Annotated in this window: 45 protein-coding genes; 21 read left to right on the forward strand and 24 right to left on the reverse strand. The window is 59.0% G+C overall.

Annotated features, from left to right (window positions below; translation table 11 throughout):
• Positions 1-85 precede the first annotated feature (85 nt).
• The 3 genes from DW024_RS10160 to DW024_RS00805 are packed head-to-tail and all read right to left on the reverse strand — an operon-like array spanning position 86 to position 4,428.
• Positions 86-2,263 (reverse strand): MurT ligase domain-containing protein, encoded by a 2,178-nt coding sequence (locus DW024_RS10160; RefSeq protein ID WP_199576896.1) that lies wholly within the window; start codon positions 2,261-2,263, stop codon positions 86-88.
• Between the two features lie 45 nt (positions 2,264-2,308).
• On the reverse strand, positions 2,309-3,352 hold the full coding sequence (locus DW024_RS00800) for a hypothetical protein (RefSeq protein ID WP_118376723.1): 1,044 nt from the start codon (positions 3,350-3,352) through the stop codon (positions 2,309-2,311).
• The gene (locus tag DW024_RS00805) at positions 3,352-4,428 is read right to left on the reverse strand and encodes a hypothetical protein (RefSeq protein ID WP_089572774.1); all 1,077 of its coding nucleotides are present in this window, start codon (positions 4,426-4,428) and stop codon (positions 3,352-3,354) included. The genes DW024_RS00800 and DW024_RS00805 overlap by 1 nt, the downstream gene beginning before the upstream one ends.
• 500 nt (positions 4,429-4,928) lie before the next feature.
• Between DW024_RS00805 and DW024_RS00810 the strand changes: the two genes are divergently transcribed.
• The 6 genes from DW024_RS00810 to DW024_RS00835 all read left to right on the forward strand — a co-directional run bounded on the left by DW024_RS00810 (position 4,929) and on the right by DW024_RS00835 (position 11,542).
• The gene (locus DW024_RS00810) at positions 4,929-6,152 is read left to right on the forward strand and encodes an iron-containing alcohol dehydrogenase (protein WP_089572776.1); all 1,224 of its coding nucleotides are present in this window, start codon (positions 4,929-4,931) and stop codon (positions 6,150-6,152) included.
• 83 nt (positions 6,153-6,235) lie between these two features.
• The gene (locus DW024_RS00815) at positions 6,236-7,336 is read left to right on the forward strand and encodes a glycerol dehydrogenase (protein ID WP_118376724.1); all 1,101 of its coding nucleotides are present in this window, start codon (positions 6,236-6,238) and stop codon (positions 7,334-7,336) included.
• Between the two features lie 147 nt (positions 7,337-7,483).
• Positions 7,484-8,551, forward strand: coding sequence for a glycerol dehydrogenase (locus tag DW024_RS00820; protein WP_118376725.1), 1,068 nt, complete (start codon positions 7,484-7,486; stop codon positions 8,549-8,551).
• A 151-nt stretch (positions 8,552-8,702) separates the two neighbouring features.
• Positions 8,703-9,956: a 4Fe-4S binding protein gene (locus DW024_RS00825; RefSeq protein ID WP_117563609.1), complete on the forward strand. Its 1,254-nt coding sequence runs from the start codon at positions 8,703-8,705 to the stop codon at positions 9,954-9,956.
• A gap of 114 nt (positions 9,957-10,070) precedes the next feature.
• Positions 10,071-11,147, forward strand: a complete 1,077-nt coding sequence (gene ychF / locus DW024_RS00830; RefSeq protein WP_035136922.1) for a redox-regulated ATPase YchF — start codon at positions 10,071-10,073, stop codon at positions 11,145-11,147.
• Between the two features lie 11 nt (positions 11,148-11,158).
• Complete coding sequence (locus tag DW024_RS00835; RefSeq protein ID WP_089572786.1) at positions 11,159-11,542, forward strand: DUF1648 domain-containing protein; 384 nt, start codon at positions 11,159-11,161, stop codon at positions 11,540-11,542.
• 9 nt (positions 11,543-11,551) lie between these two features.
• Here the strand turns inward: DW024_RS00835 and DW024_RS00840 are convergent, their stop codons facing one another.
• Complete coding sequence (locus DW024_RS00840; protein ID WP_118376726.1) at positions 11,552-11,941, reverse strand: hypothetical protein; 390 nt, start codon at positions 11,939-11,941, stop codon at positions 11,552-11,554.
• A 34-nt stretch (positions 11,942-11,975) separates the two neighbouring features.
• Here DW024_RS00840 and DW024_RS00845 point away from each other — a divergent pair, with 34 nt between their 5' ends.
• Positions 11,976-12,236 (forward strand): helix-turn-helix domain-containing protein, encoded by a 261-nt coding sequence (locus DW024_RS00845; protein ID WP_118376727.1) that lies wholly within the window; start codon positions 11,976-11,978, stop codon positions 12,234-12,236.
• Between the two features lie 22 nt (positions 12,237-12,258).
• Here the strand turns inward: DW024_RS00845 and DW024_RS00850 are convergent, their stop codons facing one another.
• Entirely contained in the window at positions 12,259-13,272 is a 1,014-nt protein-coding gene (locus DW024_RS00850; protein ID WP_089572789.1) for an asparaginase, read from the reverse strand.
• 266 nt (positions 13,273-13,538) lie between these two features.
• On the opposite strand from DW024_RS00850, the gene guaA (DW024_RS00855) reads away from it, so the two are divergent.
• A complete protein-coding gene (guaA, locus tag DW024_RS00855; RefSeq protein ID WP_118376728.1) occupies positions 13,539-15,137 on the forward strand; it encodes a glutamine-hydrolyzing GMP synthase in 1,599 nt (532 codons plus the stop codon).
• 154 nt (positions 15,138-15,291) lie between these two features.
• Here guaA (DW024_RS00855) and DW024_RS00860 read toward each other — a convergent pair whose 3' ends face one another.
• The 4 genes from DW024_RS00860 to DW024_RS00875 all read right to left on the reverse strand — a co-directional run bounded on the left by DW024_RS00860 (position 15,292) and on the right by DW024_RS00875 (position 18,682).
• Positions 15,292-16,122: a class I SAM-dependent methyltransferase gene (locus DW024_RS00860; RefSeq protein ID WP_055251056.1), complete on the reverse strand. Its 831-nt coding sequence runs from the start codon at positions 16,120-16,122 to the stop codon at positions 15,292-15,294.
• 115 nt (positions 16,123-16,237) lie between these two features.
• Complete coding sequence (locus tag DW024_RS00865) at positions 16,238-16,843, reverse strand: class I SAM-dependent methyltransferase (RefSeq protein ID WP_055251058.1); 606 nt, start codon at positions 16,841-16,843, stop codon at positions 16,238-16,240.
• On the reverse strand, positions 16,830-17,459 hold the full coding sequence (locus tag DW024_RS00870) for a class I SAM-dependent methyltransferase (protein ID WP_117563603.1): 630 nt from the start codon (positions 17,457-17,459) through the stop codon (positions 16,830-16,832). The genes DW024_RS00865 and DW024_RS00870 overlap by 14 nt, the downstream gene beginning before the upstream one ends.
• 782 nt (positions 17,460-18,241) lie before the next feature.
• On the reverse strand, positions 18,242-18,682 hold the full coding sequence (locus DW024_RS00875) for a MerR family transcriptional regulator (RefSeq protein ID WP_055251062.1): 441 nt from the start codon (positions 18,680-18,682) through the stop codon (positions 18,242-18,244).
• Positions 18,683-18,787: 105 nt separating this feature from the next.
• On the opposite strand from DW024_RS00875, the gene DW024_RS00880 reads away from it, so the two are divergent.
• The gene (locus tag DW024_RS00880; RefSeq protein WP_118376729.1) at positions 18,788-19,327 is read left to right on the forward strand and encodes a flavodoxin family protein; all 540 of its coding nucleotides are present in this window, start codon (positions 18,788-18,790) and stop codon (positions 19,325-19,327) included.
• 63 nt (positions 19,328-19,390) lie between these two features.
• A complete protein-coding gene (locus DW024_RS00885) occupies positions 19,391-20,155 on the forward strand; it encodes a carboxymuconolactone decarboxylase family protein (protein ID WP_055251066.1) in 765 nt (254 codons plus the stop codon).
• Here the strand turns inward: DW024_RS00885 and DW024_RS00890 are convergent.
• The 4 genes from DW024_RS00890 to DW024_RS00905 form a co-directional block, all read right to left on the reverse strand.
• On the reverse strand, positions 20,152-20,862 hold the full coding sequence (locus DW024_RS00890) for an NAD-dependent protein deacetylase, SIR2 family (protein ID WP_118376730.1): 711 nt from the start codon (positions 20,860-20,862) through the stop codon (positions 20,152-20,154). The genes DW024_RS00885 and DW024_RS00890 overlap by 4 nt on opposite strands.
• Before the next feature lie 199 nt (positions 20,863-21,061).
• On the reverse strand, positions 21,062-21,970 hold the full coding sequence (locus DW024_RS00895; protein ID WP_118376731.1) for a radical SAM mobile pair protein B: 909 nt from the start codon (positions 21,968-21,970) through the stop codon (positions 21,062-21,064).
• Positions 21,958-22,647: a radical SAM mobile pair protein A gene (locus DW024_RS00900; RefSeq protein ID WP_055252677.1), complete on the reverse strand. Its 690-nt coding sequence runs from the start codon at positions 22,645-22,647 to the stop codon at positions 21,958-21,960. The genes DW024_RS00895 and DW024_RS00900 overlap by 13 nt, the downstream gene beginning before the upstream one ends.
• On the reverse strand, positions 22,644-22,844 hold the full coding sequence (locus DW024_RS00905) for a hypothetical protein (protein ID WP_089572807.1): 201 nt from the start codon (positions 22,842-22,844) through the stop codon (positions 22,644-22,646). Before DW024_RS00905 ends, DW024_RS00900 begins: the two co-directional genes overlap by 4 nt.
• 143 nt (positions 22,845-22,987) lie before the next feature.
• Here DW024_RS00905 and DW024_RS00910 point away from each other — a divergent pair, with 143 nt between their 5' ends.
• Positions 22,988-23,338, forward strand: coding sequence for a TetR/AcrR family transcriptional regulator (locus DW024_RS00910; protein WP_117803977.1), 351 nt, complete (start codon positions 22,988-22,990; stop codon positions 23,336-23,338).
• A 28-nt stretch (positions 23,339-23,366) separates the two neighbouring features.
• Here the strand turns inward: DW024_RS00910 and DW024_RS00915 are convergent, their stop codons facing one another.
• From DW024_RS00915 to DW024_RS00925, 3 genes are read right to left on the reverse strand one after another with little or no spacing between them, the layout of a single operon-like run.
• Positions 23,367-24,215 (reverse strand): NAD-dependent protein deacetylase, SIR2 family, encoded by an 849-nt coding sequence (locus tag DW024_RS00915; RefSeq protein ID WP_118328332.1) that lies wholly within the window; start codon positions 24,213-24,215, stop codon positions 23,367-23,369.
• Entirely contained in the window at positions 24,203-24,901 is a 699-nt protein-coding gene (locus DW024_RS00920) for a hypothetical protein (RefSeq protein ID WP_118376732.1), read from the reverse strand. Before DW024_RS00920 ends, DW024_RS00915 begins: the two co-directional genes overlap by 13 nt.
• A 3-nt stretch (positions 24,902-24,904) precedes the next feature.
• Positions 24,905-25,921, reverse strand: a complete 1,017-nt coding sequence (locus tag DW024_RS00925) for an NAD-dependent protein deacetylase (protein WP_117758303.1) — start codon at positions 25,919-25,921, stop codon at positions 24,905-24,907.
• A 92-nt stretch (positions 25,922-26,013) separates the two neighbouring features.
• On the opposite strand from DW024_RS00925, the gene DW024_RS00930 reads away from it, so the two are divergent.
• From DW024_RS00930 to DW024_RS00940, 3 genes are all read left to right on the forward strand, one after another.
• Positions 26,014-26,568: a TetR/AcrR family transcriptional regulator gene (locus tag DW024_RS00930; protein WP_117583297.1), complete on the forward strand. Its 555-nt coding sequence runs from the start codon at positions 26,014-26,016 to the stop codon at positions 26,566-26,568.
• Between the two features lie 204 nt (positions 26,569-26,772).
• Positions 26,773-27,303 carry a flavodoxin family protein gene (locus DW024_RS00935; RefSeq protein ID WP_118094908.1) on the forward strand — a complete coding sequence of 177 codons (531 nt, stop codon included), beginning with the start codon at positions 26,773-26,775 and terminating at the stop codon, positions 27,301-27,303.
• A 180-nt stretch (positions 27,304-27,483) separates the two neighbouring features.
• Positions 27,484-28,773, forward strand: coding sequence for an ATP-binding protein (locus DW024_RS00940; RefSeq protein ID WP_117773947.1), 1,290 nt, complete (start codon positions 27,484-27,486; stop codon positions 28,771-28,773).
• Positions 28,774-28,871: 98 nt separating this feature from the next.
• Here the strand turns inward: DW024_RS00940 and DW024_RS00945 are convergent, their stop codons facing one another.
• Both DW024_RS00945 and DW024_RS00950 read right to left on the reverse strand, forming a co-directional pair.
• Positions 28,872-31,112: a DNA gyrase subunit A gene (locus DW024_RS00945; protein ID WP_117773948.1), complete on the reverse strand. Its 2,241-nt coding sequence runs from the start codon at positions 31,110-31,112 to the stop codon at positions 28,872-28,874.
• A gap of 45 nt (positions 31,113-31,157) precedes the next feature.
• Positions 31,158-33,155 carry a type IIA DNA topoisomerase subunit B gene (locus tag DW024_RS00950; protein ID WP_117820832.1) on the reverse strand — a complete coding sequence of 666 codons (1,998 nt, stop codon included), beginning with the start codon at positions 33,153-33,155 and terminating at the stop codon, positions 31,158-31,160.
• 234 nt (positions 33,156-33,389) lie between these two features.
• Between DW024_RS00950 and DW024_RS00955 the strand changes: the two genes are divergently transcribed.
• Positions 33,390-33,950 carry a sugar O-acetyltransferase gene (locus tag DW024_RS00955; RefSeq protein WP_118376733.1) on the forward strand — a complete coding sequence of 187 codons (561 nt, stop codon included), beginning with the start codon at positions 33,390-33,392 and terminating at the stop codon, positions 33,948-33,950.
• 175 nt (positions 33,951-34,125) lie between these two features.
• On the opposite strand, the gene DW024_RS00960 is transcribed toward DW024_RS00955, so the two are convergent.
• Positions 34,126-38,493: a hypothetical protein gene (locus DW024_RS00960; protein WP_118376734.1), complete on the reverse strand. Its 4,368-nt coding sequence runs from the start codon at positions 38,491-38,493 to the stop codon at positions 34,126-34,128.
• Between the two features lie 155 nt (positions 38,494-38,648).
• Entirely contained in the window at positions 38,649-39,653 is a 1,005-nt protein-coding gene (locus DW024_RS10165) for a helix-turn-helix transcriptional regulator (protein WP_199576897.1), read from the reverse strand.
• Positions 39,654-39,950: 297 nt separating this feature from the next.
• On the opposite strand from DW024_RS10165, the gene guaA (DW024_RS00970) reads away from it, so the two are divergent.
• Positions 39,951-40,931: a glutamine-hydrolyzing GMP synthase gene (gene guaA / locus DW024_RS00970; RefSeq protein WP_118376735.1), complete on the forward strand. Its 981-nt coding sequence runs from the start codon at positions 39,951-39,953 to the stop codon at positions 40,929-40,931.
• Between the two features lie 116 nt (positions 40,932-41,047).
• On the opposite strand, the gene DW024_RS00975 is transcribed toward guaA (DW024_RS00970), so the two are convergent.
• On the reverse strand, positions 41,048-42,196 hold the full coding sequence (locus DW024_RS00975; RefSeq protein ID WP_117798073.1) for a cell wall metabolism sensor histidine kinase WalK: 1,149 nt from the start codon (positions 42,194-42,196) through the stop codon (positions 41,048-41,050).
• Complete coding sequence (locus tag DW024_RS00980) at positions 42,193-42,867, reverse strand: response regulator transcription factor (RefSeq protein WP_118376736.1); 675 nt, start codon at positions 42,865-42,867, stop codon at positions 42,193-42,195. The genes DW024_RS00975 and DW024_RS00980 overlap by 4 nt, the downstream gene beginning before the upstream one ends.
• An 89-nt stretch (positions 42,868-42,956) precedes the next feature.
• Between DW024_RS00980 and DW024_RS00985 the strand changes: the two genes are divergently transcribed.
• The 5 genes from DW024_RS00985 to DW024_RS01005 all read left to right on the forward strand — a co-directional run bounded on the left by DW024_RS00985 (position 42,957) and on the right by DW024_RS01005 (position 50,398).
• Positions 42,957-43,103 (forward strand): CD1871A family CXXC motif-containing protein, encoded by a 147-nt coding sequence (locus DW024_RS00985; RefSeq protein ID WP_197032826.1) that lies wholly within the window; start codon positions 42,957-42,959, stop codon positions 43,101-43,103.
• Entirely contained in the window at positions 43,096-44,007 is a 912-nt protein-coding gene (locus tag DW024_RS00990; protein ID WP_118376737.1) for a 4Fe-4S binding protein, read from the forward strand. The genes DW024_RS00985 and DW024_RS00990 overlap by 8 nt, the downstream gene beginning before the upstream one ends.
• Before the next feature lie 34 nt (positions 44,008-44,041).
• Complete coding sequence (locus tag DW024_RS00995; RefSeq protein WP_117736508.1) at positions 44,042-45,004, forward strand: redoxin domain-containing protein; 963 nt, start codon at positions 44,042-44,044, stop codon at positions 45,002-45,004.
• Between the two features lie 226 nt (positions 45,005-45,230).
• Entirely contained in the window at positions 45,231-46,922 is a 1,692-nt protein-coding gene (locus DW024_RS01000; RefSeq protein WP_118376738.1) for an FAD-dependent oxidoreductase, read from the forward strand.
• A 221-nt stretch (positions 46,923-47,143) separates the two neighbouring features.
• On the forward strand, positions 47,144-50,398 hold the full coding sequence (locus DW024_RS01005; RefSeq protein ID WP_118376739.1) for an ABC transporter ATP-binding protein/permease: 3,255 nt from the start codon (positions 47,144-47,146) through the stop codon (positions 50,396-50,398).
• Positions 50,399-50,442: 44 nt separating this feature from the next.
• Here the strand turns inward: DW024_RS01005 and DW024_RS01010 are convergent, their stop codons facing one another.
• Together DW024_RS01010 and DW024_RS01015 are read right to left on the reverse strand one after the other, a co-directional pair.
• Positions 50,443-51,576, reverse strand: a complete 1,134-nt coding sequence (locus DW024_RS01010; protein ID WP_118376740.1) for a hypothetical protein — start codon at positions 51,574-51,576, stop codon at positions 50,443-50,445.
• Positions 51,577-51,639: 63 nt separating this feature from the next.
• On the reverse strand, positions 51,640-52,167 hold the full coding sequence (locus DW024_RS01015; protein ID WP_117635840.1) for a DUF3592 domain-containing protein: 528 nt from the start codon (positions 52,165-52,167) through the stop codon (positions 51,640-51,642).
• Positions 52,168-52,256: the final 89 nt, after the last annotated feature.

Raw genomic sequence — 52,256 nt, forward strand, 5'->3', positions numbered from 1 at the left:
AACGGCCTATTTGCTCAGTGTGTTCGGCTGAGATCGGAAATCAACCCACCACAAAGGTACCTGTCCCCTTTGTGGTGGTGGGGTGCTAGGGGAGGAGCTTCATGGCGGCGTCGTGGGCGGCGTGCTCGTAGGCGTCGTCGAGGGGTTTGAGCGGCAGCAGGGCTGTGGCCTGCGCATCGCCGCGGCGCTCGAGGGCGTGCGCGATCAGCCAGTCGGCGAGTTCGGGGTTTTTGGGCAGCGCCGGCCCGTGCAGGTACGTGCCGATCACGCCCTTGTAGACGAGGCCCTCAAAGCCATCGTCGCCGTTGTTGCCGGTGCCCGTGACGACGGACGTTCCGAGCGGCGTGGCCGCTGTATCGAGCAGGGTGCGGCCGCCGTGGTTCTCGAATCCCACAAAGGGCTCGGGTGCCAGATTGGTTTCGACGGCTACGTTGCCGATCAGGCGGTCGGAGCCGCGTACGGTTTCGGCGGCAATGACGCCCAGGCCCTCGATGCGATTTTCGCCCATATAGTACGAACGGCCGAGCAGCTGATAGCTGCCGCAGATGGCGAGCAGCGAACCGCCGTCCTCAACATAGGCTGCGACCTTGTCTTTTTGGGCGAGCAGCTCGTGTGCCACGGCTAGCTGGTCGCGATCGGATCCGCCGCCCATCATGACGATATCGGCATCATGCAGATCGAGCACCTCGCCCATGCGGACCTCATCCACGCGAACGGGGATGCCGCGCCAGGCGCAGCGGCGCTCGAGGGCGATGACGTTGCCGCCGTCGCCATAGAGGTTGAGGGCATCGGGATACAGGTAGACGATGCGCAGCGGACGCGAGAGCTCGACCGGCACAATGTCGGTGGGGACAGCGCCGCCATCGGCGCGCGTTACGGCGTGGGAGGCAACCGAGCTCGCATCGGTGCTCTTAAGCCCGTCGAGCTCCTTGACCAGCGGCGGGAAGGCCGTGTAGTTGGCGACGGCATAGAAAGTGTCGCCAGCCTCCTCGTCTGCTACGGCGCCGATCGCCTGCTCGATATTCGAGATGATAGCGGCGTCGATGCCGGCATACTTGAGGCGTACCTGCATATCGTGCGCGCGCGTGCCACCGGCAAAGGCGACAAGCCCTGGGGTATCGGCGATGCGCTCGAAATCGACGTCGTAGATCCACGAGACATCGTGACCGTCGGCGTCGTTGTCGTTCAGGAAGAAGGCGCAGAGCCTGCCGCCTGCCGTTTTAATGGACTGAATCTGGCGATCGAAGCCCACGGGATTTTTGGCCAGGTTTGCCTCGACGGTACGGCCGGCGATCTCCCAGCGGCCCATGCGTCCGCCGGCGGGGACGTAGGCATCGAGCGTTGGCTGCAGATGTGCCGCGTCCACGCCCAGCTCGCGCGCCGCAAAGAAGGCGGCGGCAACGTTGTAGACCATGTACAGGCCGTTGTAGCGCGTGACGATGTGCGTTGCAGGTGCGTCGGTATCGGGTCCAAAGTTCAGGTCAAAGTCGTAGCCACTGCAGGTGAGCTCAACGCCTGTCACGCGACGGACCAGCGCGGGACGACCCCAACCGCACGAAGGACAATGATAGGCGCCGAGCTGGCCGTACTGCACATAGTCGTACTCCAGCGGCGCGTTGCACTGTGAGCAAAAACGCGAGTCGCTAATGCGATCGGACTCGGTGCCCGTGGCACCGTCGATGCCAAAGGCGATGCTCGTGTTGGGGACGCGTGCGGCGATCGAGGCGCACAGCGGATCGTCGGCGTTGTAGATGAGCGTCGTTGCCGGCGAAAGCTCCAGCGCGTGGGCGATGACGTCCTGGGTGTGGTCGATCTCGCCGTAGCGGTCCAGCTGGTCGCGGAACAGGTTGAGCAGCACAAAGTAGGTCGGCTTGAGCTTGGGCAGGACGCGCACCGTGTAGAGCTCGTCGCACTCAAAGATGCCTACGCGCTTGCTGCTGGCCGTTCGCTTAAGGTTGCCGCGCGCCTCGAGCAACGCGCCCACCACGCCCGGCTCCATGTTGTTGCCGGCGCGGTTGCATACCACGGTGGCGCCGCTGGCGGCAACGGCATCGGCGATGAGGTTGGAGGTGGTGGTCTTGCCGTTGGTGCCGGTGATCACCACGCTGCGGTCGACCAGGCTCGCGAGGTCGCTTAGCAGCTCGGGGTTGATCTTCATGGCGATGCGGCCTGGAAGTACGCCGCCCTGGCGTTTGAGGACAGAGCGCAGCCCCCAGCGGGCGATATCGCTCGAGGTGCAGGCGAGAGATGAGCGGAAGTTCATGAAGTCGTTCCTAACGTAAATGACATGGTCGTGGCGATTGTGCCGTTAAAAGCCGTAACGGCGCGCAAATTCCTGGGCAAGCTGCGATACGTCGTCGCAGGCGTTGGCCCAGGGGGCAAAGTCGGGAGTATCCGAGATGATGCCGTCGGCCTCCCAAACTGCCTGATGCGAAAGGTCCCAGGGGTCGTGCGGTTCGGGCCGGCAGGGAAGGTACGGCGTCTGATACATGGGATTCAGCAAAAAGAACGCGCCGCCCTCGCAGCGGTTGGCAAACTCGCGCAGCGCGCGTGTCGCCGGGCGTATCTTGTTTGTTTTGAACAACAGGATCGTGCGGGCGAGTAGGTACCAGGGGGAATCCTCGAGGACATCGGCCCCCATCTGTTCCTCGAGCTGGTGGGCCAGGGCAAAAAAGCCGTCCTCGTCTTCCAGGCGAGCGAGGGCGAGTAGCACGGTGCCTGCAGCTCGGGTGGGATAGCCTTCCGCCTTAAGAACACGGCGGGCATAGTTGGCGGCAGCACGGTAACGAGCGCTCGCCATGCACAGCTGCGAGATGGCCTCGAGCGTGTGGAGCCACCCGATTAAAGCCGGCTCGCTTACGGTGAGGTCGGCAGCTGTCACGCCGTCTGCCAGCACTCTGTTGGCCCAGTAGTGCGGGGCCTCCATGTCAAACCCGGGCACGCTTTGCTGCAAGTAATCGGCCGTGGTCGCCTCGAGCTTCATCAAGTCGCCTAGACAGGCGTCGACGGGCGTGTCCGCCAAAATGATGGCGAGCAGCTGGGCATCGAGGACATGCGCATCGATGCGGACGATCTTGAGCAGCTCATCGCGCATGTCATCGAACAGGCGGTTGCGCGTCTGCTCAAACTCCTCGTCGCTTCCCATGTCCTCGATGCGATGAAGCTCGTCGAGCAGGTGGCGGTGAACGCCGGCATAGGACAGCAGCGCCTGGGCGTGCTCGGTCTGCGCATACTTGTGAGGGTTGACGCTCACGTCGTTATGGACAAGCTCGCGTGCTGCATCGGTGAGTTCGGGGTGCGACGCAACATAGGCGCGCTCCAGGTAGGCGGGGATGTAGACGCTCGGATCCATTAGAGGTCTCCTCCCTTAAACGGCAAGCCCTGCTCGGCCGCCCGCAGGATTCGTTCGTCGATCTGGGAACGCACGATATCGTTGGTGGCGACCCAGGCGGCGAAGCTGGCGTTGTCGGGGGCGCCCAAGCCCTCCTGCAGTACCGGCGTCGCCTCGGACAGCGCAAGGACAAGCTCGTCGGTAGAGCCCACACCCACGTTGACGCGGGCATAGACGCCATCGGGAAACTCGGTTTGGAAGTAGAGTGCCTCGGCCGCGTGCGGGCACGAGCGTGCAAGGATGCGCAAGTAGTGCTCGGCACCCTCGTAGTCCAGCTCGCGCCAGGCTGCGCTCATCAGTGCGATGAGCGTCCACGGGTCCAAGTCGCGCTCCGCGTCCTTGGGACGACGACGCAGCGGCGTGTTGGCGAGATAGGGGACGGAGTGGGCAGAGCGAAAGCGCTTGAGCTCCTCGGCAGGGTATTCGAGCTTCGCCATGGCGAGCATCGCGGTGTGGCGGACGCCGGCCGGATCGTTGGGGGCAAAGTCGAGGCTGCGGTTTGCAGCTTCGAGCGACATGCGATAGCGTCCGCTAATGAGGGCGCGCGATGCAAGGGCGGCAAGCCAGCGCAGGTAGGGGCGGCGCATAAGGTCGCCCGCGGCCTCGCGCTCATAGGGGTCCTGCGCCGAGGCGATCTTGAACGCCAGGTCATGCTCGACTTCATCGCGCTTGGATACCAGGTACTGTACGTATTCCTCGTTGGAGTCGGCGGTGAGGGCCGTCAGCATGCGCTGGGCATCCCAGTTGGTCGGATCGAGCGCGGCGGCCTCGCGAAGCATGTTCTCGGCAGCGGCCTCTTCCTGCTCGGCTTGGGCATCGTCGGGGATAAAGGGAATGCGGTAGTCGACAGCCTCGACCACCTTGGCAATCAGATGTCCGGCGCGGTCGCGATCATGCACGATGAGCGGCGCGGGGTTGCGGGTGAATTGTTCCATCAGACGCTCTACGGCGGTGCCATCGGTGAGCGGGATATTGTCGCGGCGCAAGGCCTCAAGAACGAGGCGATGGCAATCCTCTTGAATGGGATCGAATGCCATGGGGCCTCCTTTGCTGCGGTTAGGGTTCAAATGTCTCTATATAAGGTTCTAGTTTACCCGCATGTGGCACACCGGGGGTGTCGCACTTGGACTTGCACCTTTGCACCACGAAGACGGATGTCGCACAAATGTCGGCACCTTGGACGACCGAGTGGTATCACGGTGCCGCAAACGGTCGATTTTTGGCGGCGAACGGTGCATATTTTGGAGGGGCACAGTCCTGCCCAGGATATGTAGTCAACCTTGATAAAACGTTTGCCCAGCTTGGGAGTATGAATGCCGCACAAGGGTCTTCAGGGATAGAAAAAACGTTTCATCATTGGCGGCTTTAGGTGAATAACTGACCAACCAGAACGGTAAAATAGTGTTTGTCTGAGCGTTGAGACGTTTAGACATCGCGCATTGTCATCGCCGGCAACGCGCAAACCGGTCCTAACGGAGCCAATTGGGTGCTCCGTTATATACGCAAGTCTAAGAGGGGCTTGTTTAGGAGGCACAGTATGGGACGTTTTACCAATCCTCGCGATCTGTACTTTGGTGAGGGCGCTCGCCACGAGGTGAAGAACCTCAAGGGCAAGAAGGCCATCATCGTTTCTGGCGGCAGCTCTATGCGCCGCGGCGGGTTCCTGCAGGACGTCGAGAACGACCTTAAGGAAGGCGGTTTCGAGGTCAAGCTGTTCGAGGGCGTCGAGTCCGACCCGTCCATCGAGACGGTCATGAAGGGCGCCGAGGCCATGCGCGAGTTCGAGCCCGACTGGATTATCGCCATCGGTGGCGGCTCGCCCATCGATGCCGCTAAGGCCATGTGGGTCTTCTACGAGTATCCCGAGGAGTCCTTCGATAACATCATCCAGCCGTTCAGCTTCCCGGAGCTGCGTCAGAAGGCTCATTTCTGCGCCATCTCCTCTACCTCCGGCACCGCTACCGAGGTCACCGCGTTCTCCGTCATTACCGACTACGCCAAGGGCATCAAGTACCCGCTGGCCGACTTCAACATCACCCCTGATGTCGCCATCGTCGACCCCGAGCTCACCTACACCATGCCCGCCAAGCTGTGCGCTCACACCGGCATGGATGCTCTGACCCACTGCATGGAGGCCTACGTTTCCACCTGCGCCTCTATGTTCACCGACGCCAACGCCCTGCACGGCATCCGCGAGATCGTCGAGTGGCTGCCCAAGTCCTATGCTGGCGACCATGAGGCCCGTCAGCACATGCACGAGGCTCAGTGCATCGCCGGTATCGCCTTCTCCTCGGGCCTGCTCGGCATCGTTCACTCCATGGCTCACAAGACCGGTGCTGCCTTCGAGAACGGCCACATCATCCACGGTGCCGCTAACGCCATGTACCTGGGCAAGGTTATCCAGTGGAACTCCAAGGACCCGCGTGCTGCTGAGCGTTACGCTTACGTGGCCAAGGAGATCCTGCACCTTCCCGGCGAGACCAACGAGGAGCTCATCGCTGCGCTCGTCCAGAAGATTCGCGACCTCAATGACCAGCTCAACATTCCGCAGTCCATCAAGGATTACGCGAATGGTGGCGTGAAGGTCGACGCCGAGAACCCGCAGATGGTTTCCGAGGAGGAGTTCCTCGCCAAGCTGCCCGAGATCGCTGCGAACGCCGAGACCGACGCCTGCACGCCCGAGAACCCGCGTGAGACCAAGGCTGCCGACTTCGAGAAGATCCTCAAGGCCTGCTACTACGACACCGACATCGATTTCTAATCGACTCTTGTTATCGTAACGAGGGGCTCCGCACGTATCCGTACGGAGCCCCTTTCTTTTTTCTTTTAGAGAATGGGATAGTTATGGCTGCAATTTTCAATAGCCCCAGCAAGTACATCCAGGGTCCGGACGAGCTCGTCAAGCTCGGCTCCTATGTCGAGCCGCTCGGCGCTAAGGCCCTCGTCATCGTGACGCCTTCGGGCAAGAAGCGCGTCGGTGCCAAGATCGAGGGTGGTTTTGCCGAGGCTAAGGCCGAGTTGCTGTTTGAGGACTTTAACGGCGAGTGCTCCAAGAGCGAGGTCGATCGCCTGGTTGCGCTCGCGCGCGACAACGGCTGCGACATCATCGTCGGCGTCGGTGGCGGCAAGATCCTCGACACCGCCAAGGCCGTCGCCTACTACCTGGAGTCCCCGGTCATCATTTGCCCCACCATCGCTTCGACCGATGCCCCGTGCTCGGCGCTCTCCGTGCTCTATACCGATGACGGCCAGTTCGATAAGTACCTGTTCCTTAAGGCGAACCCCAATATCGTTCTTATGGATACGACGGTTATCGCGGCGAGCCCGGTACGCCTGACGGTGGCAGGTATGGGCGATGCGCTCGCAACCTACTTTGAGGCCCAGGCGACGCACGATGCCGACGGTGGCACCTGCGCTGGTGGCAAAGGCGGCATGGCCGGTCTGGCGCTTGCCAAGCTCTGCTACGAGACGCTTATGGCCGATGGCGTCAAGGCCAAGGTCGCGCTGGAGAAGGGTGCGCTCACGCCTGCCGTCGAGCATATCATCGAGGCCAATACGCTGCTTTCGGGCATTGGCTTTGAGAGCTCGGGCCTTGCTGCTGCTCATGCCATCCACAATGGCCTGACGATGCTGCCCGAGTGCCACGGCATGTATCACGGCGAGAAGGTCGCCTTTGGCACCATCGTTCAGCTGGTACTCGAGGATGCTCCGACTGAGAAACTCGAGGAAGTCTTGGGCTTCTGCATTGAGCTGGGCCTGCCGGTCACGATGAAGGAACTTGGCGTTGCCGAGCTTACGCGCGAGCAGGCCATGATTGTTGCCGAGGCCGCCTGCGCGCCCGATGACACCATGTGCAACATGCCGTTTGAGGTGACGCCCGAGATGGTCGCAAACGCCATCCTGGGTGCCGACGCGCTGGGTCACTACTACCTTATGGATGAGTAAATCAAGCTAAGGAAGGGGCAAAGCCAGCAGACGGCTTAGCCCCTTTTTGCTATGGTGCAAACCAACCTGACCCCATCGCACCAAGTTGGTGCAAAGGGGTCAGGTTACTTTGCACCAATCGTTGTTTGATGAAGGGCGGATTCTCGTATGGCGCTTCCTATGGTTTACGGCGGTCCCGGTCGGTATGTTCAGGGGCCGGGCGAACTTTCGCGTCAGGGCAGGTATTTGTCATGGTTGGGCTGCGCTGCCTATGTCTTGTTTGACCAGGGCACCGAGGATCGGCTGTGCAGGCAGATTGTCGATGGATTTCTGGACGACGATCTAAGCGAGCCGTTCTTTAAAATTTACAACGGTCCGTGTACGGAAGAGGCTGTTGCCGAAATGGCTAAGGAAGCCCAGGCTGAGTATTGCGACATGGTGGTGGGTATTGGCGGTGGCAAGATGCTCGATATCGCCAAGGCAGTAGCGTTTTATGCCGAGTTGCCGTTGTGCGTATGTCCCACGGCGGCCTCAATGGATGGTCCGTGCAGCGCGATTTCGGTGCTGTATCACGAGGATGGGTCGTTCGACCGCTACCTGATGCTCGAGAAGAATCCAGATCTGGTCGTGGTCGATACCAACGTGGTCGCAGCGGCCCCACTGCGTATGACGATCGCTGGTATGGGCGATGCGCTGGCAACGTACTTCGAGGCGCGTTCGTGCGCCGCGGCGCACGGCGCCAACGAGCACGGTGGCGCGCCGGGGCACTTGGCTCTGGTTGCGGCTCGTGCCTGCTACGACACACTTATGGAGTGCGGTGTCGCTGCCAAGCGCGATCTCAAAAAGGGGCGTACGTCGCCAGCGGTTGAACGCCTGATCGAGTGCAATATTTTGCTCTCGGGTGTCGGCTTTGAGAGTGGCGGCTTGGCGTTGGCGCATGCCATCGCCAACGGGCTGACGATTCTGCCCGAGTGCAAGGCCATGCATGGTGAGGCCGTGGCATTTGGTCTGGTGGTGCAGCTGCGCCTGGAGCGTGCACCCGAGCTTGATCAGGTGCTCGAGTTTTGCCAGCGCGTCGGTCTGCCGACGACGCTTGAGGAGCTGGGGCTTGATGAGATTACCGATGCCGATTTGCTGAGCGTTGCTGACGCAACTTTTAAGAACGAGCGCAACATGGCCAACGAACAGACAAAGGTGACCAGGCAAAAGCTCGTGCAGCTCATGTGCGAGGCATAGTTTGGCGCTTGATTGGCCTTGTGCAATCGAGGCGGCGATAGGCCATGGGCTATTTGCCGCAAAGATGCTCCGCGTGTAATTTGCCCGAGGCGTGGGCCGATAGCGTATCATTATCTCTTGCTTGTTTGCACTGCTCAGGGAGGGGCCGCGCATGGCGCAGGAACACGATCTGTTTGATGACATTATCGAGATCAGCAAGGGTTTCGACTTTCTTAAAAACCCGCTTGGCGGTGTGACCGATGCGCTCGATCCGTCGGCGCCGCAGTGGAATCCTGCTGACTACAAGGAGCGTCCGCGCGGCAACACCATTCCGTGCTTGACCTGCAAAAACGAAAAGAGTGGCTGCACCGCGTGCATGGACGTGTGCCCGGTCAACGCCATCGAGGTCGAGGAAGATGCCATCGAGATCCTCGATTCCTGTCGCAAGTGTGGCCTGTGCGCCGCTGCCTGTCCGACTGAGGCGATCATCTCGCCGCGCCTGGCGCCCAAAAACCTGTATGACGACATTGTCTCGGCGGCTACAAGTCACGAGACCGCCTACGTTACCTGCACGCGCGCCCTTAAGCGCATGCCGCGCGAGAACGAGGTCGTCGTTGCCTGCGTGGGCGATATTACAGCCGAGACCTGGTTCTCGGTGCTGGCCGACTATCCCAACGTGAGTGTGTATCTGCCGCTGGGCGTGTGCGATAAATGCCGCAACACCGGTGGCGAGGACATGCTGGGCGAGGCGATTGCGAAGGCCGAGGAATGGGCTGGTACGGGTATGGGCCTGGAGGTCGACCCCAAGAGCCTCAAATGCCATAAGCGCCGCGAGTACGAGCGCAAGGAATACATGGAAAAGATCGCCCGTACCACGGGCCTGACCGTGACCAAACTCAATCCGGCGACGGCGGCACTGGCTTCGGTGACGCAGAAGCTCAAAGCCCATCGCCATCAGATCACCCAGCTGGAGCGCACGCTCAACACCATGTGCGGCACCACGACGACCAAGCGTCGCCGTTCGCTCACCCATGGGCGCCAGCTGGTACTCTCGACGTTGCAAAACCACCCCGAGCTTGCCCAGAACATGCAGGTGAGCACGCCGGAATGCGATTTTGACAAGTGCACGTCGTGTGGCGAGTGCGTCAACGTGTGCCCCACGTTTGCCTGCGATTTGGTGGGAAGCGGCCGCTTTGCACTGGAGTCCACGTATTGCCTAGGCTGCGGAGCCTGCGTCAAGGTGTGCCCCGAGCATGCGCTTAAGTTGGTTGAACATGATGCATCCAACCTAGTCGTCGTCGATCCCGAGGCCGAGGAAAAGGCCGCCCAGAAGGCTAGGGCCCACGAAGAAGCCCAGAAGGTCAAGGCTGAGGCGAAGGCCAAGCTCGACAAGATGCTCGATCAGGTGGAGAAGCTCGCGGACTAGTCAGCGACCCCTATCTCTGCTTCATTCGTGCCGCCGTGGCGTCCGGGTTCGCCCAGATGCTGCGGCGGCGCTATACTTATGCAGTTTGAAGTACCTGTACCAAAAGGAGCTGTCGTGTCCCTTTCCATCGGTATCGTGGGCCTGCCCAACGTGGGCAAGTCGACGCTGTTCACCGCGCTTACCAAAAAGACCGGCCTTGCCGCCAACTACCCGTTTGCCACGATCGACCCCAACGTGGGTATCGTCGATGTGCCCGATAGCCGCCTGCAAAAGCTCGCCGACATTGTCAACCCGGGTCGCATTGTGCCGGCTACGGTCGAGTTCGTCGACATCGCAGGTCTGGTGAAGGGCGCTAACGAGGGCGAGGGTCTGGGCAACCAGTTCTTGGCAAACATCCGCGAGACCGACGCCATCTGCGAGGTCGTTCGCTACTTTAAGGACCCCAACGTTATGCGCGAGGTGGGCCGCACCGGCGAGTTCGTCGACCCTGCCGGTGACGCCGACACCATCATGACCGAGCTCATTCTGGCCGATATGGGCACGCTCGAGAAGCAGCTGCCCAAGCTCGAGAAGGAGGCCAAGCGCGACAAGGAGCTCATGCCCAAGTTCGAGGTCGCCAAGCGTCTGCTTGCCTGGCTCAACGAGGGCAAGCGCGCCGCATCCATGGAGATGACCGACGAGGAGCGTGCCGCCGCCAAGGGCCTGTTCCTGCTCACCATGAAGCCCATCCTGTATGTGGCCAATGTGGACGAGGATATGCTCAACGACGATCTGGCGCCCATCGATGGCGTCAAGCCGCTGCCGATTTGCGCCAAGATCGAGGCCGAGCTTTCCGAGCTCGATCCCGAGGACGCCGCCGACTACCTGGAGAGCCTGGGCCTGGAGCAGCCCGGTCTGGACGTGCTCGCGCAGGCCGCCTATAAGCTGCTCGGCCTGCAGTCGTTCTTTACGGCTGGCGAGATGGAGGTCAAGGCCTGGACGGTGCGTCAGGGCGCGACCGCCCCGCAGGCCGCCGGCGTGATCCACACCGACTTTGAGCGCGGCTTTATTAAGGCCGAGGTCATTGGTTACGACGACTACATCGAGCTTGGTGGCGAGCAGGGCGCCAAGGCTGCTGGCAAGCTGCGTATTGAGGGCAAGGACTATGTCATGGCCGATGGCGACGTCGTGCACTTCCGCTTTAACGTGTAAGGACGACGCATATGTTTAAATATGGCAAAAAAGCTGGCTATATGGGTATTGCGCTGCTCGTACTTGCGGTGATTCCGCTGGTGGTCGCAGCGTGTGTTATCCCCAACATTGGTCCCGAGGTGGCAACAAAGTTTAATGCCGCCGGTGAGGTGACGCGCTGGGGCAAGAGTTACGAGCTGTTGGCGCTTCCGGTGCTCAACTTGCTGCTGAGCGTGGCGACGTACTTTACGGCGGGACGTCAGGCTAAAAACAATGACGACTCCGCCGCCATGGCGCGCATCGTGTGCGAGCGCTACCTGCGCAACGGTTGCATCACGGGTGTGTTCCTCAACGTAATCAACGTTTACTTTATGTACTCGGCGATTACCGGAACGGGCTTTGGCTTTGGTTTCTAGCTTGTCCTTTTAGGCAACGAGCCTGCAAGCATATTCGATGGCTGCTGCGAGGCCGCCGCTCGATCGTGGTTTAAAGACCATGTCGGCGGCGGCCTCGTTTTCGTATCCGGCGCCGCGAAGACAGAGCGCGATACCGGCTTCTAAAAGGAGCGGCAGGCCGCGTTGGCTGGTTGCGATTACGGCAGCCTGATTGAGCGAGCAGCTGTGCGCTTGGCATTGGATGGCAAGTTCGCCTTGCGCCGGGCAAGGGACCAGAACGGCGGCGACGCGACTTGATAGTAATGCAAATGCTGTGCGCTCATCGGGCGAAAGGCATTCGGCTTCAACGACGACGAGCTTGGGCGGTGCGCTGTTTGTGCGAAGCGTGGCTCGGTACATGCGGACCGAAGAACCCGACATAGAAAACTCCTGTGTATTCGGCAAAACGTAAACTATGGTTTACGTTTTTGTTCAGCTCCATTTCAAACTCGGCTGCATGGACGAACGTGCGAAACAGATTCTTGGCAGGCGGGTCGAAGAGACACGCAGGGACCTTGGTATCTCCAAGGTTGATTTTTGTGTGGCGACAGGAATCAGCCGACCCTACCTCGACCGAATCGAAGATGGGACGGCAAATTTCACGCTCAAGGTTCTATTTAAGATCGCGCCCGCACTCGGCATGACGGTGTCAGAGCTTCTCGAGGGGATCGAATAGGGGATACCCGTCGACAACTGAATTACGCCATCGGGATGCGGTCGTGGTTGACTTGGCTGTAGAACAGGCGCTGAATCTCGGCCGCATCACGTGACTGGCCGAGTGCCCACATGGTTTTGGCCACGAGCGTCTCGGTGGTCATGTCGTCGCCGCGCAAAATGCCCGGATGATCGGCGTAGGCACGGCCGACCTCATAAACACCCAGGTCAAGGCCCTCTTCGGGGACCTGCGTGGTCATAACGACAGTGCGACCCGAATCGACCCAGCGGAAAATTGCCTCTTGGAACGACTCGCCCGACTCACCAAACTCGGGGATACCGCCAATGCCAAAGGTCTCCAGAATCACAGCGTCGTAGCTATCGGCAAGAGCGTCCAGGATACCCGGGTTCACGCCGGGTGTCAGCTTAAGGACAAATACGCGCGGGTCGATGCTGTCGTAGAAGCGAACCGGGTTCTCGTCCTGGTGAGTGCCGTGGAGTCCGTTGCGAACGATGCGGTCGTTGCGGATATAGGCAATGGGCGGATAGTTGACGCTAATGAACGCGTTAAAGCTCATGGTGCGCTGCTTGCGGGCGCGCGTGCCGGCAATGGCTACGCCGCCAAAGACAATCGAGACGTCGTGCGAATGCTCGTCGAGCGCATAGAGCAGGCTCTGGTACAGGTTGAGCTTGGCGTCGGTAAAGGGATTGCCCATGGGCTTTTGCGAGCCGGTGAGTACGATGGGCTTGGGGCTGTCCTGAATCAGATAGGAAAGCGCCGCCGCGGTGTAGCTCATGGTGTCGGTGCCGTGCAGAATCACGAAGCCGTCGTGGTCGGCATAACCCTCGACGATGACGTCGCGGATACGCATCCAGTCGCTCGGACGCATATTGGTGCTGTCGATGTTCATGGGCTGCACGACGTCGAGCTCGCAGAGGCCCGAGATCTCGGGGACGCTCTGGGCGAGCTCCTCACCGGTCAGGGCGGGGGAGAGGCCGTTGCCGTCCTCGGTCGATGCGATGGTGCCGCCCGTGGCGATGAGAAGGATGCGCTTCATGCTGGTATTCCTATCGGTTTTGTCGCCGCAAGGGCGGAGTCGTTCGGCAGTATTGTGGCACAGGGCGTCCAATGTTCAAACGTATTACATCATCTGTAACGTTTGGTAACACTTCAATTGCCGTCAAATAGGCCCCGGTCGTGCGTTTGCCGTGCACTGATGGCTGCGAGGGACGAGAAACCCCATATAACGTGTACACTATGTAAGCTGTTTTCGTTTATTCGCGCGGGTGGGCACAGGCTCCCCGCCAACAAGAGGGGGAAACCATGGATCAAAAGGCTTCCGCAAAGGTCCTCGTACTCGACTTTGGTGCGCAGTACGGTCAGCTCATTGCCCGTCGCGTCCGCGACCTCAACGTGTATTCCGAGATCGTTCCCTGCGACATCTCGGCCGATGAGATTCGCGAAATGAACGCCTCTGCGCTCATCCTCTCTGGCGGCCCGGCTTCTGTGTATGCCGAGGACGCTCCGTCCATCGATCCCGCCATCTTTGACCTGGGCCTTCCCGTTCTGGGCTTTTGCTACGGCCATCAGATCACGGCCGTGACGCTCGGCGGCAAGGTCGGTCACTCCGAGGTGGGCGAATACGGCCGCGCCACCATCACGCGTACGGCCGGCGCCAAGCTCTTTAACTCCACGCCTATGGAGCAGACCGTGTGGATGAGCCACCGCGACGCCGTGTCCGAGGTGCCCGAGGGCTTTACCGTTACCGCCAGCACCGACGTGTGCCCGGTTGCCGCCATGGAGTGCGTCGAGCGCAAGATCTTCACCACGCAGTTCCACCCCGAGGTCAAGCACTCCGAGTACGGTCAGCAGCTGCTGAGCAACTTTCTGTTTGAGATCTGCGGCCTGGAGCCCAACTGGAGCATGGATAACCTGGTCGAGACCATGACAGCCGAGTTCCGCGAGAAGGTCGGCGACGACCGCGTGATTCTGGCCCTGTCCGGCGGCGTCGACTCCTCCGTCGTGGCTGCGCTGGGCGCTCGCGCCGTGGGCAAGCAGATGACCTGCGTGTTCATCAACCACGGCCTGCTGCGCAAGGGCGAGCCCGAGCAGGTGGAGGAGGTCTTCACCAAGCAGTTTGACGTCGACTTTATCCACGTCCACGCCGAGGACCGTTATGCCGAGCTTCTGGCCGGCGTGACCGAGCCCGAGGAGAAGCGCCGCATCATCGGTACGCAGTTCTGGAAAGAGTTCTTCGCCGTGGCGCAGCAGCTCGAGACCGATGGCAAGCCGGTCAAGTACTTGGCTCAGGGCACCATCTACCCCGACATCATTGAGTCCGGCGCTCGCAAGACGGGCGGCAAGACGGCTACCATCAAGAGCCATCACAATCTGATCCCGTTCCCCGAGGGCGTGCGCTTCGACCTTATTGAGCCGCTCGACCACTTCTTTAAGGACGAGGTCCGCGCGCTTGGTCTGGCGCTCGGTCTGCCGGGTCATATCGTGTTCCGCCAGCCTTTCCCGGGCCCGGGTCTGGCCATCCGCATCATCGGTGCGGTCGACAAGGAGAAGCTCGAGATCCTCAAGAATGCCGACGCCATCGTGCGCGAGGAGCTCGACGCCTATAACCAGCGTCTGTTTGAGCAGACCGGCGAGCGCAACTCCGAGCATAGCTGCTGGCAGTATTTCGCCGTCCTGCCCGACATTAAGTCCGTCGGCGTTATGGGCGACGAGCGCACCTACCAGCGCCCAATTATCCTGCGTGCCGTCGAGTCCAGCGATGCCATGACCGCCGACTGGGCCAAGCTGCCCTACGACGTCCTGGCCCGCATCTCCGGCCGCATCGTGGCCGAGGTTCCCGGCGCCAACCGCGTGTGCTACGACATCACGTCCAAGCCGCCCGCGACGATTGAGTGGGAATAGAACATACGTTCGATAAAATAATATAGTATCAGATAGCGGGCACGGTTTCAATTGAATCCGTGCCCGCTGCTGTATGCGTGTCCTTGCACGCCCAATATGCGCCGTAAAAGCCGTCTTCTTCGACGTCAAAGTGAATGCGCTTCGTTTTCGCCTCTCAAAATCTTATTTTCACGATTTGCATTTTCATCCCGTTGTCACCGACCCTTGCGAGAAACCGGAAAAAGCAGCTGACAGAAGAGTCTCTCAAATCGTTGTAGCCCAGCATATAGCCGCGACTTGTGACCTGCAGACGGCTGTCCCACGTGCCGATTTCCTTGGCGGCATCCGAAACCGCAAAATATGCCCCCACATCCTTGATTTTTGCAGTCTTAAGCCATGTTTTTGCGATCATCTTTACCGCCGTCCGATTGGCAGCATCAAAGACCAGCACACTGCCGGGGAAAGCGTCCGCCATCCCCCGCACCAGTTCCCGGACCTGCTGGGTCAGAAAGTAATAGAACACCCCGGAGGCAAAGAACACCGCCCCGCGGGAGGCATCGATTTTGCTAAACCATGCGGTGTCTTTCAGGTCGCAGGGGATATTTTGTTCTCGATCCCCGGCGGGCAGTAGCTGCTGCCGCAAGGCAATCACATCCGGGAAGTCCAGATTGTAGATCTTGCATCTACCGTTGTCGCAGGTTCTGCCGGTGTTGTCCAGCCCGCAGCCCAGATTGACCACCGCCGCATTGGGGTGGCCTTTCAGGTAATCCCGCACCTCGAAAGCAAGATCACTCTGCCGTGTGGCCACCTCCAGCGCACCAAAGCGCTGTATCAGGCTGCGGGAGTTTTTCTCTGCCTCTGAAAAGTCGTAGTCGATCTGGTCGAGCAGACGAACCGCTGTTTCATCCCTGTAAAGGTTCGGGTACAACTCCGTACACAGCTTCCGGGAATACAGCGGGAGGATCAGCGTCTCCTGCACGGTGTTTTTCTCAATTTTACATTTCATAGGTTTCTTCCTCAGTGAATAAAAACTGTCATAATTGCCGCCAGCATAGCCGCTATGACCGTCATGCCTATCGCCATGTGCAGGATGGATGCAAAAATGCCCGTGCTTGATACCCCTACTTCCGCGCCGTGACGCAGAGCCACTTTTTCTTTTTGTGTATCTGCACCTCGTGAAAACCCGCCTGCTCCAGACATGCCTTTAATTCAATGTCCTTGTAGATGGTCATGCCGCCGATGATCTGCGTCCACCTCTCGTCCTTGTCCGTATCGCCATTGCTCTCGTTGCAGATAAGAATTGTCCCGCCTGGCTTCAGCGTCCGCCAGACCTCACGGAAGCATCGGGGCAAATCAGGCCAAAAATAGACGGTCTCAAAGGCCGTGGCGGCATCGAAGTAGCTATCCTCAAACACCATATCCGCCACACTGCCTTGCAGAACGGCGCAACGCCCCTCCTGAATTGCAATTCGGTTGAGCTTTCTAGTCTTCTCCACGCTGACGGGCGAATAGTCGACGCCCTTGACGACGCCATGCGGGCATTTTTTCAGCAGCCGTTTTATGTTCGCCCCGCCGCCGCAGCCGCAATCCAGCACCTTGGCATTTGGCGCAAGTCGTAGAAATCGAAGTCCCCACCGCGCCACAGGGCTGTGGCCCAGATTCATCATGGCAACCATAAGTTTTCCGCCGAGGCCCACGGGCTTGCGGGTGTTTTCAAAGAACGACATCTGGCCCCTCCGATTTCGTGCATTCCGCATAGGTCAATGGGAACGAGGCCTTCAGCACCGCGCTTTTCTGCACCGCCCAGCCGTTTTGACGCAGGAAACGCAGGTATTCCTCGCTTGTCCACCTGCTGTGGAGGGGGAATCCCGCCATACTCATGAAAAAGGCTTTTGCCTTGCCGGAAACCGAGTTCCCCGCGTGGGTGAAGGTTGGCGCGATGAGCACGCCGTCGTCCTTCAGTACCCGCCTGATTTCTTGCAGTGCCTTTTCCGGATGCGGCACTATGTGAAGCGCGTTGGACGCGATCACCACTTCGAAGGACTTCTGTGCATAGGGCAGGCGGAACATATCTTGTACGGAAAAGTGCAGCTTTGCGGATTGATTGTCCCGCTTTGCTTCAAGGATCATCTGTGCAGAAGCGTCCGTAGCCTCGATGTGCACCGCCGCATCCACGATGCTCTTTGCGATAAGCCCCGTGCCGGTGGCAACCTCCAGTACGGTTTTTGCTTTCACCACCGGCCTGATCAGCTCATACATCTTCTCATACGCCGCCCGGTCCTTTCGCATGAAACGGTCGTACCGACCGGCATTCTTGTCCCAGAAGCCCTTGCGTTCGTGCATGGCTATCGCCCCCCAAACAGTTAGAGCAATCTAACTATAACACACGAATCATGCAGTAAGATAAGGCTAACCTTATTTCTTGGCCAAGACGCATCTCTTCGGTTTTGCTTATAACGGTGTGAGTCAGATACTAAGCTGGAGCTGAAGAAGGAGCTTGGCGGACAGGTAGGTCGATACCGGTTCCCGGAACGGTGATCTAGCCAATTACACCAGGGCTCTAGTCATGCAGGTAAACCCAATCCATGACGGGAAATAGGTCCTTTTCTCTAGCTCGACGTCTTTCGGAGCTTGACGATTTGGACTGATGGAGGTGAGAAGTCCCTCACTGCGCCAATACCAGAAGATTGCGCTATAGACATCTCTCCGACCCTTTGAATCACCCCTTTTCACGCCACCCGCTACGAACCCCGGCGGAAGCTAGGGAGTGATTAAAAAGGCGACCTGCGGTTTTGCGAATCAATTGAGTCATTCACAAAATCGCGAATTAAGGGCCTGATTCGCCCAAATTGCGCACGAATTGGCCCTTAGGCGGTACGACGCGACACGCATCGACAACACTCGGCCTGGATTAGTCACTGAGCGGGAATAGCGGGAACTGGCTTTTGAACTCGCGTTTTGATACCGTCGAGTACCGCCTGATGCTGTTTCGGCGCCGCCATAGAGTAAAGCCACCAGCGAAATAACGGGAATAAAAGCCTCCGGACCCTCTGGTTCGGAGGCTATCTTTTTGCATATCTGCCTAAAACGACTCCTTGCCAAAGCCCCTTGAGCATCGGGCGGCATTATTGAGTGTGGGCGTTATCGTAGGTATCTTTGATTTCTTCTGGCAAATTATCGGGAATCAGCGCCTTCACTCTATCCTCGTTGCCATCTTGGATTGCCTGCTCGTAGTACCAGCATTTGAACTTCAGCATGTCGAGCGCGCGGTTCATGTTCACGATCTCCGACTCCATGTGGGCCTTGCGCTCCTCGAACATGGCCTTGCGTTTGGGGTATGTTGAGGGACCCTCTGCGCACCATTCCATGAACAGCCGGATGTCCTTGATCTCCATTCCAGCCTTCTTTAGGCATTCGATGACCCGAAGCGCTTCGAGTTCCGTATCGCTGAATCGGCGAATGCCGGATGCCCGCTCCAGCCCCGGGAACAATCCCTGCTTGTCGTAATATCGCAGCGTTGAAGCGGGCAAACCGAACATTTCCGCCACCTGTCCGATTGTGTACATGGCTCCTCCGAAACAATGTCGAATTCATTCCTTGACCTAAAGTCAGGTTTAGGTATTACCTTCATTCTCGTCAATGTAAATCGGGAGCGCAAGGGGTATTCCGTAATGGGCAAAACGGTTTTGATAGTTTCTTCAAGTCCACGAAAGAATGGCAATTCCGAGACGCTGGCGGAGGCTTTCGCCAACGGCGCGCGGGAGGCAGGTCACAGCGTTGAGACCGTGCGTCTGCGCGAGAAGCAAATGGGCTTCTGCAGGGGCTGCCTTGCCTGCTTAAAGTTGGGGCGTTGCGTCATCCAAGACGATGCCGTGGAAATTGCCGCCAAAATGCACGATGCGGATGTGCTGGTGTTTGCAGCGCCCGTCTACTACTACAGCGTCTGCGGCCAGCTCAAAACCATGCTGGACCGCGCTAACCCGCTTTTTGGCTCCGATTATGCATTCACCGAGGCATATCTGTTGGCGACGGCGGCGGAGAACGGGCGCTCGACCTTCGACGGGGCGAAAAAGGCGATGCAGGGATGGGTTGACTGTTTCTCCCGATGCACGCTCGCTGGAACGGTTTTCGCCGGCGGCGTGAACGGCGTGGGCGAAATCGCCGGGCATCCCGCTCTGGAGCAGGCGCGGCGAATGGGCATGGGAATCTAGCCGGGCTGTTTGGCCGCGCGGAAACAGATTTGTGCCAAAACTATCGACAGGAGGAAATCGATCATGGCAGTTAAACAGACGGCAGGCAGAGACGCCCTGGGGGAGTTCGCTCCCAAATTCGCACAGCTCAACGACGACGTGCTGTTCGGCGAGGTGTGGAGCCGAGAGAGTGAGCTCTCCCTGCGCGACCGCAGCGTGGTGACGGTGGTTGCCCTGATGTCGCAGGGGCTGACGGACTCTTCGTTCAAATATCACCTGATGTCCGCAAAGAACAATGGAGTGACCAGGACGGAGATAGCGGAAATCCTTACGCACGCGGCGTTTTATGCGGGTTGGCCCAAGGCGTGGGCTGCCTTCCGCATGGCGAAGGAGGTCTGGGCGGCCGACGATGCCGCCGACGCAAGGGCTCAGCACCAAAACGAGATGGTTTTCCCCATCGGTGCCCCCAACGACGCCTTCGCGAAGTACTTTATCGGGCAAAGCTACCTCGCGCCCCTTTCCACCGAGCAGGTCGGTGTCCACAACGTGACGTTCGAGCCCGGCTGCCGCAACAACTGGCACGTCCATCACGCCAAAAGCGGCGGTGGGCAGATCCTCGTCTGCGTGGCTGGTCGAGGGTTTTACCAGGAGTGGGGAAAGCCGGCACAGGAGCTGCGCCCCGGCGACGTGGTCAACATCGCCCCGGGGGTGAAGCACTGGCACGGCGCCGCGCCCGACAGCTGGTTCTCGCATCTCGCGTTGGAGGTTCCGGGCGAGGAGACCTCCAACGAGTGGCTGGAGCCCGTGGGCGACGATGCATACCTTAAAGCGACCAACAAGGAGGCTTAAGCACCGTCGCCCGTCCGCGCCGCCGAGAGCAGCGCGCCCAAATCTGCCTGAATCGCCTCTGCCTTGCTTCCGAGCTGCAGCGGAGCCGAGCCGTTCGAGATGTTGACGCTCAACAGGTGCGCATCCGGCAGCTTCGCGGTCATGCTCCAGAACGGGAGCGTGATGATGCCGGGGGTCATCTCGCCCACGCCGAGCTCCAGCAACAGCACGCGGCGATCGCTGCGCTCGCGCACGAAGTGCTCGTATCGTCCGAGGCTCTCGCGCCAGGCCGCACCCTGCAGAAACGTGTCGTCGCGCACCCACGGCACAAGCTGCCAGCCGCAATGCGGGCATCGGGGGATATCCTCGCTGAGGACCTCGAACCCCGCCATGCCCGCGAGCATGCGTTCGACGTAGGGGCTCGCGTCGAAGAGCTCGTCGCAGCATGGCTGCTTGCACTGAAGGTGCGCGAAGCTTCCCTGATAGTTACAGGTTCTCTCGTCGGGAAACGTCTTCTCGGCCTGGGTGTCCACATTGGTGCTCAGGATGAAGTAGTCCTTATGGCCGATGAGGGACCGTAGGTCGAGATAGGGCTGCGAGGCCAGCTCGCGCAGCATGAAGTCGATGTATCGCGCATAGTATGCCCATTGCTGCTCGAGGCTGGGGTAGAGGCGGTAGAAGCCGTCGAAAAGGCTCTTGACTACTTTCGATTGATGCTCAGTACCCATTGTATTCGCTACGATTAAACTCGGCACAGGGGATACTGGTTTTCCGTGCGAAAACGCTCATGCCGCTAAATTGAGCGACCGCCTGTACTGCAGCGGGATCATCCGCCCGAGCGATCCCTTAATCCGTCGCCCGTTGCGCCAATCGGCAGAAGCCACGCGTGGACGCTAATCGCTCGAGCGAATCGTCGTCGGTTTCCGTTTAACGATTTCTTTTTCCGCTATTATCTGACCCTCGGACTTCCTCGTGATAGAAGTAGTCCACGATCACCGGATGCCCCTGGGGGACTCTGCCATAAGGCATTTCGTTGTCCACAAAGGGGCAATCGTACTTCTTGGCCATTTCCTCGGCTTTTACTTCAAGCGCTTCAAAATAGCTACGGTTGCGCTTGTTATAGATCTCATCGTAAAGCGGTACGAGATTGGGATGTTTCTCGGCGATATAATCCAGGATCGCTTTTTTGAAACCACCCCGAAGATTGAGATTTTCGAGCCAAAACAAATCGCACCGATCCTTTACTCGCTCAAAAATCATCTCAAAATCCGTGATGCCGGGAAATACCGGGGACACGAAGCAGACCGTACGGATACCTTCGTCATACACCTGCTTCATAGCAGCGCTACGACGCTCGATGCTCGACGCGGAGTCCATATCGTTCTTGAAGTTCTCATCCAGCGTGTTGATCGACCATGAAACGGTCACTCGTCCAAGCCTCTTCAGCAGATCGATATCCCGTACCACAAGATTGGACTTTGTGCAGATCAGAATATCTGCATCGCTGCCAATCAGCTGCTCCAGGAGTTTCCTGGTATTCCCGAATCGCTCCTCCTGTGGATTGTAGCCATCCGTCACAGAACCGATAACCACCCGCTGTCCAGCGTATTTCTTCGGATTCTTGATTTCCGGCCAATGCTTCACATCAAGAAAGGTGCCCCATTCCTCCTTGTGTCCGGTAAAGCGCTTCATAAAGGAGGCATAGCAATACTTACAGGCATGCGTGCAGCCTACATAGGGATTGACCGAGTAGCCGCCTACCGGCAGGCTGGACTTGGTCATGATGTTCTTTGCTTCCACCTCATTGATGAGGATTCCATCGATCACTTCCGCCATGTTCTCTGCACCTCCAGCACTCTTTCGAATTCTTCCGGCAATTCCTGAATCATGTTTTCGTCCCCTATGACAGAGACGAGGTCTTCCTTCATAAACATTGGAATGCCAAGCGCGTGCGCCTGGTCCGTCAAAGACCATGCCCACTCCGGTTCCGTATGAACCTTCCTGCTCTGCGCCCCGGTCATGGTACCGACGACGATCCAGTTGATTCCGGAAAGGTCGACCGTACCGGGATCGTCGAATAGCGGCTCAAAAGTAACGAAGAAGTGATTTGCTTTGACGTTTTTCCGAAGGGCGTCGATACGCCACAGCTCCGCTTTCCTCGTCACCGTAACGCCGAACCATGCGTTTTCCAGGTCGGTATCTAAATCCAGCAAATCGGGTCTCTTGGTCAGGAACAGGAACTGATGCTGTGGATTCTCATGGATCTTTGCAAATACCTCGTCTCGCCATTCCAGCTTCCACCCGGAGAGATCGCTCATGCCGGTAAGGAGAAAGTTCTGCGGGCGTTTCTTTTCCATCATCTTGAGCTTGCTCGGGAAGAACGCAGGATCAGCGAAGTCGTCAATCATATGCCAACGTTTCACATTGTTACGGGCATAGCAATATGGACACCCCACCGTGCAGCCGATGACGATATTCATATTCTGAATCTGATTTTTGATGCAGATGCTCATAACGCCTGCCTACCTGCCTCTCCCGTAAACACGCAATCAGCCTCCCCCACCTTGCGGGCAAAAGCCTCGATATCTTGCTTGCAAGCAGCAGGCTCGCAATCGCTCAAATCGTATGACGTGCCGCCGTTTCGATAGACGGCCCGATGGGAAAACGATCGGCTGACAAGCCCGATGCCGAGCTTCTCGCACAGGGTCATCCGTGCTCCCTTTCAGCTATAAAAAACAGGTGTCTATAAACAGTATCCTTGTTGATTTTCGCAGGGGCAATGAACAAACGCGTGCACCTGTCGATAAACGAACAGCTACTGGACATTGTCAAACGACTCAGATTGGAGAGGCGATGGGAGAAACCAAGATCGACCGCCGGCGGCGCTACACCCTCTCGGTCATACAAGAGGCGTTCTTCGCGCTGCCGGCCGAGGTCGGCTTCGCGAAGATGACGGTGGCGGACATCTGCCGCCGCGCCGAGATCAACCGGGGAACGTTCTATCTGCATTACGAGGATAAGTACGCGCTGCTCGATGCGCTTATCGACGAGGCCCCGAGTTCGCCCATGCCCAGGAGCTGCTCAACGCCTATTCCGAAGGGGGCTTACTGGCGGTATCCGCTCTTCGCGATTCCGATAACCCATCGTGACCTGCGATTCAGGAATACCAGCCTCCGAGCCCTCTCGTTCGGAGGCTGCGGCTAAAACCTCATTGCGCGTCTACCGCTCCGCGTTACTCGCCACCTGCCCGCGCCGCCGAGAGCAGCGTGCCCAAATCGGCCTGGATCGCCCCTGCCTTGCTTCCGAGCTGCAGCGGAGCCGAGCCGCCCGAGATGTTTACGCTCAAAAGGTGCGCATCCGGCAGCTTCGCGGTCATGCTCCAGAACGGGAGCGTGATGATGCCGGGGGTCATCTCGCCCACGCCGAGCTCCAGCAACAGCACGCGGCGATCGCTGCGCTCGCGCACGAAGCGCTCGTATCGTCCGAGGCTCTCGCGCCATGCCGCACCTTGCAGAAACGTGTCGTCGCGCACCCACGGCACAAGCTGCCAGCCGCAATGCGGGCATCGGGGGACATCCTCGCTGCGGACCTCGAACCCCGCCATGCCCGCGAGCATGCGCTCGACGTAGGGGCTCGCATCGAAGAGCTCGTCGCAGCATGGCTGCTTGCACTGAAGGTGCGCGAAGCTTCCCTGATAGTTGCAGATCCTCTCGGTGGGAAACGTCTTCTCGACTTGGGTGTCTACATTGGTGCTCAGGATGAAGTAGTCCTTATGGCCGATGAGGGACCGTAGGTCGAGATAGGGCTGCGAGGCCAGCTCGCGCAGCATGAAGTCGATGTATCGCGCGTAGTAGGCCCATTGCTGCTCGAGGCTGGGGTAGAGGTGGTAGAAGCCGTCGAAAAGGCTCTTGAAGCCAAAGGCTTGCTGCCAGTCCGTCATTCCGGCGCGCGCCATGCCTGCGCGGTTGTAATGGTTGAACCCGGCGGCGCTTGACATGCCCGAGCCGATGCCGACGATGATGGCGTCGGCATCGTCGATAAGGCTTCGAAGCCTATACGCTTCCCTCTCTAGAGACGGCATTGGGCAATCTCCTCGAAAGCCGGGGCCATATCGCCGTCAACGAGAATCGTCTCGCACGAAGCGTCGGGCGCCATGGCCTGGCCGTAGTTGAACACGATGTAGGTGGCGTGCTCGCAGGCGTTCGCGATCTGGGCGAGCATGCGCTTTATGACGCCGTTGTGCAGTCCCACGCCAAGTTCGAGGATAGCGACCCTGCCGTTGCGATGGGCTTGCACAAGACGCGCGAGCTCGTCGAGCTGGGCCATGGCGAGGGCGTCTGGATGGGCGAGGCACCGCTCGTCAACCGACGTGCGCGTGCTCCCCTCAGTCTCGAGCACGCGCTCCTCGTCGAACCCGGCGCGCGCGAAGTGCCCGTCGATGTTGCATGTGACCACGAAGGTGTCGGCGTGCTCCGTAAGACGCCGCAGCCCGTTCATGAGCGAGCCGGGCTCATATTCGAGATACTCCTTTTGATGGAACCGCTCGGCCCATCGGCGTCGCACGCTGGCATCCGGGGAAGCGAGCCCCTGCAGTATGCAGCCGATGCCGTCTGCCTGGGCGAGGTCCCCGTACGCCTCTTGGAAATGAGCATCGGCGCAGAAAAGGTTGAGCCCCTCCGCCATGTCGAGTCCGTTGCTAGCGCCGATGATGACAAGATCCGCTTCGGCTAGCGCCCTGCCTATGCGAACTGCTTTCGCCGTCTCCATGCGCTACCTCCCCAGCGTCTTGCGCACGTCGGCGAGCACGTCGGCGATGTCGGCGCGAACGGCGAGCCCCCGATCCTCGATCGCGCGGGGGAGAAACTGCGTCTTGTTGTTTACGGCGATGTAGCTGGCCTGCGGTAACTGCGCCGTGAGGGCCCAGAACGGCTCCTGGATAAACGCGGGCGTCATGCGGCCCACACCCAGCTCGAGGAAGAGGATCCTCTGCCGTGCGTGCGCGTCGAGCCAGTCGGACACCTTGCGGTACTGCTCCTCGTAGAGTTCGCCCTGCAGGAAGTTGCCGTAGCCGCGAACCCAGGGGAACGCCTCTGCTCCGCAGTGCGGGCAGCGCGGCACGAGCTCTGTCGGAACCTCCAGACCGTCTCCCATGGCCTCTACCATGTGGGAGACCGGCTCGACCGCGTTCCACACCTCGTCGGTGCAACAGTGGGAGCACTGAAAGAAGCGGTGGTCGCCTTGGATCTCTGCCACTTTCTCCCAGGGATAGAGCTTCACAAACTGCGTGTCCTGGTTGGTGGTGAGCACGAAGAAATCCTTCTCGGCGAGAATGGTGTCGAGGTCCCTGTAGGGCTTGCGCAGCGGGGCGTTGAGCGTGGTGTCGAGGAAGGTGGCGAGGTATCCCCAGCGCGCCTCGGCGGTGGGCCAGCGGTAGAACGACCCCTCGAAAGCGCCCTTGAAACCGTAGCGCTCGGCGAATTTGCCGAAATGCCTGCGATAGGTTGCGTTGTCCTCGTAATAGAAGTCGCCGCCGCCCGCCGCGGAGAGCCCAGAGGCCCCGCCCACCAGCACGCAATCGGCTTCCTCGATCATGCGGGCGAAGTCCCTGATTTGCTGGTCGTAGGGCTCGGGCTCGCGGTCACTCAGCTCATAGGGCGTGCCGCCGCTGCGGTAGGCGGCCTGAAGGGAAAACGATTGGTTGGTGAGCTCGATAACGAGCTGCTCGTACAGGGTCACTGGATACCTTCTTTCAGCTATTATAAACAGGTGTCTATAAAAAGTATCCATGTCGATTTGCTTAAGAGCAATGAACAGCTTCGGCCTGCTGTCGATAAACGAGCGTTTGCCGGGCATTGTCGAGCGTTGCAATTGGAGGGGTAATGGAAGCGGGGAAGATCGATCGTCGCCGACGCTATACACTCTCGGTCATACGGGAGGCGTTCTTCGCGCTGCTGGCCGAGGTCGGCTTCGCGAAGATGACGGTAGCGGATATCTGCCGCCGCGCCGATATCAACCGTGGCACGTTCTATCTGCACTACGAGGACAAGTTCGCCCTGCTCGACGCGCTTATCGACGAGGCCTTGGCGGCGGTGCCGCCGCTCGAGGGAACGGAGGCGGGTGCCCTCTGCCAGCGTCCGCCGGCAAACGATGACTATTATCTGCTCTACTCGGATGACGACGCGTACGCCCGGGTGGCACAGCGCGTCGTCGAGCGCGGCGCCGAGCAGATGGTTCCCTCGATCATGGAGGAGACTGGGCTTTCGCGCGAGGACGCCTATCTGCTCTTCGTCCACAACGTCCAGGGAAATCTCGCGGTCAACCGCCTGCTCGGTTGGAGGCGAGGGCCCGAGTTTGCCCACGCTCAGGAGCTGCTCAGCGCCTATTCCGAAGGGGGCATGCGGGCGGTATCGGCTCGTCACGATCCCCGTAGTTGATTTTAACCGCAGGCCATTTCGGGCAGGCGACGTTGCTATGGCCCCTCTTTGGTTTTCGATGTTGTATAAGGCAATTGCAATCGCCTTGAGCTTCTTTAGGGAACTTGAGCAAGAGATATGGCCTGCTGGCGATTGATTAACCCCATTTGTTTTGGTTACAAGAAAAAATGCTGCGCGCCTGCAGCATGAAGGAGAGGGAATCCTATGAATATCGTTGTATTGAGCGGCAGCCCGCGTAAGGGCGCCAATACCGATACCATGGTCGAGGCGTTTGCCGAGACCGCGCGTGAGGGCGGCAATACGGTCGAGGTCGTCCGCGTTGCCAGCAAGAAGATCGCCGGCTGCTTGGGATGCCAGTACTGCTTCGCCCATGAGGGCGTCTGCGTGCAGAAGGATGACATGGCCAACGTGATTGAGTCGCTGAAAGACGCCGACATGGTCGTCTTCGCTTCGCCTATCTACTGGTTTGATATCACCGCACAGGAGAAGGCTGTCATCGACCGCCTGTACGCCTTCGGTGCTACGGGCTTCCCGTTCACCAAGACGGCCCTTTTACTCGATAGCCACAGCGAGGGCGTCTATGATGCGGCGATCGCTATGTACAAGTCAACCTGCGCGTACTGCAAGTGGGAGGACCAGGGCATTGTCACCATTAGCGGCATGACCGAGCGCGACAGCATGGCATCCTCGCCCAAGTTGAAAGAGGTGCGAGAGCTCGCTCGCAAGCTCGCCTAAGGACAAGAAGAACGCATGGCAATCAGCGTTGGTGGAAATGCTTGCTATCCTTACCAAGAGATAGGGGTGTATTCCCTCAAGTGCCGTATAGAACAATTTTTAAACGCAGAAAAATAACTGAAAACAAATTAATCCGCGTTAAAATATTGTCAAACAGAAGTTCATGAGGGAAGGTTGCGTATGCGTCGCAAGGCAGACGAGCTCCTTAGGGAATGGCGAGACAGGGCTGATAGAAAACCTTTGCTGGTCAAAGGCGTGCGCCAGTGTGGCAAGACCTATCTGCTCAGAACGTACGCTCAGGATCTTTTCGAATCGGTTGTCTACGTTAATCTTGAGAACGACCGGTCGGCGCGAGCGGATTTTTCGGGCGGTCTTGACCCTCATTCGATTGTACGCGCGATCGAGGCTCGTACGGGACAGCGTATCGTGCCTGGCAAAACCTTACTGTTCATTGACGAGATCCAGGCATGTGAGGAAGCGCTCACTTCCCTTAAATACTTTTGCGAAGATGCTCCCGAGTATTACGTTGCGGCTGCTGGGTCGCTTCTTGGGGTTGCCATTAACCATCAGTCGTATTCGTTCCCCGTCGGAAAGACCGACTTGATTGAGATGACTCCACTCGATTTCGAGGAGTTTCTCTGGGCGATGGGGCACGATCAGCTGGTCGACGAGATACGCTCATCATTCGAGTTTATGGGTCCTCTCGCGCCAAGCCTTCATGAAAAGGCGCTTGGGCTCTATCGGCAGTATCTTGTTGTTGGCGGAATGCCCGAGGCGGTCCAAACGTACATCGATGATCAGTCAATCATTGATGTGGCCGAAAAGCATCGGATTATTCTCGACGGATACTCCGCCGACACTAATAAATATGCTGATGAGCGCTTGAGCGCAAAGACGCGTGCGTGCTTCGATTCCATTCCACAGCAGCTTGCCAAAGAGAATCGTAAATTTCAATACAAGGTAGTGCGAGCGGGGGGCAATGCGTCTCTCTTTGGAGATGCTCTCGACTGGCTTGTATTGTCGGGTACGGTGGCGCGCTGCAGCCTAGTCGGGCAGATCGAAAGCCCTTTAGAGGCCTTCGTTAACCCTTCTGCTTTTAAAATCTATCAGGCGGATACAGGGCTGCTCGTCTCCAAGGCCGGTGCTCAACGCGCCGATATTCTTTCCGGTATCGGCGGCACGTTCATGGGTGCACTTACCGAAAACTACGTTGCCCAACAGCTTTCAGCCATGGGCTATCCGCTGCATTATTGGGCGCGAGATAATCGTGCGGAAATCGACTTTGTAGTAGAGAAGCAGGGATGCTTGTCTGCGATTGAAGTCAAGGCGGGAGAGAACACAAGATCTCGAAGCCTGTCCTCACTTAAAAAGACCCATCCGGGCGTGCGCCGAATCAGGCTATCGACTAAGCCCTTCGGAATGAATGATGGGCTGATGTCTGTTCCACTTTATGCGGCATTTTGTCTATAGGGATGATGCTGCTGTAATGCATGGGGCCCGGAGCGCGATGTTGCTGCGCTCCGGGCCCCGCTGCTTAGTTAAACCATGACGGTTTGGCTGCCGTCGTCCTAGTCAAACAGGCTCGGCATGTCGTTTTCTTTCATGAGGGCACCGGCAGAGGGCAGGCTCTGCGCGGTGAACTTCTCGGCCGAGACGCCGGCACCAAGAATCTCCTCGGTCGTGCCGACGGTGGTGACCGAGCGGCCCTTCTTGGCCGTGAAAGCCTGGACGCCCTGCGTGTTGGTGGTCGTCTTGGTCTTGAGCAGCGAGGTGTTGAAGTTCATCAGGCGGTAGTCGCTCGAGACCAGCGCGAGGTCGCGGTCTTCCTTGAGCACCTGCGCATGCAGCAGCTTGCTGCCGCCGTAGATGGCGTTCTTCAGGCGCTTGCGGTTGGTTTTGGTGACGTATCCGGAAAGTGCGACGCGCACCACGCGGCCGTTCTCAAAGACAAACAGCACGTCGGCCTTGTAGTCCTCGGGGTCGATGACCCAGATGACGCTCTCGTCGGGTTCCATCTCAAGATCGGTCGGCAGGTACGAGCCCAGCTGGGCCGACTTGGTGTCCTCAAACGCCGCAACCTTGCACTTGTACACCTGGCTCTTGTTGGTAAAGACCAGCAGCTCGTGGGTGTTGGAGGACAGGAACTCGATAAAGGGTTTGTCGCCGTCCTTGTACTTGAGCGTGGTCGCCTTTTTGAGCACGCGGTCCGTCATCTTCTTAAGGTAGCCATCGCGCGAGAGCATGATGGTGACCGGGTACTCCTCGACCTCGGGCTCCAAGCTTACCTCGATAACCTCATGGGGCTCGATCCTGCCCGTGCGGCGCGGCATCACGTACTTCTTGTTGACCGCGGCCAGCTCGTCGCTGATGACCTTCTTGATGTTCTCCTCGCTGGAGAGGATCTCCTCAAGCTCGGCGATCTCGCCCTCAAGCTTTGCAATGTCCTTGGTGCGGTTGAGGATGTACTCCTCGTTGATGTTGCGGAGCTTAAGTTCGGCAACAAACTCGGCCTGGGTTTCGTCGATGTCAAAGCCCTTCATAAGGTTGGGCACGACCTCGGCTTCGAGTTTGGTGCCGCGGATGATGGCGATGGCCTTGTCGATGTCGAGCAAAATCGCCTCGAGGCCGTGCAGCAGGTGCAGGCGCTCGGACTTTTTGCCAAGGTCAAAGTTAATGCGGCGACGCGTGGACTCAATACGCCACTTGACCCACTCGTGCAGGATCTGGCGCACACCCATAACGCGGGGATAGCCGTCGACCAGCACGTTAAAGTTGCACGAGAACGAATCCTGCAGCGTGGTCGAGCGGTAGAGCTTGGCCATGAGCTTGTCGGGGTCGACGCCGCGCTTAAGGTCGATGGCAATGCGCAAGCCCGAAAGGTCGGTCTCGTCGCGGATATCGGCGATTTCCTTGACCTTGCCCTCCTTGGAGAGCTTGACGATGCGCTCGATGATGACATCGGTCTTGGTGGTGTAGGGAATCTCGTAGACCTCGATGATGCGCTCTTCGGGGATCCAACGCCAACGGGAGCGAATCTGGAAGCTGCCAAGGCCGGTCTCGATGATCTTCTCCATCTCCTCGCGGCGGTAGATAATGTCGCCGCCGGTCGAGAAGTCGGGCATGGGCATGTACTCGAGCAGGTCGCAGCCGGGATCCTGCAGGTAATGCATGGTGGCAGTGCAGACCTCGTTGAGGTTGAAGCCGCAGATGTCGGACGCCATGGCGACGCCGATGCCCTTGTTGGCCGAGACGAGGATATTTGGGAACGTGGTGGGCAGCAGGCGTGGCTCCTTCATGGCGCCGTCGTAGCTGTCGACGAAGTCGACCGGGTCCTTGTCGATGTCCTTGAAGATTTCGGCGCTGATGGGGGAGAGCTTGGCCTCGGTATAACGCGAGGCGGCGTAGCTCAGGTCGCCCGAATAGTACTTGCCAAAGTTGCCCTTCGACTCCACGAAGGGGGCAAGCAGCGCCTCGTTGCCCGTCGCCAGGCGCACCATCGTCTCGTAGATCGCGGCATCGCCGTGCGGGTTGAGCTTCATGGTCTGGCCCACGATGTTGGCGCTCTTCTGGCGCTCGCCCTTGAGCAGACCCATCTTGTACATGGTGTAGAGCAGCTTGCGATGCGAGGGCTTAAAGCCGTCGATCTCGGGGAATGCACGCGAGACGTTGACGCTCATGGCGTAGGGCATGTAGTTGACCTCGAGCGTCTGCGTGATCGGCTGATCGGTGACCTCGGAGTGCAGGCCGATGACGTTCTCGGCGTTGACCTGTTTTTTCTTTGGCTGGTTCTTCGTCTTCTTCTTTGCCACGATTTCCTCTTGAACTATTTGTGGGCCGTCGTTATCGATTTGCTGCTATTGCAGGTCCAGCTGGTCCAGGTATTCCTTGCCGTGCTCGGAGATATGGCGCTTGCGGCCCGCCTCGTCGTTGCCCAGCAACAGGTTGAACATGGTTTCCATCTTGGTGACGTCCTCGGGCTCCACCTTGATCAGACGGCGCGTCTCGGGGTTCATGGTGGTGAGCCACATCATGTCCGGATCGTTCTCACCAAGACCCTTGGAGCGGTTGATCGAGCACTTCTGGTCGCCAATCTCCTTGAGGATGCCGTTCTTCTCGAGCTCGGTGTAGGCAAAGTAGGTCTTCTCTTTGCAGTTGATCTCGTAGAGCGGCGACTCGGCGATATACACGTAGCCCTCGTCGATAAGCGTGGGCACCAGGCGATAGAGCATGGTGAGCACAAGCGTGCGGATGTGATAACCGTCGACGTCGGCGTCCGTACAGATGATGACCTTGTTCCAGTTGAGGTTGTCCAGGTCAAAGGCGCCAAGGTTCTTGATGCGCTTGTCCTTGATCTCCACACCGCAGCCCAGCACGCGCATGAGGTCCATGATGATGTCGGACTTAAAGATGCGCGGGTAGTCCTCTTTCAGACAGTTGAGGATCTTGCCTCGGACGGGCATAACACCCTGGAACTCGGCATCGCGCGAGGTGCGGATGGCGCCTGCTGCCGAGTCGCCCTCTACGATGTAGATCTCGCGACGGCTCTTGTCCTTGGAGCGGCAGTCGATGAACTTCTGCACGCGGTTGGCCATGTCGGTCTTCTGCTGCAGATTGGTCTTGATGCTCTGGCGCGTCTTCTCGGCGTTCTCGCGCGAGCGCTTGTTGATGAGCACCTGCTCCATGATCTTGTTGGCGGCGTCTTTGTTCTCGATCAGATAGGTCGAGAGGCGCTCCTTAAAGAATGCCGTCATCGCCTGCTGGATAAAGCGGTTATTGATGGCCTTCTTAGTCTGGTTTTCGTAGGACGTCTGGGTGGAGAAGCAGTTGGTCACCAGCACCAGACAGTCCTGGACGTCCTGCCACTTAATGCCGCTCTCGTTTTTGTTGTACTTGCCCTGTTGCTTGATGTAGGCATCGATGGCGCTGGTCAGAGCACTACGGGCGGCCTTTTCGGGCGAACCGCCGTTCTCGAGCCATGACGAGTTGTGGTAGTACTCCTGCATCATGAAGGTGCGCGAGAAGCACATGCACGCGGTGATCTTGACGTTGTAATCGGGCAGGTCCTCGCGGTCGCGACCGCGACGGTCAGCCTCGATAAAGAAGGGCTCGGTAAGGTAGTCGGTACCGACCTTCTCGAGCACGTAGTCCTCGATGCCCTTGGGATAGCAAAAATCCTCTTCGGAAAACTCGCCATCGTCGCCCTCAATGCGCAGGCGGAAGGTCACGTTGGCGTTGACCACGGCCTGGCGGCGCATGGTCTCGCGATACCAGTCGTGGGGAATGCTGATCGAGGTAAAGACCTCAAGATCGGGGCGCCACTTGATGGTGGTGCCGGTGCGGTCCTCGTCGCTGGGCTCGATCTCAAGCGCTTTCTTTTTGGCGCCAACGACCTTGCCTTTCTTAAAGTGCAGGGAGTACTTGTTGCCGTCGCGCCAAACCGTGACGTCCATGTACTCGGATGCGTACTGGGTCGCGCACGAGCCCAGGCCGTTGGTACCGAGCGAGAAGTCGTAGTCGCCGCCCTGGTTGTTGTTGTATTTGCCACCTGCGTAGAGCTCGCAAAAGACGAGCTCCCAGTTAAAGCGCTTCTCGGAGGGGTTCCAGTCGAGCGGGCAGCCGCGGCCGTTGTCCTCTACCTGAATGGAACCATCGCGAAAGGCGGTAAGGGTGATGAGCTTGCCGTAGCCCTGGCGCGCCTCGTCAACGGCGTTGGACAGGATCTCGAAGGCGGCATGCGCGCAGCCGTCGAGTCCGTCCGAGCCAAAGATAACGGCGGGGCGCAGGCGTACGCGCTCCTCGTCCTTGAGCTGACGAATACTGTCGTTACCATAGTTTGCGGTGTTTTTTGCCATGCTCGCTCTCTCGATGCTCCTTTGCTGCGTTGTAGTCATATAGATAGTCAAGGTAGCATAGCCCAGGCCTCGGACGATTCCAACTAACACGAATTCCATCGAACGCGCGTTCGGAGTCGGTGACCTTTAGCTTCTGCGGTCATTCCCTGCGCGGCGTGGTGCTCGTGTTAAAACCGTGGCTTATCGGCTGGTAGAATTGCCGCATCAAGACTGCATGTTGTTTGAGGGGGCGCAATGACTGAGAAAGAGAAGATGGAGCGCGGGGAGTGGCATGATGCCAACTTTGACGAGGAGCTCCTGGCGCAACGCGCAAAGGCGGAGGCGCTCTGCTATGACTTTAATATGGCAAAACCCGGAAGCGACGCGCAGCTTGACGCTTTGAAATCCTTGCTCGATACCGATCTTCCGCAAGGGCTGACGGTCCTTTCGCCTGCCTACTTTGACTACGGGAGCAAGACGAGCTTTGGTGAGGGCTGCTTTGTAAACCATGGCTGCTACTTTATGGACGGCGGCTCTATCACCTTTGGTGGCAACGTGTTTATCGGGCCGTTTTGCGGCTTCTACACCGCTTCGCACCCCCTAAAGGCAAAGGACCGCAACTTGGGTCTCGAGAAGGCTCTGCCTATTGTTGTAGGCGATAACTGCTGGTTTGGCGCGAACGTATCCGTGTTGCAGGGGGTTACCATCGGCAGCGGTTGCGTAATTGCCGCGGGCAGCGTCGTGACGGAAGACCTTCCAGACAACGTGGTGGCGGCAGGCGTCCCCGCAGTCGTCAAGAAGACCATCGAACAATAACGAAGCCCTTAAACGATAGTGCCCCACTGTCCTCGGTGGAATGCGGGGCGAGGAAGCCGAGCTCGACTCCGCTGGCGACATCTAATGCGCAATGGGCTGGCTCTGGGTATTCAGAACCAGCCCATTTTGATGTTCGATGAGCCGAGCCGGCGTCTCTCACAAAAATAACTAGGAGCTAGCGAGACTTATCCGAATTGACCTCATTGGCGGTGTCTTTTTCGAGCGCCGTGCGGCGGGCGCTGTAGGCGACAAGGCCGGCGCCTGCAGCGGCGAGTGCTGCAGCGGCTGCCGTAAGGGGAGCGTTGACATCGCCCGTGCCCGCAAGTGCGCCCGCTTTTCCGGAGCGCTTGTTATTGCCGTGGTCCTTGCCGCTGCCGGAGCTGCTTCCGCCGGAGCCGCCGCCCTCGTCAGTACCGCCGCCACTCGAGCTACCATCGCCGTCTGCTGTCATCGGGGCGTCGTGAAGTCCTGTCGTATCCGCGCTGTCGCATACGCCGACCTGAACTTCTGAGCGTTCGCATGCCGCGTCGGGCACATGAAGCTCGTGCAGAACGGCACTCAGCGCCGAGTTTGCGCCCGGTCGGATCTCCTCGAGCGTTACGGGGTCGAGCGCCACCAGATTACGCGCCTTCGCATACAGCGTGACGCGTTTGCCCACTTCGTCGCTCCAGCTCTCGGGGATGGCGAAGCTCATGCGGAACTGTGCCGTGCAACCCGGTGCCAGCACGGCGTTGCCGTTGTCGGCTACCAGCGGGTGCGTTGCAAAACGTGCGCCCAGCGTCTCGAGCGCGTACTTTACGTGTGCCATGTCGTTGGCCGAAGCGTCTTCGGCAAGCTCTGGATCGTAGATCGAAGCCATGCGTGCGTTCGCTCCGAATCCGATGGATGCGCTGGAGAACGGCTGGCTGGAGCCCTCTCGGTACAGATCGATTGTGCCGGCAGTCAGCAAAGTGTTGCCGTCGTTTCGCACCGTGACCATGAAGGATTCGCCTGCTGCTCCGGGCACCACCGCGCCCGAGGTAGCGACCGCGCCCGTCGGAGTGGCACACGCCACCAGAGGCACTTCGATGCCGTGCAGCTCTGCCTCGCTCTTCTCCGCGCTCACAATGTGCGTGGCGAGCGCGGAGAGCATGCCTCCCGACGTCAAAAATGTCGTTATCTGATCGACGGGATGGTCCAGCTCGCACATCACGAACGGCTCCGTGAACAGATCGCCTGCCAAGGTGCTGGCGAAGATGCGGAAGTGCTTGCCCATTACTGCTACCGGGTTGCCTTCTTCGTCGTAGGTTTGCCCCACCTTGCCATCGGTGTTCTCTACATAGAGCGCGCACCTGCCGTTGTTGCTTACGCTAAACGATGCCGGGCCACAGCCTGCGGCACCCACGGGCTGCGTTGCAAATGCCGATGCGCCTCGCGTCCAAGTAATATGCTGCAGCTGCTCGTTGACGGTGGCCAAAAAGCCCGAATGTTGTGGCCACGGCACCGCATGGGGCACCGTGGCGTCTGGTGGCATAACGCCCCAGCCCGCAATGGACTGGCCGATCACGGCGTACGATGCGCAGCCGCAGCCGTCTGCGGTCTCGTACGCAACGGGCACCACCATTTTGCCGTTGATAGTTTCGGGCTCGCCCAGCTCGATACTCGACGGTGCTTGCGGAAAGCGGAGAACTTGGCGGAACGTCAGGCTGTCGCCCGAAACGTCCGACCACAGGGTGAAGCACTCCAGCGCAACCTCAGCCTCGCTGCCGAGCGCCTTCTCTGCGGTGGCTCCGCGGCGGTGGAGGTAGGCACCCGACAGGCGTCCGTTGACCAGCGCCTTGCCTACCGTGATACGCGGGCACTGCAGGCAATGGTAGCCATCCTCTTGCAGGCGGCCGCGCGAGATGCTGCGCCATGACGTATGCGACACCACGCGGATCTCGTCATTACTTATGCGCAGACGCACGACGGACAGTATGCCGGCTGTGCTTGCCGTATCGAAAAGGGTGTTGTCGCCGGCGGGGCGCTCGCCCGAGACCAGCAGCACGTAGGCGTCCTGGTTTCCTCTTCCGTCCGTATATTCCACCACGTCGAAGTCGTAATCGAATATGCCGTCGCGCTCCACGTCGCCCTCGCCAAACCCAAGGGGAAAGTCCACGGGCGTGGGAGCGGACCACGTGCCGTTTGCCTTTGTGTGCACCACCAGGCGCGAGCGGCCATTGTCGCCGTAGCGCACCGAGGCGATACGGAACAGGCATTCTACGCCGGCAATCATCGTTAGCTTCATGTGGGCTTCGCTGAGCACGCCGGAAAACAGCACGTTGTCGCTCGAGGGTTTTATGCCGTCACGCTCGTCCTCCGACACGCCGGCAGAATTGGCGTTCGGGTCCGCAACGGCGTTCGTTGACTGACCGATGTAGGTGTACTCATACATCGGCGCGGCGTTTTCGTCGTTCTCTACCAGTGCATGGACGAAATGCTCGATCTGTCCCGTGTCGTCGCTTTCTGAATCCGCCTCGAGCTCAATGCGCGTGACCGCTTGATCCCAATCGCGCACGACAGGCGCGGCGTTTACGGCAGTGGCCTTAACCTCGGCGCGTGCGAGCAACTCGGCGTTGGTGACGATGGTGGCCGATGCGATAAACTGCGGCACACCACCTGCCTCGGCGTTGCCGCCCGAGCCGAAGCAGGCGTTCAGCGTATAAGGCGTATCTCCACCCAAGGCCAGCTCAGAGCGCTGGAGTACATACTGGTCGCCGTTGTTCACCGACATATTCCACGAATCGGCGAGTGTGGGCCACGATCCCGACCAAGCCTTGGTGGTCCACTTGAACATAACGAACTGGAGTATCACATCGACATCGACGTCTGCACCTACGCGCAGTCGCGGAAGCGGGTGTCCATCTGCCTTCTCGTACCCAATGAACAGCGTGAGGGATGCGGCGCCGCGCACGGCAGACGAGGCGACGCCCGCAACGCCGGCTCCAAAGGTAACGGCAAGCCCGATCTGGATGGTGAACGAGCCCAACGTGTTTGACCAATCGAGCGAAATGTTTTTAAAAAACGCCGCGCCGCTGCCGTGCGTGTGGGCACCCACAGCGAGCGCCAGCTTCGCCAGCACCCAAGGGTTGACGTTTAGGAAAAATGGCACCGGTCCTAGGGTAAACTGCTCGGTCCAATTGAGGTCAGTTCTTACCTGGAAGAGGGCCTTAATATTGCCGTATGCAGGGTCGTTGTTGTTACCCCAGGTTTTGCCCACCCAATCGTAGGCGAGCGAGCCGTACAGCTGTGTGGCGATATCCATCGTGAACAGCGGCGTGCAATGGTGGCGAAGGAGCTTGGTGTTTCTTGGATCGGTGCCCGAACCGGCACTCATACTTTTGTACTGATTCCACTTCCCCTCCATCTCGTCGAGGTAGCGGTTTGCCTGCTTGGCGCCCGACTCACGCGGCGATTTCTTCCAGTATTCCGGATCAGGGTTGCCCGAATCGTTCATATAGCTGGCTGGTTTGTATCCTCCGCCAAACAGTACGTACCCGGCAAACGAGAAATCGAACAGAATGGGGAACGAGGGCATCCAGCACGTGAACTTATTACCACCGATGCCGGGAAACGATGCGGGGAAATCAAACGGAGTGATCTCTTGGTCCATAGTGGTGGGGACGATAGTGGTCGATCCGGATTCCGCCTTTGCCGCCGGCGCGGTAACAACGGCCATGGGGGAGGAGAGCGTGTAGGTTTTGTCCTGGTAGTCGAGGACAAAGCGCAGCTTGCATCCTTCTTCCAGAAGGCTCGACGCTGCATCGAGGAACTTGTCTTCGAGTGTGAACGTCGCCAGATTATCCGCGCTCGATGCGCTGGCCTTGATCTGACCAATCTGCGTGACGGTTTCGGTTGAGCTGCCCGCAGCGGGCATCACTTTATTGATATGCAATGTTGCCTGCCCGCCCTGCGGCAGATGAGCCTGCACGGTAAATGCGTGCGTATCGGGCTGCTCGTTTGCCGTGTCGTCCTTCGGCAATGCCATGAACGTGGCTTCAGCGTACTGGATGTCCCATTCGTCGAATGTGAGCTGGCGGAAGTACGGCTCGCCGTCGGAAAGCGGACGCGTGGGCGTGGTTATGGCGGTGCCGCCCTGGATACGCGCAAGGGGAATCTCGACATCGCGGTAGCCCGCCATGCTAATGGAGATGCCGCCGTTAAAGTCGTACGCGTCAAGGAGCTTTGCCTCGTCTACGTAGCCTTCCGAAAGCGAGGCAATCTCAAAGATGGCGGTGCCTTCGTCATCGGTCGTGGCGGCGAGCTGCTCGCCTGCGGCGTAGCGCGACGTGAGCGTGACCTGCGCTCCCTTGATGGGCATATTCTTGTTGGCGACGTCGACCACGACCACACCAAACATGGTGCGCGAGAGAACGAGCACCCTGAAGGGGTCTTTTTCGTCGGCATAGGCCGCGGTGGGCGCGAACGGCAGCAGGAAGGCATTTTCGCTTCCCGGCACGCGAGGCAACATGATGCTCGCTAGTGAGGACGCTCCGGCAACAAGTAACGAACGGCGATCAAGCATCTTGGGCTCCCATCCCGCAAATATCGGTGGAAATAATCCAATTTTGCGAGAAGACGCTTCGTGGCGGTAGTGCCGTTCAAGGGTCAAAATGTCCAAATTGATCGAGCGAAGCGCCGGGTTCCGGAACGCGTTCGATGCGCTTGGCAGCCCGGTCGCTAACGCAACATGTGCGCGACCAGCTCGGCGCGTGTGCCGATGCCAAGCTTTGCGTATACGCCGGATAGGCGGTTTTTGACGGTGCCCGGCGATACTCCCATATGGCGTGCGATTTCAGCGTTGGTCCATCCGCGGCAGGCGAGCATGGCCATGGTGAACTCTGTGGTCGTTAAATCGTCGGCAACGTCCTCGCCCGAATCGGGGTTGTGGATGCGCCGCCAGCCGTAGCTGAAGCGGTACGTGATCTCGATGATGCGTGCGAAGTCGTCAGGGCATTGCGTTTTTAGGCATGCCTCGATGAGCCCCTGCAAAAGGCCGTGGTGCTCGCCAATGAGCTCGATAAGGCCGTCGGGGCGCGCAATGTCCCAAGCGGCTCCAAAATGCGCTTTTGCGGCGTCGATGTCCTTGAGGCTCATGCATGCCATGGAAGCTGCCAGGTGCAGGAACAGTTCAGAGATGGGATAGCTTCCCTGTTTCATAATTAGGGCGTTTTCCGCCATGCCCAGGCTGCGGCCGTATTCGCCGCGCAGATACAAGGCGTGCGCCATCACGTAGCTGGCGAACAGTCGCAGGCCTTCGGGTAGGTGCGCCGCAAGTGGATAAAACTCTTCGGCAGAATACGGGGAAGGCAAGTGCAGCAGGACGCTCGCGGCCGAGGCGAACAGGATATGCGTGGCGTGGACGGCGGGCGATTCCTCGTCGGCCGGCGTATCGAGGATGCCCGCAAGGCACCGGCGGGCGTCGGCGATACGGTTGAGCGACAGACTGGCGTATCCGCAGATAAAGCATGCGGAATAGCGCAGCGCGGGATCGGTGACGTCAAGATAGGGGTGCGCCGTCTTGGCGGCGAGTGCGGCCTGTCCGCGAAAGTACAGCGCTTCTGCCGTGGCGATGGCGCGTGAATCGGGGTCGGAAATGCCTGCAACCGCAGCGTCAATCTGCCCCGGCACAAAGGCGGTGCACATCAACGGCATGGGAACGCATGGGTAGCCATCGCAGTCCATCTTCCATCTCCCAACAGCTGGCAACACTAGCAGCAATTGTACTCTTGTTGCTCGGGACTGGAATTTGTGGGTATCGCCTACGATTGTGCCGAACGTATAAAGGAAGAGTCTATTGGCGATGCTCCCAAGGTGGCTACCGAAGTCTAGCTGACCTTGGGATATAGAAAAACTGCCGCCCCTGCAAAAAGCTCTGTCGCAGCGATGGGAAACGTATCTCGTTCTGCATATAATGAGGTCATATGACGGTGCGTCTGCATACGCGCGGCGCATTTCCATCGAACCGAGAAGGAGCTCTGCATGGATCCCAACAAGCGTCCCGACGACATGGTGCGTATCACCACTCCCGAACTTGCCCAGGTGTTCATCGATGAGCAGGTCGCTGCAATCCGCGAGCAGATCGGCGACAAGAAGGTCCTGCTGGCTCTTTCCGGCGGCGTCGACAGTTCGGTTGTCGCGGCCCTGCTCATCAAGGCCATCGGCAAGCAGCTCATTTGCGTGCATGTGAACCACGGCCTGATGCGCAAGGGTGAGAGCGAACAGGTCATCGACGTCTTCAAGAACCAGATGGACGCTAACCTGGTCTATGTGGACGCGACCGATCGCTTCCTGGATAAGCTCGTGGACGTCGAGGAGCCCGAGGCCAAGCGCAAGATCATCGGTGCCGAGTTTATCCGCGTGTTCGAGGAGGAGGCCCGCAAGGTTGGCGAGGAGGTCAGTTTCCTCGCCCAGGGCACCATCTATCCCGACATTCTTGAGTCCCAAGACGGCGTGAAGGCTCACCACAACGTGGGCGGTCTGCCCGAGGATCTGCAGTTTGAGCTCTGCGAGCCCGTCAAACTGCTGTACAAGGACGAGGTCCGCGTCGTGGGTCGCGAGCTCGGCCTGCCCGAGAACATGGTCGAGCGCCAGCCGTTCCCCGGTCCCGGCCTGGGCGTCCGCTGCCTTGGTGCCATCACCCGCGACCGTCTTGAGGCGCTGCGCGAAGCCGACGCGATCGTGCGCGAGGAGATCGACAAGGCGGGTCTGACCATCTGGCAGTATTTTGCCGTCGTGCCCGACTTCCGCGCCACCGGCGTGCGCGAGGGCAAGCGCGCCTACGATTGGCCCTGTATCATCCGCTGCATCAACACCGTCGATGTCATGACCGCCGAGGTGCCTGAGCTCGACTGGGCGCTGCTCAAGCGCATTACCGCTCGCGTGACCGCCGAGGTCCCCGGTATTTGCCGCGTTTGCTACGACCTCACGCCGAAGCCCGTTGGCACGGTCGAGTGGGAGTAAGCTAACTCAGCTGGTAGGCGACGAGAACTAGCAGATGTGACAAAGGGACAGTCCCTTTGTCACATCCTCGATATTATGTGCGGGATGGTACGCCACGCGGCGTGCCATCCCGTTCGTTATTTTAATGAGCCGAGTGCGCGAGTGGGAAGAGTCACGAGCATGGTCGTTCCGCGCTCCGAGCTCTCTTCGACCTCGATGGAGCCGCCGTGGAGTGCGGCAATCTCCCAGACCAGTGCAAGCCCCAGCCCCACGCCGCCATATGCCCTGCTGCGCGATTTGTCGACGCGAAAGAAGGGCTGAAAGATGCTCGTCTGGTATTGCTCGGGAATGCCCGGTCCCTGGTCGCGCACGCGTAGCAGCACGCGGTCGCCTTCGGCGCAGGCGTTGATTTGCACGGTCGAGTTGGGCGCGCTATAGCGTATGGCGTTTTCGGTCAAGTTGAACAGCAACCGATAGATCAGCGTGTCGCTGCCGATCGTTTGCGCGTCGCCCTCACTTGTAAGCGTGATGTCTTTTTGCTCGGCAAGGGGTGCCAGGTCCGTGAGCACTTCTTCGATCATCGGCGCTAGGTCAATCACATCGTTGCAAGGGACACTGCGCAGCTCGCTCATCTCGAGCAGGGTCTTTGTCATGTGCGTCATTCGCTCGGTCTGCTCCTGCAGCAGCCCGAGCAGGCTCGCTGTATCGGCGTCGACGTCGGGGTGCTCGGCGCAAAACAGCTCAACCTGGGCCTGCATGAGCGCAAGCGGCGTGCGCAGTTCGTGCGCCGCATTGCCCGTAAACTGTCTTTGTGCGGAAAATCCCTCGTCAAGGCGGGTAATCATGTCGTTAAACGACGCGCTGCAGCGCCTGAGTTCAGAGGGCACGTCCTCGCTGATTTTTGTGTCGGCGAGGTTGTCGGGCCGCACGCTCTCGACTTGCGTCGCAAAGAAGCGCAACGGCCGCAGCGCATGTCCGCTCACAAAGTAGGCCAGCACGCCGCCGAGCAGCGTCACCGCCGCAGTTATATACCAGCTCGTCGCGCCAAACGATTCTTGGGCGTCGTTCACGACGATGGTCAGCGCGTCGTCGAGCTCTTTGTTTGTCGGGTCAAATGAGCTGGGCGAGGCCGCCTCCACCTTGCTGTGCGCCGATAGTTCATTGCCGATCGAGTCCATGTAGCGCATGCCGGAGTAGCCAACCAGGCAATTCATAAGTACGCAGGTTGAACATATCAGCAGTGCCGTCATCAACGTGATGCGCCACTGCAGCGACAGCCGCTTCATTTGCCGTCCTCCATAACGTAGCCTTCGCCGATTCGGTTGCGGATGGGGTCGTGCCCCAACGCGCCGCGCAGCTTTTTGCGCAGCGACGAGATGTGCACGCGGGTCGCGTTGCTAAAGCTGTTGACGCTGCTGTCCCATACATGCTCGATAAGCTCTTCCTGGCTCACCGGCCGCCCCTGGTTAAGCATCAGGTATTCCAAGATGCCGGTCTCCTTGCGCGTGAGGGATAGGGTCTCGCCGCCCACGGAGGCGAGGCGCGCCTTAGTGTCAAAGCTCAACAATCCACAGGTTAGAACAACGTCGCTTTGCGTAAAGCGCCTGAGCGTGAGGCTGCGTATACGTGCCGCCAGCTCGTCAAGATGGAACGGCTTGGTGAGGTAGTCGTTGGCGCCCGCATCGAGCCCCGCTACCTTGTCGGAGACCTCGCCACGTGCCGAGAGCACAAGCACCTTGGTCTCACAATCAGTTGTCCTGAGTTGCCTGAGCACGGTCATGCCGTCGACATGGGGGAGATTGAGGTCGAGCACGACAAGATCAAAGGTCTCGACATCGAGTAGATCGAGGGCCTGCTGCCCGTCGTAGCAGCAGTCGACGCTATAGGCCAAGTTGCGCAGGCTGCGTGCGATCGCATCGCACAGCGCCCGCTCGTCCTCGACGACCAAGATGCGCATAACGTTCTCCTTGCATAGTCATTCACGCTTAACACGGATTTTATAGTCGGTATGGTCCAATGGGTCGCGAAACGAAAGGAGTGGTCAGATTGTTCAAAGCGATTAAGCCTGTGGCGCAGGTGGCTTTGCTGATCGTTGGGGTAGCCATGGTTGGCTTTGGAATTATGCGCGGCGAGGCAGATGCCGTGCTGGCCAAGGCAATCAGGCTGTGCTTGGAGTGTATCGGAATTGGATAAAAGAAAAAACACTGCATCGCATCTTTTGGCGAGATTCCGCGGATTGATTCAGGCGGCGGCGACGCTTGCGACCAATATTCACCTGCCTAACTTTGCCAAGGGCGGTATCTACCAGGGAGCCGGCAAAGCCGTCTGCGTGCCGGGGCTTAACTGCTACTCGTGTCCAGCGGCCTCGGGTGCGTGCCCCATCGGGTCGTTTCAGTCGGTGGTGGGATCGTCTAAGTTCAGCTTTTCGTATTACGTCACCGGAACGCTCATTCTGATCGGCGTGCTACTGGGACGTTTTGTATGCGGCTTTTTGTGTCCGTTTGGATGGCTGCAAGAGCTTCTGCATAAGATTCCCAGCAAAAAGCTCTCCACGAAAAAGCTCAAGCCGCTCACGTACATCAAGTATGCCGTGCTACTGTTTGCCGTGGTGCTACTGCCCGTCTTGGTGGTTAACGATGTGGGTATGGGCGACCCGTTCTTTTGCAAGTACATCTGCCCGCAGGGTGTGCTCGAGGGCGCGATTCCGCTGTCCATCATGAATACGGGAATCCGCTCCGCGCTGGGAAAGCTCTTTTCCTGGAAGCTCGCGATCCTCATTGCGGTTGCGGTGCTGAGCGTGCTGTTCTACCGCCCCTTCTGCAAATGGATTTGCCCCCTCGGTGCGTTTTATGCGCTCATGAACAAGGTGTCGTTGCTGGGGATTCAGGTTGACCAGTGCAAATGCGTCTCGTGCGGTAAGTGCGCCAAAGTGTGCCAGATGGACGTGGACGTTACGCGTACGCCCAACCATGCCGAGTGCATTCGTTGCGGCAAATGCGTGGGCGCATGCCCCGTCGATGCCATTAGCTTTCGCTATGGGCTGGGTGTGACGGGCGACAAACCCGCGCAGCCCGCGCAAGCCTGCGAAAACAAATAGGTATCTATATAAGTTTCGATACAACGGAGGAACCATGAAACTGTCAAAAATTGCGGCCCTGCTGATGCTGCCCGTGCTGGCGCTGACTCTCGCGGCGTGCTCTGCCCCCAAGGGCGACGCGAAGGATGCTACGAGCGGCGATGCGCAGATTGCCGAGCTCATAGCGCAAAAGCCGTCAAGTGCCGAGGAGGCGGCCGAGCTGTATCAGCAGCTGCTGCAAAAGGAAAACGAGATCTTTGCGAGCGATAACGCCCTATGGGAAAAGGTGTTCCTTGCGGCCAACAAAGACACCCCCATGATTGAGGACGGCAAGAACTACGGTGACTTCTTGCTCGATACCATCGAGGGCGCCAAGGATCAGTTTGCGGCTGACGAGCTTAAGACGCTTAAGGCCGGCGCGCAGCAGGTCAAGGAGATCGAGGACAAGCTCATGGCGCTGGAGAAGGAGTTCCCCGGATGTGGCAGCACGCCCGGCGAGGGGGAGAGCGTTGATGCCTCGACCGCGGGTATGACCAACGGCGAGAGCGGGGAGACGAAGTTCCCCAGCTTTAAGGGCAAGGACTTGGACGGCAACGATGTAAACAGCGACGAGCTGTTCTCCAAGAACAAGGTCACCGTCATGAACTTCTGGTTTACCACCTGCAAGCCGTGCGTGGGAGAGCTGGGCGATCTGGAGAAGCTCAACAAGGAGCTTGCCGAGAAGGGCGGCCAGGTCGTGGGCGTTAATTCCTTTACGCTCGATGGCAACAAAGACGAGGTGGCTGATGCCAAGGACGTGCTTTCCAAGAAGGGCGTGACGTATAAGAACATCTGGTTTAAGTCGGACAGCGAGGCCGGAAAGTTCACCTCCAACCTGTACTCGTTCCCGACCACCTACGTGATCGACCAGAACGGTAACATTGTGGGAGAGCCGATCATGGGCGGCATCAACTCCGCTGAGCAGCGCGAGGCGCTCAACAAACTGATCGATCAGGCACTCGCGAAGAGCGAACAGTAAGTCCGTGGGACAGACAACTGAAGGGGAGTCGCTGGAAACAGCGACTCTTTTTTCTGCTTCGGGGTAGCATCATGGGTATACGTCGAAAGGGCACGCAGCTTTTCGTGCATTGCCTGAGCGGTGCGCGAAGCAACCAAGCTGTGAGTTTTCTTAAGCGTTCTGGGTATGGCAGTGTCAAGAATATCGGCGGCATAAGCGGCTACACGGGAAAGGTGGTGCGTTAGCTATGAAGGTGGTTATCGTTGGAGGCGTCGCGGGCGGCGCATCGGCGGCGGCACGTTTGCGCAGACTCGACGAGCAGGCCCAAATTGTCATCTTTGAGCGCACGGGTTTTGTATCGTATGCCAACTGTGGGCTTCCGTACTACATTGGCGGCGTGATAGAAGAAGAGAGCGCATTGACGCTGCAGTCTCCCAAGGGCTTTTGGGATCGCTTTCGCATTGCGGTCAAGACGAGTCACGAGGTGTTTGCCATCCATCCCGATTCGCATACGGTCGAGGTTCGCAATATGCTGACGGGCGAGGAATTTGTCGAGACGTATGACAAGCTCATCCTGTCGCCGGGTGCAAAGCCGATTCGCCCTGCGTTGCCGGGCATCGACTCGGATAAAATCTTTAGCCTACACACCGTTGAGGACACGCTGCGTATTCACAGCTATGTTCGAGAGCGGCGACCGAGCAGTGCCGTCGTGATCGGCGGCGGCTTCATTGGCGTCGAGACGGCGGAGAATCTGTGTGAGCTGGGGCTCCAGGTGACCCTTCTGCAGCGTCCCGTCCAGCTTATGAACAACCTGGATTACGACATGGCGACCCTTTTGCATACCGAGGTGCGTGAGCACGGTATCGATCTGCGCCTCAAGGCCGATGTGACAGGTTTTGAGGAAGTTGATGGCCGCGTTGTCACCCATGTTGCGGGCGATGACCCTATCGGAGCCGATATGGTGCTGCTTGCCATTGGCGTGGCACCTGAGAGCCATCTGGCGCAAGAGGCGGGGCTCGAACTGGGCATCAAGGGGGCTATTGTGGTCAACGACCGCATGGAGACCTCTGCTGCCGACGTGTATGCCGTGGGCGATGCCGTGCAGGTCACGCATCAGGTGACCGGCGAGGACGCGGTCATTTCGCTCGCCGGCCCCGCCAACAAGCAGGGGCGTGTCGTCGCCGATGTCATAGCCGGCATGGACAGCTGCTACCGCGGATCGTTGGGCTCATCGGTTATCAAGGTATTCGACTTGACGGCGGCAAGCACGGGACTATCCGAAAAGGCAGCACGCGCGGCGGGAATTGACTGCGACAGCGTGGTCCTGTCGCCCGGTTCGCATGCGGGTTATTATCCGGGTGCAACGCCCATGACCATGAAGGTTGTCTTCGAGAAGCAGGGATTGCGCCTGCTGGGTGCGCAAATCGTGGGCATCGATGGTGTGGACAAGCGTATCGACGTTCTGGCGACTGCCATCCAGGCAGGCATGCGCGGCGATAGGCTTAAGGATTTGGACCTAGCATACGCGCCGCCGTATTCATCGGCGAAGGATCCCGTCAATATGGCGGGCTTTATGATCGAGAACCTCAATCGCGGCATACTGGCGCAGTGGCATTGGGAGGATGAGCCCAACTTGCCACGCGATGGCAGCGTGCAGCTGCTCGATGTTCGTACGGAAGGGGAGTATGAGCGCGGGCATATCGATGGTTTCGTAAACATTCCCGTCGATGATCTGCGCAATCGCCTGGGCGAGCTCGACCGGGCCAAGCCGGTCTACGTGATTTGCCAGAGCGGCATTCGCAGCTACATTGCTTGCCGCATTTTGGCGCAGCATGGCTTTGAGTGCTTTAACTTCTCGGGCGGCTATCGCTTCTTTGTGGCCGTGACTGAGGCTCGCCGCGGCAGCGCTAACGTTATGCCGTGCGGGCTCGAAAAGTAGCGCGCATTGGAATGTGACAAAGTGACAGCCTCTTTGTCGCATCGGGGATGTTATATGCGGGATGGTGCGCCATGCGGCGTGCTGTCCCGTTCGTTTTTTGGCGCGGTTCGTTACACTCCTCACTGGTATCGGCCAAAAATGAGGATAGAGTAGGACAAACGCGCCGAACGTGAACGGCGGGGGAGCGGGCGAGCGCGCCCGCGCGAGAGAGGTTGCCGTCCATGCTGGATCTCAGAGTTATTTGCAAAAGGTACGTTACGCAGTCGTTTACGCAGGTAGCGCTCGACAGCGTAAGCCTGTCTTTTCGCGATAACGAGTTCGTAGCCATTCTGGGTCCCTCGGGTTCGGGTAAAACTACGATGCTCAACGTCATCGGTGGACTCGATCATTTCGATTCGGGCGATCTGCTGATCGACGGCATCTCGACCAAGGACTTCAACGACCACGATTGGGATGCCTATCGCAATAATCGCATCGGCTTTGTGTTCCAGAGCTATAACCTCATTCCGCACCAGAGCATTTTGGAAAACGTGGAGTTGGCGCTTACGCTCGCGGGCGTGGGGCATGCCGAGCGCCGCCAACGTGCGCGCAAGGCGCTCGAGGCAGTCGGTCTGGGCGAGCACGTTGACAAGCGCCCGAGCCAGCTTTCGGGCGGGCAGATGCAGCGCGTGGCCATTGCCCGCGCCCTGATCAATGACCCCGAGATTGTGCTGGCTGACGAGCCGACCGGCGCCTTGGACTCAACGACGTCCGTCCAGGTCATGGATTTGCTCAAGGACGTTGCGCGCGACCGTCTGGTCATCATGGTCACGCACAATCCCGAGCTGGCGTACCAGTACGCCACGCGCATTGTCAACCTGGCGGACGGCAAGGTCACCGACGATTCAGATCCCTTTGATGCTGCCGAGGCCGCGCGTCGCGAGGCCAAGCCCACGCGCAAAACCTCGATGAGCTTTGTGACGGCGCTTGGGCTTTCTGCCCGAAACCTCATGACCAAGAAGGGCCGCACGGCCATGACGGCCTTTGCAGGTTCGATTGGCATTATTGGCATCGCGGCGATTCTGGCGCTCTCCAACGGCGTAAACGGCTACATCAAAAAGGTCGAGGAGGACACACTCTCGAGCTACCCGCTTACGATTTCCAAACAAGATTATGACCTGTCATCCATGATGGGCGGGAATGGGACTGCGGATGACGATACGTCCAAGAACGAGGGCTCGTCCGACGGCAGCACTGACGGCAAGGCTCGGGGAACCGATAAGATTCCTGTGGTCACGGCCGTAAAGGATATGTTTGCGAGCGTTAAGTCCAACGACATGACGAGCTTTAAGGCATGGCTCGATGCCGGTGGCGACGGCATCGATAAAGAGGTCAATGCCATCCAGTACGGCTATGGCGTGACGCCGGTTGTCTATCGTGCGGGCAAGGGCGATGAGAAGCCTGTCCGGCTGGTGCCCAACGCTATGACCGAGGCCATGAGCGGCGGCGCGAGTTCGGCGGCGACGGTGAGCATGGAATCCATGGGAACCTCGGTCTTTAACGAGATGATTGACGACCAGAGCCTGCTCGACAGCCAGTACGATGTTGTTGCCGGCCATTGGCCTACGTCAGCCAACGAGGCCGTGATGGTGCTTTCGAGCCGCGGAACGGTGGGCGACTACACGCTCTACAGCATCGGCGCGCTGGATATCGATGAACTCAACGATCTGGTAAACAGCGCCATGACGGCCGACGGCAAGGTCGAGACGCCCGAGACCGGCAGCGACTTTACCTACGACGACGCGCTGTCCACGGCGTTTAAAGTGTTGTCGCCGGCCGATGCCTATCGCAAAAACGAAGAGACCGGCATGTGGACCGACATGTCTGGCGATGCCGACTTTATGACGGCCAAGGTTGCCGACGGTATTGACGTGCGTATTGTGGGCGTGGTGCGACCGAACGAGATGGCCAACGCGAGCGCGTTGTCTCCGGGTATTGCCTATACACACGCGCTGACTCGCCAGCTTATGGAGCGCGCCGCCGATTCACAGATAGTGCAGGAGCAACTTGCCCACCCCGAGACGGATGTCTTTACGGGCAAGACCTTTGACGAGTTGCAAGGCGAGGCCAAGCAGGGCGTGGATCTGGGCAGCATGTTCAGTGTGGACGAGGCGGCGTTGAAGAGCGCGTTCTCGTTCGATGCATCTGCACTCTCGGGTGCTGCCGGTGGCATGGATCTTTCGGGCATCGATTTGTCGGGCCTGGATATTGACCTTTCGGGCGTTGGCAAGGACATCGACTTCAGCGACATCATGGCCAAAGCGCCGGCCCCAGATTTCTCGGGCATCTTTGACGGTCTGGAGCTCACGCCCGAGCAAATGCAGCAGGTGGGAACGCTTGCCAACCAACTGTTTGAGGGCTTTTTGCAGTCTGATCAGTTTAAGGCGCTGTCGCCCGAAGATCTTAAGGACGCGTCGAAGCTCGCCGCCGCGTTCTCGACGTATCTTGAGAGTGATGCGGTAGCCCAGCAAATCCTGGCCCAGCTCAAAGCGCTCGGCGGCGATGCCCTGGTAGAGCGCCTGCAGCACGCGATGACCGACTATGTGCAAAAGCAGCTGGCTCCGTATCTGCAGCAGGCTATGGACCAGGTCATGAAGACGATCAGCGAGCAGATTGCGACGACGGTATCGTCCCAGCTCAAGGCGGGCGCAGCAGGGCTTATGGATCAGATGGCGACGCAGATGTCTTCGAGTTTTACCAACCTGGCGAGCGCTATGCGTGTGGATGCGAGCGCCTTTGCTCGTGCCATCCATTTCAACATGGACGCCGAGGACCTGAGTTCGCTCATGATGAGCTATGCCAAGGCGTCGCAGCTCACCTACGATAACAATCTGACCACGTTGGGCTATGCGGATGAGGCAGATCCCATCTCGGTTAAGATTTTCCCGCGCGACTTTGAGGCCAAGGAGCGCGTACTCGATCACATCGATGCGTATAACAAGCAGGTCAAAGCCGCCGGCCACGACGAGCAGGCAATCTCGTACACCGACTACATGGGCATTATCATGGGTTCGGTAACCGACATCGTGAACACCATCAGCTTGGTGCTCATCGCATTTGTGAGCATCAGCTTGGTCGTCAGCTCCATCATGATCGGCATCATCACCTACATCAGCGTGCTGGAACGTAAAAAGGAGATTGGCATCCTGCGCGCGATCGGCGCGTCGAAGCGCAATGTGGCCAACGTGTTCAACGCCGAGACTTTCATCGAAGGCCTCATTGCTGGCGTCTTCGCCATCGTCGTCGTGGTGCTCGTGAGTTTTCCGGTCAATGCCTGGGCGCTTGCGGTCAAACAGGTCCCCAATCTGATGAGCCTGCCCGTGCAGGATGCGCTGGTGCTCATCGCGATTTCGGTGTTGCTGACGGTTGTCGCTGGCCTGCTGCCGGCCCGCAGCGCATCCAAGAAAGACCCCGTGGAGGCCCTACGTTCCGAATAATGTGACAAAGGGACAGCCCCTTTGTCACATTCATCTCCCTGCACCTAGTTCGTTTTGCCCATCAGCGTGATGCGGATGGGTGGATGGGTGTACTCGTCAAACTCGTCCTCGGGATCCGTGTCAAACGAGTAATACGCTTTGATGGGGTCGTCACTCGTCCTGATAGAGATTCTCTCGTAGAGCGAGCCGTTCAAAAAAGCCTGCCTAAACTCTTCGGGGAGCTTCTGCGGTGCTAGGAGCTCGGGGCTTGCGGTCTTGACGTCTATGGTTTGGACAACAGAGGAAAGCGCGTCAAGGTCGAGCTCGATACGGGCAAGGTTGTCCTCGAGGCTCGCGTCGGGGTCAATCTCTGCCGCGTAGCTCACTTCCGTGAGCGTTCCCTTGTTGTCAAAATCCATGTACGTATAGGTCTTTTGGGTATCGGAGTCGCCGTCGTGCAGATAACCGCGGACGTGATAGCCGTAATCTTGATATCGCTCGTAGGGGTCATCGGCGGATACGTACTCGCATGCGGGCTCTAGCGTCTTGCGGGCGATGGCGATCTGCTCGGCCGCGGCCGCGGCGTTCTGTTGCATCTCGATGTTTCCCTGCGCCAGCTGCGGGATATAGGCACCGCACACGATTGCGAGGGGCAGTGCCACAAGCGCGACGATCCACTTTTTTGCACGGGGGATAGGCACGCCACAGGCCTCTGCCATGGCCTTTGCGTTGGCAAAGCTTTCGGCAAGCACGTCTGCCGCGGTGGCGACGGCGCCTACGGCAGCGGCGACTTCTGCCGCACCGCCCAGGTTGCGTGCGGTCTCATTGTCGCTGTTCTTGAGCAGACGCGCGGCGGCCTGCGTGCCAACAACGCCTGCAATTTGTGCCGAGCGGTCTTTCTCAGCCTGCTCGACGACGAGTCGGTGCTGCATTTCTTTCCACTGCTTGCCGCGCATGCCAAAGCGCGGCGCGAGCGCGCAGTAGCAGAAGATGGCGAGCTCGACGGCGGTGAGCGCCAAGGCGGTCATCATGCCCGTCTCCTGGAAGCTTTCATGATGGAAGACGATATCGTCAATCATTTCGAAGGGAATGATCAAAAAAGGCAGCACAAACGCCATGGCAAGCGCCGCGCCGGCAACCTTGGGACAGATGCAGTATCGCTGGATGCGCTTGCGTTCTTGTTCGGAAAGTGTAGCCATAGCTGCTCCTTGATGTCGTGGCGGTCGTTGCGGCGCATGGGGTGCGGGGCGCATCAGTTTGAGCTAGCGCTGGATAAGAACATAGAGCAAGATGCTCATCGCGATGAGCAAGAAGCCTGCGATGTTAAACATCAGTGTGGCAAAGTTGCCCACGATGGGGCGTTCGACATAGCTTTTGTCTGGGTTGCTGGGGTTGTAGTACACGGTCATTTGGCTACCGAGGGGCCAAAGCTGCTCCGCGAGGGTGCCTAGGCGGGCGATGGGGCCTGTCTGCACGTGCAGCCAGCCCTTGGCGTCTTCGTAGGCGGTGGCTTGCGTGCGGATGGGGAGTCCCGACAAGCTTTTGGTCTTTATGCCACGGAATTGTTTTTTCGCGCGGTATTGCGTGCCGTCGACGGCGTATTCCAAAACGGGATACATCCTGCCTTCGCCCATAAAGCGATGGTCGATGACCGTTCCCATGGTCACGGCGGTACAGGCCTTGGCTTTCTTGCGAGCGGCGGCTTTCATGAGCGCGCTCACTCCGATAAGCAGGATGCCGATGCCCCCAACCAAGATGAGCGCGAGCAGGGATATCTGCGACGTGGTCACGGCGTTCTCCTTTGGTGCGATACCGTCATATGTGACCCAGTATAGAGGATCCCGCCATCGATGAGCTATTGCGGGGGGGGGGGGGGGCA

This window comes from Collinsella sp. AF37-9 (assembly GCF_003475115.1).
GTDB lineage: Bacteria > Actinomycetota > Coriobacteriia > Coriobacteriales > Coriobacteriaceae > Collinsella.

Coding starts and splice junctions, on each gene's coding strand:
- DW024_RS10160 (WP_199576896.1), bottom strand. CDS start 2,263: ATGAACTTCCGCTCATCTCTCGCCTGCACCTCGAGCGATATCGCCCGC.
- DW024_RS00800 (WP_118376723.1), bottom strand. CDS start 3,352: ATGGATCCGAGCGTCTACATCCCCGCCTACCTGGAGCGCGCCTATGTT.
- DW024_RS00805 (WP_089572774.1), bottom strand. CDS start 4,428: ATGGCATTCGATCCCATTCAAGAGGATTGCCATCGCCTCGTTCTTGAG.
- DW024_RS00810 (WP_089572776.1), top strand. CDS start 4,929: ATGGGACGTTTTACCAATCCTCGCGATCTGTACTTTGGTGAGGGCGCT.
- DW024_RS00815 (WP_118376724.1), top strand. CDS start 6,236: ATGGCTGCAATTTTCAATAGCCCCAGCAAGTACATCCAGGGTCCGGAC.
- DW024_RS00820 (WP_118376725.1), top strand. CDS start 7,484: ATGGCGCTTCCTATGGTTTACGGCGGTCCCGGTCGGTATGTTCAGGGG.
- DW024_RS00825 (WP_117563609.1), top strand. CDS start 8,703: ATGGCGCAGGAACACGATCTGTTTGATGACATTATCGAGATCAGCAAG.
- DW024_RS00835 (WP_089572786.1), top strand. CDS start 11,159: ATGTTTAAATATGGCAAAAAAGCTGGCTATATGGGTATTGCGCTGCTC.
- DW024_RS00840 (WP_118376726.1), bottom strand. CDS start 11,941: ATGTCGGGTTCTTCGGTCCGCATGTACCGAGCCACGCTTCGCACAAAC.
- DW024_RS00845 (WP_118376727.1), top strand. CDS start 11,976: ATGGTTTACGTTTTTGTTCAGCTCCATTTCAAACTCGGCTGCATGGAC.
- DW024_RS00850 (WP_089572789.1), bottom strand. CDS start 13,272: ATGAAGCGCATCCTTCTCATCGCCACGGGCGGCACCATCGCATCGACC.
- guaA (WP_118376728.1), top strand. CDS start 13,539: ATGGATCAAAAGGCTTCCGCAAAGGTCCTCGTACTCGACTTTGGTGCG.
- DW024_RS00860 (WP_055251056.1), bottom strand. CDS start 16,122: ATGAAATGTAAAATTGAGAAAAACACCGTGCAGGAGACGCTGATCCTC.
- DW024_RS00865 (WP_055251058.1), bottom strand. CDS start 16,843: ATGTCGTTCTTTGAAAACACCCGCAAGCCCGTGGGCCTCGGCGGAAAA.
- DW024_RS00870 (WP_117563603.1), bottom strand. CDS start 17,459: ATGCACGAACGCAAGGGCTTCTGGGACAAGAATGCCGGTCGGTACGAC.
- DW024_RS00875 (WP_055251062.1), bottom strand. CDS start 18,682: ATGTACACAATCGGACAGGTGGCGGAAATGTTCGGTTTGCCCGCTTCA.
- DW024_RS00880 (WP_118376729.1), top strand. CDS start 18,788: ATGGGCAAAACGGTTTTGATAGTTTCTTCAAGTCCACGAAAGAATGGC.
- DW024_RS00885 (WP_055251066.1), top strand. CDS start 19,391: ATGGCAGTTAAACAGACGGCAGGCAGAGACGCCCTGGGGGAGTTCGCT.
- DW024_RS00890 (WP_118376730.1), bottom strand. CDS start 20,862: ATGGGTACTGAGCATCAATCGAAAGTAGTCAAGAGCCTTTTCGACGGC.
- DW024_RS00895 (WP_118376731.1), bottom strand. CDS start 21,970: ATGGCGGAAGTGATCGATGGAATCCTCATCAATGAGGTGGAAGCAAAG.
- DW024_RS00900 (WP_055252677.1), bottom strand. CDS start 22,647: ATGAGCATCTGCATCAAAAATCAGATTCAGAATATGAATATCGTCATC.
- DW024_RS00905 (WP_089572807.1), bottom strand. CDS start 22,844: ATGACCCTGTGCGAGAAGCTCGGCATCGGGCTTGTCAGCCGATCGTTT.
- DW024_RS00910 (WP_117803977.1), top strand. CDS start 22,988: ATGGGAGAAACCAAGATCGACCGCCGGCGGCGCTACACCCTCTCGGTC.
- DW024_RS00915 (WP_118328332.1), bottom strand. CDS start 24,215: ATGCCGTCTCTAGAGAGGGAAGCGTATAGGCTTCGAAGCCTTATCGAC.
- DW024_RS00920 (WP_118376732.1), bottom strand. CDS start 24,901: ATGGAGACGGCGAAAGCAGTTCGCATAGGCAGGGCGCTAGCCGAAGCG.
- DW024_RS00925 (WP_117758303.1), bottom strand. CDS start 25,921: ATGGATACTTTTTATAGACACCTGTTTATAATAGCTGAAAGAAGGTAT.
- DW024_RS00930 (WP_117583297.1), top strand. CDS start 26,014: ATGGAAGCGGGGAAGATCGATCGTCGCCGACGCTATACACTCTCGGTC.
- DW024_RS00935 (WP_118094908.1), top strand. CDS start 26,773: ATGAATATCGTTGTATTGAGCGGCAGCCCGCGTAAGGGCGCCAATACC.
- DW024_RS00940 (WP_117773947.1), top strand. CDS start 27,484: ATGCGTCGCAAGGCAGACGAGCTCCTTAGGGAATGGCGAGACAGGGCT.
- DW024_RS00950 (WP_117820832.1), bottom strand. CDS start 33,155: ATGGCAAAAAACACCGCAAACTATGGTAACGACAGTATTCGTCAGCTC.
- DW024_RS00955 (WP_118376733.1), top strand. CDS start 33,390: ATGACTGAGAAAGAGAAGATGGAGCGCGGGGAGTGGCATGATGCCAAC.
- DW024_RS00960 (WP_118376734.1), bottom strand. CDS start 38,493: ATGCTTGATCGCCGTTCGTTACTTGTTGCCGGAGCGTCCTCACTAGCG.
- DW024_RS10165 (WP_199576897.1), bottom strand. CDS start 39,653: ATGGACTGCGATGGCTACCCATGCGTTCCCATGCCGTTGATGTGCACC.
- guaA (WP_118376735.1), top strand. CDS start 39,951: ATGGATCCCAACAAGCGTCCCGACGACATGGTGCGTATCACCACTCCC.
- DW024_RS00975 (WP_117798073.1), bottom strand. CDS start 42,196: ATGAAGCGGCTGTCGCTGCAGTGGCGCATCACGTTGATGACGGCACTG.
- DW024_RS00980 (WP_118376736.1), bottom strand. CDS start 42,867: ATGCGCATCTTGGTCGTCGAGGACGAGCGGGCGCTGTGCGATGCGATC.
- DW024_RS00995 (WP_117736508.1), top strand. CDS start 44,042: ATGAAACTGTCAAAAATTGCGGCCCTGCTGATGCTGCCCGTGCTGGCG.
- DW024_RS01000 (WP_118376738.1), top strand. CDS start 45,231: ATGAAGGTGGTTATCGTTGGAGGCGTCGCGGGCGGCGCATCGGCGGCG.
- DW024_RS01005 (WP_118376739.1), top strand. CDS start 47,144: ATGCTGGATCTCAGAGTTATTTGCAAAAGGTACGTTACGCAGTCGTTT.
- DW024_RS01010 (WP_118376740.1), bottom strand. CDS start 51,576: ATGGCTACACTTTCCGAACAAGAACGCAAGCGCATCCAGCGATACTGC.